The sequence below is a fragment of the Thiocapsa roseopersicina genome, assembly GCF_900106925.1.
In the GTDB taxonomy this organism is placed as follows: Bacteria; Pseudomonadota; Gammaproteobacteria; order Chromatiales; family Chromatiaceae; genus Thiocapsa; species Thiocapsa roseopersicina.
In genome coordinates this window covers 169,947-226,603 of sequence record NZ_FNNZ01000005.1, presented here as the reverse complement: position 1 = coordinate 226,603, position 56,657 = coordinate 169,947, and the positions used below count along the sequence as shown (strand labels likewise).

General features: G+C 64.6%; 53 protein-coding genes and 2 pseudogenes (1 of these 55 only partly in view). 27 read left to right on the top strand and 28 right to left on the bottom strand.

Annotated elements, in window-relative coordinates; translation table 11 throughout:
* From BLV04_RS08125 to BLV04_RS08085, 11 genes and pseudogenes are all read right to left on the bottom strand, one after another.
* Positions 1-345 carry the 5' portion of a DNA-3-methyladenine glycosylase I gene (locus BLV04_RS08125; protein WP_093029867.1) on the bottom strand. 255 nt of this gene lie to the left of the window's left edge, so only the first 345 of its 600 coding nucleotides appear in the window; it begins with the start codon at positions 343-345; its stop codon lies beyond the left edge, outside the window.
* Between the two features lie 69 nt (positions 346-414).
* Positions 415-573 carry a DUF2256 domain-containing protein gene (locus BLV04_RS08120; protein ID WP_093029865.1) on the bottom strand — a complete coding sequence of 53 codons (159 nt, stop codon included), beginning with the start codon at positions 571-573 and terminating at the stop codon, positions 415-417.
* Positions 570-1,190 carry an FAD-binding domain-containing protein gene (locus BLV04_RS25580; protein WP_245731790.1) on the bottom strand — a complete coding sequence of 207 codons (621 nt, stop codon included), beginning with the start codon at positions 1,188-1,190 and terminating at the stop codon, positions 570-572. The genes BLV04_RS08120 and BLV04_RS25580 overlap by 4 nt, the downstream gene beginning before the upstream one ends.
* 155 nt (positions 1,191-1,345) lie before the next feature.
* Positions 1,346-1,723 carry a deoxyribodipyrimidine photo-lyase gene (locus BLV04_RS25575; RefSeq protein ID WP_245731789.1) on the bottom strand — a complete coding sequence of 126 codons (378 nt, stop codon included), beginning with the start codon at positions 1,721-1,723 and terminating at the stop codon, positions 1,346-1,348.
* On the bottom strand, positions 1,723-2,997 hold the full coding sequence (locus tag BLV04_RS08110) for an FAD-binding domain-containing protein (protein ID WP_093029863.1): 1,275 nt from the start codon (positions 2,995-2,997) through the stop codon (positions 1,723-1,725). The genes BLV04_RS25575 and BLV04_RS08110 overlap by 1 nt, the downstream gene beginning before the upstream one ends.
* An 84-nt stretch (positions 2,998-3,081) precedes the next feature.
* Complete coding sequence (locus tag BLV04_RS25570) at positions 3,082-3,387, bottom strand: Hsp20/alpha crystallin family protein (RefSeq protein ID WP_245731788.1); 306 nt, start codon at positions 3,385-3,387, stop codon at positions 3,082-3,084.
* Entirely contained in the window at positions 3,380-3,565 is a 186-nt protein-coding gene (locus BLV04_RS25565) for a hypothetical protein (RefSeq protein WP_245731787.1), read from the bottom strand. Before BLV04_RS25565 ends, BLV04_RS25570 begins: the two co-directional genes overlap by 8 nt.
* A gap of 134 nt (positions 3,566-3,699) precedes the next feature.
* Positions 3,700-3,924, bottom strand: a pseudogene (locus BLV04_RS08100) (Hsp20/alpha crystallin family protein); the annotation flags it as partial.
* A 240-nt stretch (positions 3,925-4,164) separates the two neighbouring features.
* Complete coding sequence (gene groL, locus BLV04_RS08095) at positions 4,165-5,814, bottom strand: chaperonin GroEL (RefSeq protein ID WP_093029861.1); 1,650 nt, start codon at positions 5,812-5,814, stop codon at positions 4,165-4,167.
* 137 nt (positions 5,815-5,951) lie between these two features.
* Complete coding sequence (gene groES, locus BLV04_RS08090) at positions 5,952-6,242, bottom strand: co-chaperone GroES (protein ID WP_093029859.1); 291 nt, start codon at positions 6,240-6,242, stop codon at positions 5,952-5,954.
* Positions 6,243-6,385: 143 nt separating this feature from the next.
* Positions 6,386-6,772 (bottom strand): FxsA family protein, encoded by a 387-nt coding sequence (locus tag BLV04_RS08085; protein ID WP_371828637.1) that lies wholly within the window; start codon positions 6,770-6,772, stop codon positions 6,386-6,388.
* A gap of 192 nt (positions 6,773-6,964) precedes the next feature.
* Between BLV04_RS08085 and cutA the strand changes: the two genes are divergently transcribed.
* The 12 genes from cutA (at position 6,965) to purD (ending at position 19,434) form a co-directional block, all read left to right on the top strand.
* A complete protein-coding gene (gene cutA, locus BLV04_RS08080; RefSeq protein ID WP_093029854.1) occupies positions 6,965-7,294 on the top strand; it encodes a divalent-cation tolerance protein CutA in 330 nt (109 codons plus the stop codon).
* Positions 7,273-9,741: a protein-disulfide reductase DsbD gene (locus BLV04_RS08075; RefSeq protein WP_217633671.1), complete on the top strand. Its 2,469-nt coding sequence runs from the start codon at positions 7,273-7,275 to the stop codon at positions 9,739-9,741. Before cutA ends, BLV04_RS08075 begins: the two co-directional genes overlap by 22 nt.
* Positions 9,738-10,325, top strand: coding sequence for a TlpA family protein disulfide reductase (locus BLV04_RS08070; protein WP_093029852.1), 588 nt, complete (start codon positions 9,738-9,740; stop codon positions 10,323-10,325). Before BLV04_RS08075 ends, BLV04_RS08070 begins: the two co-directional genes overlap by 4 nt.
* Before the next feature lie 107 nt (positions 10,326-10,432).
* Positions 10,433-10,894 (top strand): type II 3-dehydroquinate dehydratase, encoded by a 462-nt coding sequence (aroQ, locus tag BLV04_RS08065; RefSeq protein WP_093029850.1) that lies wholly within the window; start codon positions 10,433-10,435, stop codon positions 10,892-10,894.
* A gap of 2 nt (positions 10,895-10,896) precedes the next feature.
* The gene (accB, locus tag BLV04_RS08060) at positions 10,897-11,352 is read left to right on the top strand and encodes an acetyl-CoA carboxylase biotin carboxyl carrier protein (RefSeq protein WP_093029848.1); all 456 of its coding nucleotides are present in this window, start codon (positions 10,897-10,899) and stop codon (positions 11,350-11,352) included.
* A 91-nt stretch (positions 11,353-11,443) separates the two neighbouring features.
* Positions 11,444-12,784 carry an acetyl-CoA carboxylase biotin carboxylase subunit gene (gene accC, locus BLV04_RS08055; protein ID WP_093029905.1) on the top strand — a complete coding sequence of 447 codons (1,341 nt, stop codon included), beginning with the start codon at positions 11,444-11,446 and terminating at the stop codon, positions 12,782-12,784.
* Between the two features lie 334 nt (positions 12,785-13,118).
* The gene (gene prmA / locus BLV04_RS08050; RefSeq protein ID WP_093029846.1) at positions 13,119-14,021 is read left to right on the top strand and encodes a 50S ribosomal protein L11 methyltransferase; all 903 of its coding nucleotides are present in this window, start codon (positions 13,119-13,121) and stop codon (positions 14,019-14,021) included.
* A gap of 218 nt (positions 14,022-14,239) precedes the next feature.
* Positions 14,240-15,238: a tRNA dihydrouridine synthase DusB gene (gene dusB, locus BLV04_RS08045; protein ID WP_093029844.1), complete on the top strand. Its 999-nt coding sequence runs from the start codon at positions 14,240-14,242 to the stop codon at positions 15,236-15,238.
* Positions 15,235-15,543: a helix-turn-helix domain-containing protein gene (locus BLV04_RS08040; RefSeq protein WP_093029842.1), complete on the top strand. Its 309-nt coding sequence runs from the start codon at positions 15,235-15,237 to the stop codon at positions 15,541-15,543. Before dusB ends, BLV04_RS08040 begins: the two co-directional genes overlap by 4 nt.
* 60 nt (positions 15,544-15,603) lie before the next feature.
* Complete coding sequence (gene purH / locus BLV04_RS08035; protein ID WP_093029840.1) at positions 15,604-17,163, top strand: bifunctional phosphoribosylaminoimidazolecarboxamide formyltransferase/IMP cyclohydrolase; 1,560 nt, start codon at positions 15,604-15,606, stop codon at positions 17,161-17,163.
* A gap of 192 nt (positions 17,164-17,355) precedes the next feature.
* Entirely contained in the window at positions 17,356-18,135 is a 780-nt protein-coding gene (gene lpxA, locus BLV04_RS08030; protein ID WP_093029838.1) for an acyl-ACP--UDP-N-acetylglucosamine O-acyltransferase, read from the top strand.
* Positions 18,136-18,144: 9 nt separating this feature from the next.
* Entirely contained in the window at positions 18,145-19,434 is a 1,290-nt protein-coding gene (gene purD / locus BLV04_RS08025; RefSeq protein ID WP_093029836.1) for a phosphoribosylamine--glycine ligase, read from the top strand.
* Between the two features lie 62 nt (positions 19,435-19,496).
* Here purD and BLV04_RS08020 read toward each other — a convergent pair whose 3' ends face one another.
* The 5 genes from BLV04_RS08020 to BLV04_RS08000 form a co-directional block, all read right to left on the bottom strand.
* The gene (locus BLV04_RS08020; protein ID WP_175534541.1) at positions 19,497-20,000 is read right to left on the bottom strand and encodes a DUF29 domain-containing protein; all 504 of its coding nucleotides are present in this window, start codon (positions 19,998-20,000) and stop codon (positions 19,497-19,499) included.
* A 392-nt stretch (positions 20,001-20,392) separates the two neighbouring features.
* The gene (phbB, locus tag BLV04_RS08015; protein WP_093029833.1) at positions 20,393-21,133 is read right to left on the bottom strand and encodes an acetoacetyl-CoA reductase; all 741 of its coding nucleotides are present in this window, start codon (positions 21,131-21,133) and stop codon (positions 20,393-20,395) included.
* A gap of 182 nt (positions 21,134-21,315) precedes the next feature.
* Entirely contained in the window at positions 21,316-21,681 is a 366-nt protein-coding gene (locus BLV04_RS08010; RefSeq protein WP_093029831.1) for a phasin family protein, read from the bottom strand.
* Between the two features lie 135 nt (positions 21,682-21,816).
* Entirely contained in the window at positions 21,817-22,338 is a 522-nt protein-coding gene (phaR, locus tag BLV04_RS08005; RefSeq protein WP_093029829.1) for a polyhydroxyalkanoate synthesis repressor PhaR, read from the bottom strand.
* A 115-nt stretch (positions 22,339-22,453) separates the two neighbouring features.
* Complete coding sequence (locus BLV04_RS08000; RefSeq protein WP_093029827.1) at positions 22,454-23,638, bottom strand: acetyl-CoA C-acetyltransferase; 1,185 nt, start codon at positions 23,636-23,638, stop codon at positions 22,454-22,456.
* Positions 23,639-23,832: 194 nt separating this feature from the next.
* On the opposite strand from BLV04_RS08000, the gene phaE reads away from it, so the two are divergent.
* Entirely contained in the window at positions 23,833-24,906 is a 1,074-nt protein-coding gene (phaE, locus tag BLV04_RS07995) for a class III poly(R)-hydroxyalkanoic acid synthase subunit PhaE (RefSeq protein ID WP_093029825.1), read from the top strand.
* A 98-nt stretch (positions 24,907-25,004) separates the two neighbouring features.
* On the top strand, positions 25,005-26,075 hold the full coding sequence (locus BLV04_RS07990) for a class III poly(R)-hydroxyalkanoic acid synthase subunit PhaC (RefSeq protein ID WP_093029823.1): 1,071 nt from the start codon (positions 25,005-25,007) through the stop codon (positions 26,073-26,075).
* A gap of 66 nt (positions 26,076-26,141) precedes the next feature.
* Here BLV04_RS07990 and BLV04_RS07985 read toward each other — a convergent pair whose 3' ends face one another.
* Positions 26,142-27,860, bottom strand: a complete 1,719-nt coding sequence (locus BLV04_RS07985; protein WP_093029821.1) for a B12-binding domain-containing radical SAM protein — start codon at positions 27,858-27,860, stop codon at positions 26,142-26,144.
* A 418-nt stretch (positions 27,861-28,278) separates the two neighbouring features.
* Between BLV04_RS07985 and BLV04_RS07980 the strand changes: the two genes are divergently transcribed.
* The 5 genes from BLV04_RS07980 to BLV04_RS07960 all read left to right on the top strand — a co-directional run bounded on the left by BLV04_RS07980 (position 28,279) and on the right by BLV04_RS07960 (position 35,094).
* Entirely contained in the window at positions 28,279-30,447 is a 2,169-nt protein-coding gene (locus tag BLV04_RS07980; protein ID WP_175534540.1) for a transglutaminase family protein, read from the top strand.
* On the top strand, positions 30,444-31,415 hold the full coding sequence (locus tag BLV04_RS07975; RefSeq protein WP_093029817.1) for an AAA family ATPase: 972 nt from the start codon (positions 30,444-30,446) through the stop codon (positions 31,413-31,415). The genes BLV04_RS07980 and BLV04_RS07975 overlap by 4 nt, the downstream gene beginning before the upstream one ends.
* A gap of 84 nt (positions 31,416-31,499) precedes the next feature.
* On the top strand, positions 31,500-32,804 hold the full coding sequence (locus tag BLV04_RS07970; protein ID WP_093029903.1) for a DUF58 domain-containing protein: 1,305 nt from the start codon (positions 31,500-31,502) through the stop codon (positions 32,802-32,804).
* 240 nt (positions 32,805-33,044) lie between these two features.
* Positions 33,045-34,553 carry a hypothetical protein gene (locus BLV04_RS07965; protein WP_093029815.1) on the top strand — a complete coding sequence of 503 codons (1,509 nt, stop codon included), beginning with the start codon at positions 33,045-33,047 and terminating at the stop codon, positions 34,551-34,553.
* Between the two features lie 16 nt (positions 34,554-34,569).
* On the top strand, positions 34,570-35,094 hold the full coding sequence (locus BLV04_RS07960) for a hypothetical protein (RefSeq protein WP_093029813.1): 525 nt from the start codon (positions 34,570-34,572) through the stop codon (positions 35,092-35,094).
* Positions 35,095-35,281: 187 nt separating this feature from the next.
* Here the strand turns inward: BLV04_RS07960 and lipB are convergent, their stop codons facing one another.
* The 5 genes from lipB to BLV04_RS07935 all read right to left on the bottom strand — a co-directional run bounded on the left by lipB (position 35,282) and on the right by BLV04_RS07935 (position 40,287).
* Positions 35,282-35,905, bottom strand: a complete 624-nt coding sequence (gene lipB, locus BLV04_RS07955; RefSeq protein ID WP_093029811.1) for a lipoyl(octanoyl) transferase LipB — start codon at positions 35,903-35,905, stop codon at positions 35,282-35,284.
* Between the two features lie 219 nt (positions 35,906-36,124).
* On the bottom strand, positions 36,125-36,415 hold the full coding sequence (locus BLV04_RS07950; protein WP_093029809.1) for a YbeD family protein: 291 nt from the start codon (positions 36,413-36,415) through the stop codon (positions 36,125-36,127).
* Between the two features lie 91 nt (positions 36,416-36,506).
* On the bottom strand, positions 36,507-37,649 hold the full coding sequence (locus BLV04_RS07945) for a D-alanyl-D-alanine carboxypeptidase family protein (protein WP_093029807.1): 1,143 nt from the start codon (positions 37,647-37,649) through the stop codon (positions 36,507-36,509).
* Between the two features lie 329 nt (positions 37,650-37,978).
* A complete protein-coding gene (locus BLV04_RS07940) occupies positions 37,979-38,632 on the bottom strand; it encodes a cytochrome b/b6 domain-containing protein (RefSeq protein ID WP_093029805.1) in 654 nt (217 codons plus the stop codon).
* A complete protein-coding gene (locus BLV04_RS07935; RefSeq protein WP_093029803.1) occupies positions 38,632-40,287 on the bottom strand; it encodes a tetrathionate reductase family octaheme c-type cytochrome in 1,656 nt (551 codons plus the stop codon). Before BLV04_RS07935 ends, BLV04_RS07940 begins: the two co-directional genes overlap by 1 nt.
* Before the next feature lie 338 nt (positions 40,288-40,625).
* Between BLV04_RS07935 and BLV04_RS07930 the strand changes: the two genes are divergently transcribed.
* The 5 genes and pseudogenes from BLV04_RS07930 (at position 40,626) to BLV04_RS07915 (ending at position 44,774) form a co-directional block, all read left to right on the top strand.
* Complete coding sequence (locus BLV04_RS07930; protein ID WP_093029801.1) at positions 40,626-41,279, top strand: cobalamin B12-binding domain-containing protein; 654 nt, start codon at positions 40,626-40,628, stop codon at positions 41,277-41,279.
* The gene (locus BLV04_RS25560; protein ID WP_245731785.1) at positions 41,276-41,464 is read left to right on the top strand and encodes a hypothetical protein; all 189 of its coding nucleotides are present in this window, start codon (positions 41,276-41,278) and stop codon (positions 41,462-41,464) included. The genes BLV04_RS07930 and BLV04_RS25560 overlap by 4 nt, the downstream gene beginning before the upstream one ends.
* A gap of 18 nt (positions 41,465-41,482) precedes the next feature.
* Positions 41,483-42,364: pseudogene (locus BLV04_RS07925) on the top strand (uroporphyrinogen decarboxylase family protein); the annotation flags it as partial.
* A gap of 2 nt (positions 42,365-42,366) precedes the next feature.
* Positions 42,367-43,992: a diguanylate cyclase gene (locus tag BLV04_RS07920; protein WP_175534539.1), complete on the top strand. Its 1,626-nt coding sequence runs from the start codon at positions 42,367-42,369 to the stop codon at positions 43,990-43,992.
* A 152-nt stretch (positions 43,993-44,144) separates the two neighbouring features.
* Complete coding sequence (locus BLV04_RS07915; protein ID WP_093029797.1) at positions 44,145-44,774, top strand: hypothetical protein; 630 nt, start codon at positions 44,145-44,147, stop codon at positions 44,772-44,774.
* A 43-nt stretch (positions 44,775-44,817) separates the two neighbouring features.
* Here BLV04_RS07915 and BLV04_RS07910 read toward each other — a convergent pair whose 3' ends face one another.
* Entirely contained in the window at positions 44,818-45,732 is a 915-nt protein-coding gene (locus tag BLV04_RS07910) for an alpha/beta fold hydrolase (protein ID WP_093029795.1), read from the bottom strand.
* Between the two features lie 153 nt (positions 45,733-45,885).
* On the opposite strand from BLV04_RS07910, the gene BLV04_RS07905 reads away from it, so the two are divergent.
* Positions 45,886-46,383 carry a hypothetical protein gene (locus tag BLV04_RS07905; protein ID WP_093029793.1) on the top strand — a complete coding sequence of 166 codons (498 nt, stop codon included), beginning with the start codon at positions 45,886-45,888 and terminating at the stop codon, positions 46,381-46,383.
* A 27-nt stretch (positions 46,384-46,410) separates the two neighbouring features.
* On the opposite strand, the gene BLV04_RS07900 is transcribed toward BLV04_RS07905, so the two are convergent.
* Together BLV04_RS07900 and BLV04_RS07895 are read right to left on the bottom strand one after the other, a co-directional pair.
* Positions 46,411-47,943, bottom strand: a complete 1,533-nt coding sequence (locus BLV04_RS07900; protein ID WP_093029791.1) for an alpha/beta hydrolase — start codon at positions 47,941-47,943, stop codon at positions 46,411-46,413.
* A gap of 46 nt (positions 47,944-47,989) precedes the next feature.
* Positions 47,990-49,348, bottom strand: coding sequence for a saccharopine dehydrogenase family protein (locus BLV04_RS07895; RefSeq protein WP_093029789.1), 1,359 nt, complete (start codon positions 49,346-49,348; stop codon positions 47,990-47,992).
* A gap of 325 nt (positions 49,349-49,673) precedes the next feature.
* Between BLV04_RS07895 and BLV04_RS07890 the strand changes: the two genes are divergently transcribed.
* Both BLV04_RS07890 and BLV04_RS07885 read left to right on the top strand, forming a co-directional pair.
* Positions 49,674-49,892 carry a YMGG-like glycine zipper-containing protein gene (locus BLV04_RS07890; protein ID WP_175534542.1) on the top strand — a complete coding sequence of 73 codons (219 nt, stop codon included), beginning with the start codon at positions 49,674-49,676 and terminating at the stop codon, positions 49,890-49,892.
* A 31-nt stretch (positions 49,893-49,923) separates the two neighbouring features.
* Entirely contained in the window at positions 49,924-50,418 is a 495-nt protein-coding gene (locus BLV04_RS07885) for a DUF1269 domain-containing protein (protein WP_093029785.1), read from the top strand.
* Positions 50,419-50,508: 90 nt separating this feature from the next.
* On the opposite strand, the gene BLV04_RS07880 is transcribed toward BLV04_RS07885, so the two are convergent.
* The 3 genes from BLV04_RS07880 to BLV04_RS07870 form a co-directional block, all read right to left on the bottom strand.
* Positions 50,509-54,192 (bottom strand): translocation/assembly module TamB domain-containing protein, encoded by a 3,684-nt coding sequence (locus tag BLV04_RS07880; RefSeq protein WP_093029783.1) that lies wholly within the window; start codon positions 54,190-54,192, stop codon positions 50,509-50,511.
* 84 nt (positions 54,193-54,276) lie between these two features.
* Positions 54,277-54,903, bottom strand: a complete 627-nt coding sequence (locus tag BLV04_RS07875) for a DUF3611 family protein (protein WP_093029781.1) — start codon at positions 54,901-54,903, stop codon at positions 54,277-54,279.
* A 376-nt stretch (positions 54,904-55,279) separates the two neighbouring features.
* Complete coding sequence (locus BLV04_RS07870; protein ID WP_093029779.1) at positions 55,280-56,506, bottom strand: potassium/proton antiporter; 1,227 nt, start codon at positions 56,504-56,506, stop codon at positions 55,280-55,282.
* Between the last annotated feature and the right edge of the window lie 151 nt (positions 56,507-56,657).

Below are 56,657 nucleotides of genomic sequence, written 5' to 3'. Positions count from 1 at the left end.
GGCGTCCAAGGATCCCGTGTCTTCGAGGATGGTCAGCACACCTTGTGCATTGCGAACGACCGACGCGATCTTGAGACGATTTCGAACGATGCCCGCGTCCCCGAGCAATCGCTGGATGTCGGCGTCCGAATAGCGCGCGATCCGCTCCGGATCGAGCTCGTCGAACGCCTGCCGATAGCCGTCGCGCTTGCGCAGGATGGTGAGCCAGCTCAAACCGGCCTGCGCCCCTTCGAGCGTCAGCATCTCGAAGAGGCGGCGGTCATCGTGGACCGGTACGCCCCATTCGAGGTCGTGATAATCGAGGTAGAGGGGATCGGAACCACACCAGCCGCATCTCGGGGTCATTTTCTTATCCATCGGAGAACATTCGGAGCCTAACGTATCGTCAAGGCGCGGATAAACCCCGTCGCGACGTCACGACGACGGCGGTTGGCGCAACGCGCGGCGGCTACGGCACGTATCGGAGCAATAGCGGACCGACTCCCAGCAGGCTGCCCAGCGTTTGCGCCAGGTGAAGGGGCGAGCGCAGGTCGGGCAGATCTTGGTCGGGAGATTCGGCTTCTTGTGGCTCATGAGATCGACTCGGGGCTCGGGGGCCGTTTTCGTTTGCCGCCTGTCTCCGCGGTGCTCGTGCTCGTGCTCGTGCTCGTGCTCGTGCTCGTGCGGCTCGCGCCACCGCTGCGACGACGGCTGCGGTGCGTCTCGAAGATGGTCCGGCTTTCGGCGCGGGACATCGTCCATGGTGAGTGGATCCGGGCGTCCGGGACAGCGGCCAGCTCGGGCACCCAACGGCGGATGAAGACGCCATCCGGATCCTGATCTTGCGACTGCTTGACCGGGTTGTAGATGCGCAGCCTGTCGATGCCGGTCGTGCCGGATTGCATCTGGACCCGGGACCAATGGATGCCGGGCTCGTAGTCGGTGAAGACGCGCGCCAGGTGCAGGCCAGGCTCGCGCCAATGCAGCCAGAGAGGGTAGGCGCTGAAGGACATCAGCATGGCGCGCATCCGAAAGTTGATCCAGCCGATGTGGATCAAGGCACACATGCAGGCGTCGACGAAGGGGACGCCGGTATGGCCTTGGCGCCACGCGTCGAGCCGATGCGGATCCGGTATCGGATCGCGGAGGCCGTTGCAGGCACGGTGCGTGTTCTCGAATTCGATGCGCGGCTCGCTCTCCAGCTTCTGCATGAAATCGGGATGTCGCCGAGCCCGCCGATCTCGGACAGCGCCCCCAAGGGTCGCAGGACGGGCGGCGGCTCCAATGGCGTCCGCATCCGTTGCTCCCGGATCTTCGACCAGCGGTTGCGTGTTTCGAGGCGGCGGACCACGCCGCTCTGCGGCAGCTAATGCAAGGGGATGCCGCGGGTGCGCAGCAGATCGCCGACGGCGATGTCCCGCGCATAGGTCCAGCCGTTGCCGGTTTCCTCGTGAGACCAGACGGCCTGGATGGGTAGACGATTCAGCAGCTCACCCAGGACCGGGACGGCCTCGCCGACGCGAATCACCAAGGGTTGGCCGAGTGCGGCGAGATCCGTTCGCAGCTCACCGAGACACTCGGCGATGAAGGCCCAATGCCGACCGGAGGCATCCGGTTGGGACCAGTATTCGGGCTCGGCGATATAGAGCGGCAGGACCGGGCCGCGCCGTGCGGCCTCGGCGAGTGCACCATGATCGTAGACCCGGAGGTCGCGCTTGAACCAGACCAGTTGCAGGGGTTTCATCAGGGTTGAGGCCGCTCGATGCGCGTAAGACTTTCAAGATGGGTTTGGCGGTTGGCGTGCTCGCGGAAGGGGAAGAAGCCGCGGGTGGCGCCGGGCCACAGCCTGCTGTCCCAGGTCCGGCGAGCCCGCACAAGCGCGATGCCGTGCCGGGCGAGTCGCGCGTCGAGTTGCTCGATGCGCTTGCGCCATTGACCGACCGGTGTTTCGAGCATAACGACTTTGCGCACCGCAAGGCTGAGAGACCATGCCTCGGCCGCGGCCAGCCAATCGCCCTCGTCCAGGACGTATGACGGGACCGCGAAATGCGCCTCGGCCCGAGACAGGGCATCGGCGATCGCGACGCGCGAAAAGTCGACGACCGGAAGTGCCAGGTCGAGACACTCCCCAACCGTCTCGTCCCAGCCCCCGGCTACGCCTCGAAACCGGAGCAGCGACAGGCGCGAGACCTCCGGGGCGAGATCCTCCGGCGTCAGAAGCAGCCCGCTCGGAATGTCCACATCCAACTCGACCGAAGCGGGGAGCGCGCGCGGCGTGAGATCGAGCGGCGGCTCGGTCAGGGGCAAGGCCTGCTCGTCGAGCTCGCCTTTGGGGTCGAAGCGCCCGTCGGTGTAGCGGGCGATGTTCTCCGCACGCGCCAGGTAGTGCTTTCCCCGCGTGTGCAATCCCGCGACCCAGCGCCAGGAGAGCGTGTTGGACGCAGGATCACCGTCCAGCAGATGACGCAGAAAGAAGGCCGCACCGAGCGTCCAGGGCAAACGCAGGGTGAAGATCCAGATGCTCGCGAACCACATGCGGGCGTGGTTGTGCAGGTAGCCGGTCTCGGTCAGCTCATTGGCCCAGGCATCGAAGCAGGGGATCCCGCTCCGGCCCGCGATCGCCTCGGCATAGCGGATCGACGCCGTCCCAGCGAGTCCGTCGCGGTCGCGTCGAAGCTGGTCGAGATAGGCGTCCCAGACGTGGGGGCGCTGCTCCAGCCAGCCTTTCCAGTAGGTCCGCCACAGGACCTCGGAAACGAACTTATCGACGGTATCCCGCGGCTGGACGTCCCAAACCGCGGCGACCGCCTCGCGCTCCAGGATTAGACGGTGCCGCAGATAGGGAGCAAGCCGCGAGACCCGATCATGCGGCGGGACGACCCGATTGCGCTCGCGCGCATAGGCTGCCGCCTGCGGGACAAAGGATGCCAGACGCGCGAGGCCGGCCGCCCGAGTCGGCGTCTCGGCCTGAACGCCGTCGCCGGGCAAGTCGGGTTTTCGTATACCCGGTCGTCGCATCGGTCTCTCCGTCTTGGTCGAAGAGCACGACATGGATGACGCCGAGCGCTTTTCAACCCGGGCCCGATTCGCCCGGAGCCGGTGTCAGTGCACGGTCACCTTGATCGGCTGTCGGCGTCTTGTCTTGTCCTTCGGCATCTCGACACGCAGGACACCCTGCTTGTAGCTCGCCTTGGCTTTGTCGCTGTCGACCTCGTCGGGCAAGGCGATGGCGCGCTCGAAGTGGCCGTAGGCACATTCGGTGACGTGGTGGCGGCCTTTGGACTCTTCGCGCTCGACCCGCTTCTCGCCGCGGACAACCAGGTAGCCGTCCGTCACCTGAAGCTCGAAGTCGTCCTTGGCCATGCCCGGGGCTTCCAGACGCACGACGATCTTGTCCTCGTCATCCATGACCTCCGCGGCCAGGACGCCCCAACCGCCGCCCGCCGTGCTCGCGGGTCGGTCTCGCACCCTTGTGGGTGAAGCGCATCACGGCCCCGGCGGCTTGATCGTAGAGTCGCTCCCAACCGTCGCGGACATGGTCCCATGCCCGTGTGATGTTGTGTCTGATCTGTTGAAGTGTCGACATAGATCCCTCCGGAAATCCGGACCCCGGCGCTCGCGAACCCTTTCACGTCTCCGTCGCATGGATCGAACATCTGCCACGGGCGCCGAGATCGCCGAGCGCGCGGCACCTTGCCCCGCGCCCCTCGTTTGGTTTCCTCAACCCACGTTGACCTGGATCTTACGGGGCTTAAGCTCGGCGCGTTTCGGCACCTTCAGGGTCAGAATGCCGTCCTGCATCTGTGCATCGATTTGGTCTGCCTGAAGCTCTCGGCTCAGCGTGAAACTGCGCCGGAACCGGGTGGTGCGCAGGTCGGCATAGAGTGCCTCCATCTCGCTCGGCATCTCGATCGCCGCCTCGCCCTCGATCAGGAGGGTGTCCTTGTCGACCCGGACCGCTGCCGCTCTGTGCCGCGTTGATTAGCAGGTTGAGCAAAGCATCGCGGATTGCTCCGGCCTGCAGAGCGACCGCGGGCAGCGTCGACTCGAGGTCGAGCAGGATTCCGAGCCCCTGTTTCCGTGCCACGCAAGCGCTGATCCAACCAAGCACCCAATAAAAAAGCCCCGCCCCGATAGGGCATCGGGGCGGGGCTTTCATCTGCGTGTAGCCGCAGACGGACGGGCTTACATCATGCCCATGCCGCCCATGTCGCCCATTCCACCCATGCCGCCGCCGCCCGGCATCGGGGCGTCGTCCTTCGGCTCTTCGGCGATCATGGCCTCGGTGGTGATCATGAGGCCGGCAACCGACGCGGCGTTCTGAAGCGCCGAGCGGGTGACCTTGGTCGGATCCAGGATGCCCATGTCGACCATGTCGCCGTACTCGCCGTTGGCGGCGTTGTAACCGAAGTTACCCGAGCCTTCGACGACCTTGTGCAGGATGACGGACGGCTCGCAGCCGGCGTTGGCGACGATCTGACGCAGCGGCTCTTCCATGGCGCGCCGTGCGATGGTGATGCCGACGTCTTGGTCATGGTTGGCACCGGTCAGGCCCTTGACCGCGGTCTGGGCACGGACCAGCGCGACGCCGCCGCCGGGGACGATGCCTTCCTCGACCGCCGCGCGGGTGGCGTGCAGGGCGTCTTCGACGCGCGCCTTCTTCTCCTTCATCTCCATCTCGGTGGCGGCACCGACCTTGATGACGGCAACACCGCCGGCCAGCTTGGCCAGACGCTCCTGGAGCTTTTCCTTGTCGTAGTCAGAGCTGGTCTCTTCGACCTGGGCGCGAATCTGCTCGCAGCGCGCTTTGATGTCGATCTCGGAGCCGGCACCGTCGATGAGGGTGGTCTCGTCCTTGGCGACCTGAACACGCTTGGCGGTACCCAGATCGTTCAGGGTCGCCTTCTCGAGCGACAGACCAACCTCTTCGGAGATCACGGTCGCGCCGGTCAGGATGGCGATGTCCTGCAGCATGGCCTTGCGACGATCACCGAAGCCCGGCGCCTTGACTGCGCAGACCTTGACGATGCCGCGCAGGGTATTGACCACCAGGGTGGCCAGCGCCTCGCCTTCCACGTCTTCGGCGACGATCAGCAGCGGCCGGCCGGCCTTGGCGACCGATTCCAGCACCGGCAGAAGCTCGCGGATGTTGGAGATCTTCTTGTCGTGCAGCAGGATGAAGGGATCGTCCAGCTCGGCGCTCTGGCTCTGCTGATTGTTGATGAAGTAGGGCGAGAGGTAGCCACGGTCGAACTGCATGCCTTCGACGACATCCAGCTCGTTGTGCAACGAGGTGCCGTCTTCGACGGTGATGACGCCTTCCTTGCCGACTTTTTCCATTGCCTCGGCGATGATCTGTCCGATCGACTCGTCCGAGTTGGCCGAGATGGTGCCGACCTGGGCTATCGCCTTGGACTCGGTGCAGGGCTTGGACAGCTTCTTGAGCTCTTCCACAGCCGCCTCGACGGCCTTGTCCATACCGCGCTTCAGATCCATCGGGTTCATGCCGGCAGCGACGGCCTTCAGACCTTCGCGGACCATGGCCTGCGCCAGAACGGTCGCGGTGGTGGTGCCGTCACCGGCGATGTCGGAAGTATGTGAAGCAACCTCCTTCACCATCTGGGCGCCCATATTCTCGAACTTGTCGCTCAGCTCGATTTCCTTGGCCACGGACACACCGTCCTTGGTGACGGTCGGGGCACCGAAGGACTTCTCCAGGACTACGTTGCGGCCCTTCGGACCCAGCGTGACCTTCACTGCGTTGGCGAGGATGTTGACACCCTCCATCATTCGGGCGCGGGCTTCACCGCCGAACTTGACGTCTTTTGCACTCATGGTGTTGATCCTTGAATTCGGTTAATCAGGTTTCGTTGTCCAAACCAGCCGGGTTGGGCTGATCGATCGGCCGATCGGCGCGAATAGGGGTTCGGAGAATGGCTTGTATGCGGGCTCCCGCAAGGGAGCACTCGGCATCAGCCCTCGACGACACCCATGATGTCTTCTTCACGCATCACCAGGAAGTCGTTGCCGTCGAGCTTCACTTCGGTGCCGGAGTACTTGCCGAACAGGACGCGGTCGCCGACCTTCACATCCAGCGGACGGCTCTCGCCGTTGTCGAGGATCTTGCCCTTGCCCACGGCGATGATCTCGCCCTGGATGGGCTTCTCGGTGGCGGAGTCCGGGATCACGATGCCGCCGGCGGTCGTACGCTCTTCTTCCATGCGACGGACAACGACGCGGTCGTGCAGGGGACGAATCTTCATGTGGTGGTCTCCTCGTGCGGTTGACGGGTTCGGAGTGCGGGTGAGCAGCCCGTTTCGGCCCGCTCTGTTAGCACTCATCTCAAACGAGTGCTAATAGTAGAGCCTTATCCTCGTCTGTCAAGCGCCGGAGGGTTCGACGAGCCTCAATCTTCGCGCCGGTAGTCGCCCTCGATGACCCTCGGGTCCTCTGCGCCTCCGGGGGGCGTGCCGGGCCGGACCGGGATCACGCGGACATAGCGACCGACGATCCAATGCCGCAGGGGCGGGACGAGCAACAAAAACCCGATCGTGTCGGTCAGAAAGCCCGGAAGGAGCAGGAAGAGACCCGCAACAAGGAGCAGTGCGCCGTCCAAGACCTCCAAGGCCGGGACCTCGCCGCGATCGGTCATCTCGCGCACCCGCATGAGCAGACCGAAACCTTGGTGGCGGACCAGCCAGATCCCGACGATGGCGGTGAGGATGGCCAGGGCGATGGTCGGAAATGCCCCGATCTCGGAGCCGACCTGGATCATCACGTAGATTTCGATCATCGGCACTCCGATGACGATCAGCAGAAACAAAAAAGGCACGATGATGGTCTCCGGAGGTGGTCGGTCGGTCCGTGCTCGGTCGACCGAGATCCCTTAAACCGACAAACATTGTGGTAGAAGAAGGCTGACCCCTTGCAGGATAGTGGAACCCCGAACCTGATGAAACGCCATGAAACGCCGCCGACCCACAGCATGACGGCAGACCATCGCCTGATCTTCTGCACCTGTCCCGACGAGGCCACGGCCGGGCGCATCGCCGAGGCACTGGTCGAGGAGCGCCTTGCCGCCTGCGCCAATCTGCTTCCGGGCATCACCTCGATTTATCGCTGGGAGGGCCGGATCCAGCGCGACGCCGAGGTCTTACTCTTGATCAAGACGACGCGCGAGCGTGTCGCGGCGTTGACCGAGCGCCTGCGCGCATTGCATCCCTACGAGATTCCGGAAATCATCGCGGTCCCCGTCACCGAGGGACTCCCCGACTATCTGAGCTGGGTAACGACATGCACCGACCACAACGACTGAGCCCCGGGATCGGGGCCGCCGTCGAGCGGCGCCAAACCGCCATCGACGACACCGCCACCGAACAACAGGGTCCGGGACATCGCCCGTCGCGCGGGACATCCGCCGCGAGACGGCTCTTGGCCGTCGCCTTGACCTGGCTGATCGTCGCCGGAGTGTTGCCGCTCGCCTCGGCGGAGGACGAGTTCCTGATGCCCGATCAGGCCTTCCGCATCTCGGGCGAGGCCGACGGTCCGGACGCCGTTCGGGTGCGCTGGGAGATCGCCGACGGTTATTACATGTATCAGAGCAAGTTCGGGTTCCAGGCGGATACCGTCGGTATCTCAACCGGCAGCCCGCGCATGCCCGCAGCCGAAACCAAGGAGGACGAGTTCTTCGGCAAGGTCCAGGTCTATCGCGACAGCGTCGAGATCCGGGTGCCGGTCACGCGTGGGACCGGGTCGGGTAACTTCCTGACCCTCGAGGCGACCTCGCAGGGCTGCGCCGATGCCGGACTCTGCTACCCGCCGCATCGCCAGCGCCTGTTGCTCGAGCTGCCGGAGATGGCTGCCGCGACCCCTGTCGCCGCCGAGGCCGCTCCCGCGGCCGAGACCCCGTCGCCGACTCAGCGCGAGCAGTCGCCGAAGGCCTTGGCGGGCTTAGGCCAATCGCTCGGCTTGGGCGCGGACGACGACATCCTCCCCGCCGAGGAGGCATTCCTCTTCTCCGCGGAGGTCGCGGGCCCGGACCAGATCCAGTTGACCTGGGACGTCGCCGAGGGGACCTATCTCTACAGCCATATGCTCGAGCTGGCGCTCGAGGACGGGAGCGAGGTCGCCATCGGGCCCTACGAGCGCCCCGCCGGAGACATCAAGAAGGACTCGATCCTTCCGGACGGCAGCGTCGGCGATGTCGAGGTCTATCACGACCGTGTCGATCTGACCCTGCCACTGCTGCGCGGGTCGAGCGCGCCGACGGAGGTGACCCTGATCGCCAAGTATCAGGGCTGCGCCGAGATCGGCATCTGCTATCCGCCGCAGACCCAAAGGGTGACGCTGAGCCTGCCGGAGGCGCTGGTGACGGCGGCTCTGCCCACGGCAGCCGCCGCGGCCACGGCAACCGACGCGCCGACGGCAAGTGCGCCATCGGATGCGGACGACACGGTCTCGGAGCAGGACCGGATCGCCTCCGTCCTCGCCAACAGCGGCGTCTGGGTGGTGATCGCGGCCTTCTTCGGGTTCGGACTCTTGCTCGCCTTCACCCCTTGCGTCTTCCCCATGATCCCGATCCTCTCGGGCATCATCGCCGGACAGGGCCCGAACATCACCACACGCAAGGCATTCACGCTTTCGCTGGTCTATGTCTTGGCCATGGCCTTGACCTACACGGTCGTCGGCGTGCTGGCGGGGCTCTTCGGCGCGAATCTGCAGGCGGCCTTCCAGAACCCCTGGGTCCTGACCTCCTTCGCGTTGATCTTCGTGCTGCTCGCGCTGTCCATGTTCGGCTTCTATGACCTGCAGCTGCCGTCGAGCTTCCAGTCCAAGCTCGCGGAGATCAGCAACAAGCAGGAGGGCGGCACCCTGATCGGCGTGGCCATCATGGGCCTGCTCTCCGCGCTGATCGTCGGACCCTGCGTGGCTCCGCCGCTCTTCGGCGCGCTCATCTATATCAGCCAAACCGGGGACGCGGTGCTCGGCGGCATCGCCCTGTTCGCGCTGAGTATGGGCATGGGCGTGCCTCTGATCGCCATCGGCACCTCGGCCGGCAAGCTGCTGCCGCGCGCCGGCGGTTGGATGGATGCGGTCAAGGCGGTGTTCGGCGTTGCCCTGCTCGGCGTGGCCATCTTCATGATGGAGCGGATCCTGCCGCCGGCGGTCGCCATGCTGCTGTGGGGGCTGCTGCTGATCTGCTCGGCGGTCTACATGGGCGCACTGACCCAACTGCCGCAGGGTGCAAGCGGTTGGAGCAAGCTCTGGAAGGGTCTCGGCGTCTTCCTGCTCATCTACGGCGCACTCATGCTGCTCGGCGCGGCGGCCGGCGGGAAGGACACGGTCCAGCCGCTGCGCGGACTTGCCGTGGGCGGCGGCGGTGGCGGTGCCGCTGCGGAGGCGGTCTTTACCCCCGTGAAGACGCTCGAGGACCTCGATCGCGAGGTCGCCAAGGCGGGCGCGCTCGGCAAGCCGGTGATGTTCGACTTCTACGCCGACTGGTGCGTGACCTGCAAAGAGCTGGAGCGCTATACCTTCAGCGACCCCGCGGTGATCGCCGAGATGGAGCGCTTCGTCCTGCTCAAGGCGGACGTGACGGCAAACGACGCGGATGATCAGGCCCTGATGAAGCACTTCGGCATCATCGGACCGCCCGCCATCCTCTACTTCGACACCTCGGGAGAAGAGCGCAAGAACTATCGCTTGGTCGGCTTCAAGCCCGCCGACGCCTTCGTCGAGCATCTGCGCCGGGCCGCGCCATGAGTGCGGTTCGGGTGGGGATGGTGATCCTGCTTGCTGGGGGGATCAGCATCGGGGTTGCCGTCGTCGGACAACGCTGGATCGAAGCGCCGAAGCCCGAGGCAGTACTCTCGGTCCGCCAGTCTGCGCCCCTTCAGACCTTGCCCGACTTCGGCCTGACCGACCTAGCCGGATCGGAGATCAGCAGCGATGCGTGGGCCGGGAAGGTCGTAGTGATCAACTACTGGGCGAGCTGGTGCCCGCCCTGCGTGCGCGAGATGCCGCTTTTTATCCAGACGCAGGAGGCACTCGGCGAGTCCGGTGTGCAGGTCGTAGGCATCGCCGTGGATCGCCTCGAAGACGTTGAGGCGTTCGTGGCCCAGTACCCGGTCAACTACCCCATCCTGATGGCCAACCCGGAGGCGGTCGCCCTCTCGAAACGACTCGGCAACCGGGTCGAAGGACTGCCCTTCACGGTCATCTTCGACCGCCGCGGGCGCCGCGTCTTCAGCCGCACAGGCGAGGTCACGGCCGCCGAGCTCAAGGCCGAGCTCGACGCGCTGGTCAAGGCGGAGGACCGGCCGGCGCCCGACGAGGACGCGTCTTAGCTGGACAACATCGCGTAAAATCCGCACAATTCGCGCCGATTTGCCGCCGATCCCAAAGGGACCGGCGGGTACACTGAGCCTCGGACGCGTTGGAGTAAATTGACCGGATGGCGGCGATCCTGGTCCTGAACGGACCGAACCTCAACCTGCTCGGCACCCGCGAGCCGGAGCATTACGGTCGCGCCACGCTGGCGCAGATCCACCAAGGCTTGGAGGATGCGGCACGGGCTCAGGGCTTCACGCTGGAGTGTATCCAGAGCAACGCCGAGCACGTCCTGATCGAGGCGGTCCACCGTGCCGCGCACGAAGGGGTTCGCTTCATCATCCTGAATCCCGCCGCCTTCACCCACACCAGCGTCGCCCTGCGCGATGCACTGCTCGGGGTCGGGATTCCCTTTATCGAGGTGCACCTTTCCAACGTGCACGCCCGGGAGCCCTTTCGGGCCCACTCCTATTTCTCCGACATCGCCGTCGGGGTGATCAGCGGACTCGGGGCCGAGGGCTACTTTTCAGCATTGCGCGCCGCGGCCGGTCGGCTCGCGCCGGACCTTTCCAACGAGAACCACTGACCATGGATATCCGCAAGGTAAAGAAGCTGATCGAGCTGTTGGAGCAATCCGACGTCGCGGAGATCGAGATCCACGAGGGCGAGGAATCGGTCCGTATCAGCCGACACGGCAGCGGCGCCATGCCGATGTACATGCCTCAAGCGATGCCCATGGCCGCCGGCCCCGCGGCAGCTCCGGCGCCCGCCGCCAAAGCCTCCGATGAAGAGGATCTTGACGAGATGGAAGGCGAGGTCGTGCGCTCGCCCATGGTCGGCACCTTCTATCGTGCTCCCTCGCCGGGTTCGAAGCCCTTCGTCGAAGAAGGCCAAAGTGTGAAGGCCGGCGAGACGCTCTGCATCATCGAGGCGATGAAGATCCTCAACCAGATCGAGTGCGAGCAAGGCGGCAAGATCAGACGGATCCTGGTCGAGAACGGTCAGCCGGTCGAATACAACCAGCCGCTGTTCGTCATCGAATAAGGGCGGAGGGCAGCGCCCCCGTCGTCAAGCGCCGGCGCATTCCCCGATGCGTCGCGCCTCCTCCAGCAAAGACATCGCCACCATGCCTGCAATGATCGAGAAGGTCCTGATCGCCAACCGGGGCGAGATCGCGCTCCGGATCCTGCGCGCCTGTCGCGAGCTGGGCATCAAGACGGTCGCGGTGCACTCCGAAGCGGACCGCGACCTCAAGCACGTCCTCTTGGCCGACGAGTCGGTCTGCATCGGCCCGGCCGCCTCGCTGCACAGCTATCTCAACGTGCCGGCCATCATCAGTGCGGCGGAGGTCACCGATACGGTCGCCATCCATCCGGGCTACGGCTTCCTCTCCGAGAACGCGGATTTCGCGGAGCGAGTCGAGCGCTCCGGCTTCATCTTCATCGGTCCGCGGCCCGAGACGATCCGCCTGATGGGCGACAAGGTCTCGGCGATCGCCGCCATGAACAAGGCCGGCGTGCCCTGTGTGCCCGGCTCCGATGGGCCGCTCGACGACAACAAGAAACGCACCCTCGAGATGGCTCGTAAGATTGGCTATCCCGTCATCATCAAGGCATCCGGCGGCGGGGGCGGTCGCGGCATGCGAGTCGTCCATTCAGAGGCGACCTTGCTGAATGCGATCTCTCTGACCAAGGCGGAGGCCGCCGCGGCCTTCAACAACGACATGGTCTACATGGAGAAGTATCTGGAGAACCCGCGTCATATCGAGTTCCAGGTCCTCTCCGACGAGCACGGCAACGCCATCCATCTCGGGGAGCGCGACTGCTCCATGCAGCGCCGCCATCAGAAGGTCGTCGAAGAGGCGCCGGCGCCCGGCATCACCGAGGCGCAACGTCACGAGATCGGCGAGCGCTGCGCCGAGGCCTGCCGCACCATCGGCTACCGCGGTGCCGGCACCTTCGAGTTTCTCTATGAGAACGGCTGCTTCTATTTCATCGAGATGAACACGCGCGTGCAGGTCGAGCACCCGGTGACCGAGATGGTCACGGGCGTGGACATCGTCAAAGAACAGATCCTGATCGCCGCCGGCGAGCCCCTGCGCTACAAGCAGGAAGACATTGTGATCCGCGGCCATGCCGTGGAGTGCCGTCTCAACGCCGAAGACTCCGAGACCTTCATGCCGAGCCCCGGCAAGATCACCGAGTTCCATGCCCCGGGCGGCCCCGGCGTGCGCCTGGAAACACACATCTATACCGGCTACACGGTTCCGCGCTATTACGACTCCATGATCGGCAAGCTGATCACCCACGGCGAGGATCGCGAGGCGGCCATCGCGCGGATGTGCAATGCGCTGCGCGAGACGGTGATCGACGGGATCAATACCAATATCAAGCTGCAGCGGTCGATCCTAAGGGACGGGGCGTTTCTGGCGGGCGGGGCGAATATCCACTATCTGGAAAAGAAGCTCGGCATGTAGGGCTGAACCGCGTTTGGAGCAACATGCGGTGCTCGAGGTAAAGCCCACATCGGCGCGATTTGATGGCTCGGCACGACGCGGTTCAGGAATTTTAGGAACATTGAATGCTTAGGTGATTTTCGGGGAAGGATCTACCTGCGTGTAGGGGCGAATTAATTCGCCCCTACATTCCCCTCCATGTCTTCCAAACATGTGCGGTCGGAATACGTGTTCCTGAAATTCACCTGAAATGAAAACTCTTAATCACTTAAATCGCGTCGACTCCGACGTTTACGAACTGCTGCGAGATCGAGACCAAATGAACACTGCACATATTCTCCGGGACGCGATTTAATTGGCCTGGCTGCAGCTTTCGATCGAGGTCTCCAAGCCGGACGCCGAAGGAATCGCCGCCTTCCTGGAAGACGCCGGAGCACTCTCGGTGACCCTCGCGGATGCGGCCGACGAGCCTCAGCTCGAGCCGGGGCCGGGGGAAACACCGCTCTGGTCGCAGGTCAAGGTCTCGGCGCTGTTCGATGCGGATCCCGAGAGCGAGGCGCTGGTCGCTCGCTTAGTCGATCAGCTGGCTCGTGAGCCGCGCGCCGGGGCGACCGGTCCGGCTCTTGTCGAGCGGATCGAGGATCAGGTCTGGGAGCGCGTCTGGCTCGACACCTTCAAGCCGACCCGCTTCGGTCGGCGTCTCTGGGTCTGTCCGCACGGACAGGATCCGGATGATCCCGAGGCGATCGCCGAGGCCGTCGTGGTCGCGTTGGATCCGGGTCTGGCCTTCGGGACCGGGCATCATCCGACCACCGCACTCTGCCTGGAGTGGCTCGACGGTACCGACCTCGACGGCAAGACCGTCCTGGATTACGGCTGCGGCTCGGGGATCCTGGCGATCGCGGCGCTGCGCTTGGGCGCTGCGCGGGCGATCGCCGTCGACCATGACCCTCAGGCGCTGGAGGCGACGCGGGACAACGCACTCGCCAACGGGGTCGCCGACCGGCTCGCCATCTACGGGCCGAACGAGGTGCCCGAGCTGAAGGTCGATGTGACCATCGCCAACATCCTCGCCGGGCCGCTGATCACGCTGGCGCCTCGGCTCGTCGAGTCGCTGCGGCCGGGCGGCGCTTTGGCCGTCTCGGGTGTACTTGCCGAGCAGGTCGAGACGGTCCGTGCTGCCTATGCCGAACGGATCGCGCTTGCGCCGACGCGACTGCGCGAGGATTGGGCGCTCATCTGCGGAACGTTGCGGTAAGGGCGGCGATCGGCAACGCGCGCACTCTTCCCGCGCAACCCGATATCCCCGGAACGCCGACGTGTCGTCGGCGTTTTGCGCTGGCCTGACGGCGGGCGGGTCAAGCGCAACTCCTCGATCCTCGGGAGACCGCGCTCCATGCGCGTCGGCCGGGATATGATCAAAGCACGACGCCGCACCTCGATCGATTCCAATCCAGATCCTGCAATGAGTCTTCCATGCAACGCGCATTCGCCATCGGCCCATACCGATTCGAAAACAACCTGATTCTCGCGCCGATGGCCGGGATCAGCGATCGGCCGTTCCGCACGCTCTGTCGGCGCCTGGGGGCAGGGCTTGCGGTCGCCGAGATGGTCTCGTCGAACACCGCGCTTTGGGGTACCCGCAAATCGGTGCGGCGTTTGGACTATGCAGGCGAGGTCTGTCCCGTCTCGGCGCAGATCGTCGGCGCGGATCCGCTCGACATGGCCGAAGCGGCCCGCATCAATGTCGACCTGGGCGCCGACATCGTCGACATCAACATGGGTTGTCCCGCGAAGAAGGTCTGCAAACGTGCGGCGGGCTCCGCGCTGCTGCGCGACGAGATCCTGGTCGGGCGGATCCTGGAGGCGGTGGTCGCGTCGGTCGCCGTCCCGGTCACCTTGAAGATCCGCACCGGTTGGTCGCCCGAGACCCGCAATGCCGTGCGGATTGCTCAGATTGCGCAGGCATCCGGGATCGCCGCCCTCACCGTTCACGGGCGCACGCGCGCCTGCAGCTACGGGGTGCCCGCAGAGTACGACACGATCCGTGCCATCCGCGCGGCCGTGTCGATACCGCTCATCGCCAACGGCGACATCGCAAGCCCCGAACGGGCGAAACAGGTTCTGGACTGCACCGGCGCCGATGCTATCATGATCGGACGCGCGGCCCGGGGGCGTCCCTGGATTTTCCGCGACGTCGCGGCTTACCTGACCTCGGGTACCCTGCCGGTCGAGCCGCAAAGGCACTGGATTCATGCGCTCCTGCGCGAGCATCTCGATGCCTTGTATCGCTTTTACGGCGCCCACGCCGGCGTGCGGATCGCACGCAAACACATCTCCTGGTACTGCCGTTACTTACCGGGTGCAGCGGCCTTCAGAGACATCGTCAACGGGACACAAACCCCGGCGGAGCAGTTGTCGCGGGTCGCCGCGTTCTTCGAGCAATGCCCCGAAACGGAGAATCAAGCAGCATGAATTCAGTCGCTCTGGACAGCGTATCCGCACCGACCGCGACCGGGCTGCAGGTGGTGGAGGCGGATCGCACCGACCCCTTGAGCAAATGTGTGCAGGATGCACTGCGCTTCTATCTGGAAAACATGGCTGGCCATGACGTGGTCAACCTTTACGCCTTGGTGCTCGAGGAAGTGGAGCGCCCCATGTTCGAGACCGTTCTGGACCATACCAACGGCAACCTGAGCCACGCCGCAAAGATCCTCGGCTTGACGCGCGCCACCCTGCGCAAACGACTCGCCGCTTACGGGATCGAGCGCGCACGCTGAACCCGCATCGCCGGCCGCACCGTCGGCCCCTTTCAGATCATCAGACCCGGATCGACCCACATGCCATCCATTCATCGCGCCCTGATCAGCGTGTCCGACAAGACCGGTTTGGCCGCCTTTGCCCGCGACCTTGCAGCCAAAGGTGTGGAGATCCTCTCCACCGGCGGGACCGCCCGGCTCCTGACCGAGCAGGGCATCCCCGTCACCGAGGTCTCGGACTACACCGGCTTCCCCGAGATGATGGACGGTCGGGTCAAGACCCTGCATCCGCGCATCCACGGCGGCATCCTCGGTCGGCGCGGCGTCGACGACCGGGTCATGCGCGAGAACGAGATCAAGCCGATCGACCTGGTCGTCGTGAATCTTTACCCCTTCGAGCAGACGGTGGCGGATCCGGCCTGCGATTTGGCCACGGCCATCGAGAACATCGACATCGGCGGCCCGACACTGCTGCGTGCCGCGGCCAAGAACCACGCGAGCGTCACCGTCGTCGTGGATTCGGCCGACTACCCGCGCATCGCCGCCGAGATCGCCGCGCACGGCGGGGTAAGCGAGGCCACGCGCTTCGACCTGGCGGTCAAGGCCTTCGAGCACACCGCCCGCTACGACGGCGCCATCGCCAACTATCTCGGCGCACGGCTCGCGACCGACGTGCCCGGCGCCTTCCCGCGTACCTTGAGTCTGCAGCTCTGTCGCAAGCAATCCATGCGCTACGGCGAGAATCCACATCAGAACGCGGCCTTCTATGTCGAGCACGGCGACTTGGAGACGAGCATCGCTACGGCGAGCCAGATCCAAGGCAAGGAGCTGTCCTACAACAACATCGCCGATACGGATGCGGCGCTCGAGTGCGTGAAGCAGTTCTCCGAGGGTCCGGCCTGCGTCATCGTCAAGCACGCCAACCCCTGCGGCGTCGCCCTGGGCGCCAACCTGCTCGACGCCTATGAGCGTGCTTACAGGACGGACCCCGAATCGGCCTTCGGCGGCATCATCGCCTTCAACGGCGAGCTCGACGGCGAGACGGCCCGAACCATCGTCGAGCGTCAGTTCGTCGAGGTGATCATCGCGCCCCGCGTGACCGCCGAGGCCAGCGAGGCGGTCGCGGCCAAGAAGAACGTCCGTCTGCTCGAATGCGGCGAGTGGGACAGCGAGCTGGTCCATCGTCTCGACTTCAAGCGGGTCAACGGCGGGCTCCTGGTCCAGGACGCGGACCTGCGCCTGACCGAGTCGCTGAAGACCGTCACCGAGCGTGCGCCGAGCGAGCAGGAGCTAGCCGACCTCCTCTTCGCCTGGCGGGTCGCCAAGTTCGTCAAATCAAATGCCATCGTCTACGGGCGCGACGGCATGACCATCGGGGTCGGTGCGGGCCAGATGAGCCGGGTCAACTCCGCGCGCATCGCCGTCATTAAGGCCGAGCAGGCGGGCCTCGCGGTGCCCGGCGCTGTCATGGCCTCCGACGCATTCTTCCCCTTCCGCGACGGGATCGATCAGGCCGCGGCGGCCGGGATCACGGCCGTGATCCAACCCGGCGGCTCGATGCGCGATGAGGAGACCATCGCCGCGGCAAACGATCACGGGATCGCGATGGTCTTCACGGGCATGCGGCACTTCAGGCATTAAATCGCGTCCGGCCCGACAGGGACTGTTTTCGTTTCGGCGAGGCCTTGCGGCCATCAACCCACGCGGGAGTCGACGCGATTTAAGATATTTTAAGTTTTTTAATCTCTTGAACCGCGTCGACTCAGAGCTTCCATGAGGCGCCGACCTCGATCGACGCCATAACCCCTTTAGACTCACACAGGACGCGGTTCAATGGGCATCCACCCGAGTGCGATCATCGAAGAGGGTGCCGAGCTGCATCCCTCGGTCAGTGTCGGCCCCTATTCGATCGTCGAGTCCGGGGCCGTCATCGGCGAAGGCTGTCGAATCGAGTCCTGCGTGCGCATCTTCGGCTCGACGCGGATGGGCGCGCACAACCGGGTCTGTCACGGGGCGACGCTCGGCTCGGAGCCTCAGGATTTAGGTTTCAAGCCGGAGCTGGCGCGGCCGCTCGTGATCGGCGATCACAATCACTTCAAGGAAGGGGTGAACATCAGTTGCGGCATCAAGTCGGAGTCGGGCACCCGGATCGGCAGCCACAATTATTGGATGGCCTTCTCGCATGCGGGACACGACTGCATCGTCGGCGATCACAACATCTTCGCCAACACGGCCACGCTCGCCGGTCATGTCGAGGTCGCGGATCGGACCTTCCTCTCGGGGCAGGTCGCCGTCCATCAATTCTGCCGGATCGGCGCCTATGCGATGGTCGCCGGGGTGACGGGTGTTGCGCAGGACGTGCCGCCGTTCGCCCTGGTCGACGGTCATCGGGCGCGTATGGTGGGGCTCAACGTGGTCGGCTTGCGCCGCGGCGGCTTCTCGCAGGAGCAGCGCACGCGCATCAAGGCCGTCTATCGGCTGGTCTTCCGCTCCGGTCTGCGCTCGGGCGAGGCACTCGCCCGAGCCGAGCAGGAATATCCGGGCCCGGAGACCCAAGCCATCGTCCAATTCATTCAGTCGAGTCGGCGCGGCGTCGTCTCGTTTCAAGCATAAGGGGCAGGTATGAAGATCCTGATCGTCGGCAATGGCGGGCGCGAGCATGCCCTCGCCTGGAAGGCCGCACAATCGCCGCTGACCGAACGTGTTTACGTTGCGCCCGGCAATGGCGGAACCGCGCACGAGCCCAAGGTGGAGAATCTGCCGATCGCGGCGGAGGATGTGCCTGCACTGGTGCGCTTTGCGACCGAGCAGTCGATCGACCTGACCATCATCGGCCCCGAGGCACCGCTGGTTGCGGGCGTCGTCGACGCCTTCAAGGCGGCCGGTCTGCGCTGCTTCGGACCGACCCGAGACGCCGCTCAGCTCGAGGGCTCGAAGGCCTTCACCAAGGACTTTCTCGCGCACCATCGCATCCCGACGGCGTCCTACGGCGTCTTCACCGAAACCGAGCACGCACTCGCCTATCTGCGCCGGGTCGGCGCGCCCATCGTGATCAAGGCCGACGGGCTCGCCGCGGGCAAGGGCGTCATCCTGGCCGAGGATCTCGCGACCGCGGAGGCGGCGGTGCAGGACATGCTCGGTGCCGGGCGCTTCGGCAGCGCCGGCAACCGCGTGGTCATCGAGGAATTCCTGACCGGCGAGGAGGCAAGCTTCATCGTCATGGTCGACGGCACGCACGTCCTGCCGCTTGCCACCTCTCAGGACCACAAGGCCCGCGACGACGGCGACCGCGGACCCAACACAGGCGGCATGGGCGCCTATTCACCGGCGCCGATCATCACCCCGGCGATCCACGATCGCGTCATGCGCGAGGTGATCGAGCCGACGGTCGCGGGACTCGCCGCCGAGGGTATCCAATATGTCGGTTTCCTCTATGCCGGCCTCATGATCGCCGCCGACGGGAAGCCCAAGGTGCTTGAGTACAACTGCCGACTCGGTGATCCGGAGACCCAGCCGCTCTTGATGCGTCTGGAATCCGACCTGGTCGAGCTTTGTCTCGCCGCGATCGAAGGTCGTCTCGATCAGGTCACGGCCGTCTGGGATCCGCGACCCGCGCTGGGCGTGGTCATGGCGGCCGGCGGTTATCCGGACAGCTACGAGACCGGCCACCCGATCAGCGGGCTGGACGCCGCGCTGCCCTCGGACGTCAAGGTCTTCCAGGCTGGCACAAAGGCGGATGGATCGGCAATCCTCACCAACGGCGGACGCGTCCTCTGCGTCACTGCACTCGGAAACAGCGTTTCCGAGGCCCAATCCCGAGCCTACCGAGCCGTCGAGAACATTCGGTGGGAAGGCTGTCAGTTCCGGCGCGACATCGGTTTTCGGGCCATCGCCCGCGAGCACTCGGGCTGAAGGTCGTCCGCTCGCCGCGCTCGGTCGACGCCGGAATCGGTCATCCCGGACAGGGTCGCTGATCAGGTTTCATGACGTCCGGACTGGGCCTGCCCCTCAGGGTGCGCCGGGTAGAAGTTCTTATCGAACAGTTGCTCGGCGCTGTAGGGGCATTGGTCTGGAAAGGTGCTCGACGGCAGACCGCTTTCATCGCTGGCCAACCCGACTGCGTCGGCATACGCCTCGCCGATGGTTGCAGGTAATCGTGCCTTGAGACCCGGGGCCTGTGTCAGCAGTTTTTCCAGCCGGTTGCGCTGTTCTATGATGGTCGCACGCCAGCTGTCGCCTTTGGATTCGCGCCAGCGCTCGGACAGGGTTCGATACTGATACTCCCATTTCAACAGATGCGCCAACAGGATGGTCAATCTGTTTTCGAGCTCGCGCTGCTCGCTCTTTCCCATGTCGCTCAGTTCTTCCAAGAGATGCTCGACGTCCAGCTCCGAGTAGCGCCCGGCACGCAGCAATTGGACGTGGCGCTCCGCCCAAGCCGAATAATCGATCTTGTAGAGTGTGTCGAGGTCGGTCATATCCTGATCCAACAGCTGCCGAGTCTGCATCGAGGGGCAATGAGGTCGCGAGTCGTCCGCCACTCCGACCTGGTCATGCCTATGTCGACAGGGTAGCGGATTCAGCGGGATTTTTTCCAGAGCCGATCCGAGCGGAATTTCCCGAGGCAAAAAAAAGCCCGGCGGGGAGCCGGGCTGGAAACGTCTCATGATGAGAGAGACGAGGAGGACACTGGTATCGATCTTAACGTTTCAGGCTCCGCGTATCGCCGGCAGGCCCAAGACATCGATGTTCTGAATTCCGACATTCGATCTCTAAACCGCGTCTCGCCGAGGTCTTTGTCTGCGGGAGGTTGACCTCACCTCATGCCGATTTTAACGGCACCGGACCCGGTTTAGATGTGACGAGCCCCTCAGTGCATGAAGAGACCGCCGTTCACCGGCAGGTTCGCGCCGGTAATGTAGGCGCTCTCGTCGCCGGCCAGGAAAGCGATCGCCGCGGCGATCTCGGCAGGCTGTGCCATACGACGCATCGGGACGCCCGAGATAATGCTGTTGCGCACGGTGTCGTCCATCGCCAGGGTCATGGCGGTCTCGACATAGCCGGGCGAGACGGTGTTCACCGTGACACCCTTGGATGCGCCTTCCTGAGCCAGGGCCATGGTGAAGCCGTGCATACCGGCCTTGGCGGCGGAGTAGTTGGCTTGACCGAACTGCCCGCGCTGTCCGTTGACCGAGGAGATGTTGATGATCCGACCGAAGCCGCGATCCAGCATCCCTTCCCAGACGTTACGGGTCACATTGAAGACGCTGTCCAGGTTGACCCGCATCACTGCTTCCCACTGCGCAAGCTCCATCTTCTTGAAGGTCTTGTCGCGGGTAATACCGGCGCAGTTGATCAGGATGTCGACCGGGCCGTGCGTTTCGGTGATCTCTTTGATCATGCGAGCGCTGTCTTCGAAGGAGGACACGTCGGCTGCGAAGGTGTCGATGGCGAAGCCCTCGGCGGCGCGATCCTTCTTCCAGGCTTCCGCAGCGGCAGCCTCGGAAGGATGGTGATTGGCGACGACCGTGCAGCCGTCCTGTGCCAGTCGGGTGCAGATCGAGGTGCCGATTCCGCCGATACCGCCGGTCACGAGTGCGATGCGAGCCATGTCTCTTTCCTCCAGGTTTTTATTGGTGTGTCGTTGTGATGTTCCGGAGCGATCAACGCGCGATCCGCTCACGGTGGTCCAAGATCTTCCGATTACGAACCATTCGCAAGTCCCCTGTGCAGGAGACTTGCGAATGGCGGCCCGTCCTTGGGCTGCCGAGTCGAGCTTAACGAACTGCCGAATTAGGCAGCCGGGACAGCCTTGCGCAGATCGGCGGAGACGTCGGCCATGTTCTTCTCGAACCAGGTGCGATAGTCGTCACGCACGTCGCTGACGGCCTGCATGCTGGTCTTGCCTTCGGCCAGAACGCGCTCGCTCAGCTCCTTGGTGGCCTCGACCTGGCCCTTGAAGAACTCGTTGTAGCCCTTGGACTCGGTCGCCAGCTTCATCATGCGCATGGCGTGCTCCATGTAAAGGCTCATGGCATCCATCTGGCGCGCCGACATCTTCTCGAAGATGCGGACGTTCAGCTCGCCGAGGCTGGTCATACGCTCGACGTTCTTGGTGTTGATTTCGTTGACGGTGTTGATGGTGTCGTTGGTCGTCATGAAGGTTGCTCCGATATGTTGTGCAGTGCAGCAATTGTTGCAGTGCACAATAGTCGCCCGCCCGGCACCTGTCAACCCTGGATTTGTCAATCGAATGGATTGGCGATACAAAGCCCTACCTACTCCCCGCTCGGATCAGACGGATTCGTCACGGCCTTTGCCCTCGACGTCGGTCGGGGCCGGCGTCTTGCGATCGGTTTTGCTCCGACGATCACCGCCGAGATCGAATCCCGCGGCTCGCATGAGCTCGCCCTGGATCTCCGACCATAGCTCGACGTTTTTTTGAGTCATGCGCGTCATGGCATCGAAAGGGGTCTCGCCCAGCGAGCGGACCAGCTCATGGTGCTGTTTCGAGAAGAGGTCCAGCGAGCCTTCCAGATAGCGGGCGAACATGCCCTGGAGCGTACCGCCGTAGAAGCGGATGATCTGAGACAACATGGTCGCGCTGAACAGCGGCTCGCCGCCGCTCTCCTCCTCGAGCATGATCTGCAGCAGGATGGAACGCGTGATGTCGTTGTCGTTCGCCGTGTCGACCACCTTGAAGGCGGTGCAGCTCATGACAAGATCGCGCACGTCCGCTAGCGTAATGTAACGACTGACTTCGGTGTCGTAGAGGCGCCGATTCGGGTACTTCTTGATGATGCGCTCTTCGTTCATAGGCATCTGGGCCGTTTCGTCCTTCAGTCCGAAGAAGTGTACCCCAGTCGCGACGGGGTACGACCTGCGGGGCCCGGCGATCCCTCGCCCGGGAACTTCCCCGCCTGCTCTCGGATCAGACCCGCTCGACAGCCAGGGCCACACCTTGACCACCGCCGATGCAGAGTGTCGCGAGACCCTTCTTGGCATCGCGCTTCTGCATCTCGTAGAGCAGGGTGACCAGCACGCGAGCCCCGGAGGCACCGATCGGATGACCGATCGAGATGGCGCCGCCGTTCACGTTGACCTTGCTCAGATCCCAGCCCATCTCATGATTGACCGACATCGCCTGCGCGGCGAATGCCTCGTTGGCCTCGATCAGGTCGAGGTCCTTGGGTGTCCAACCTGCTTTTTCCAGACACTTGGTCGAAGCCGGGATCGGGCCGGTGCCCATGATGGCCGGATCCACACCGGCGCTCGCGAAGGCGACCAGGCGAGCCATCGGCTTGAGACCGAGCTCCTTGGCCTTGGATTCCTTCATCACGACGACCATCGCGGCCCCGTCGTTGATGCCCGATGCGTTGCCGGCCGTCACCGTTCCCGCTTTGTCGAACGCCGGGCGCAGCTTGCCGAGCGTCTCGGCCGTGGTGCCGGGGCGCGGAAACTCGTCGGTGGCGAAGACGACCGGGTCGCCCTTGCGCTGCGGAATGGCGACCGGAATGATTTCGTCGGAGAAACGTCCCGACTTGATCGCCGCCTCGGCCTTCTGCTGCGATGCGGCCGCAAACTCATCCTGCGCATCCCGGGTGAATTCGTATTTCTTGGCGATGTTCTCTGCCGTCACGCCCATGTGGTACTGATTGAAGGCATCCCAAAGACCATCGACAATCATGGTGTCCTTCATCGCCCAATCGCCCATACGCTGCCCTTCGCGCGAGCGCGGCAGGACATGCGCGGACTGACTCATGCTCTCTTGGCCGCCGGCGATCACGATATCGGCGTCGCCGCAGGCTACCGCCTGCATCGCCAGATGAACGGCCTTCAGCCCGCTGCCGCAGACCTTGTTGATGGTCATGGCCGGCACCGAGTGGGGAAGTCCCGCGTTCAGGGTCGTCTGACGCGCCGGATTTTGGCCCACGCCTGCGGTGAGGACCTGGCCGAGGATCACCTCGTCGACCTGATCCGGGGAAATTCCGGTGCGCTCCATCAACGCCTTGAGCACGACGGCCCCGATGTCGGTCGCGGGGAGTGAAGAGAGGCTGCCGCCGAAGGTGCCGACTGCGGTACGGCCCGCATCGACGATCACGATGTTGTCGCTCATGGTGTGAATGCCTTATGAATTTTGGAGTGGACGCCTATTCGGAGGTGGCCGGTCGTGACGCCTAGACCCGGCCGCGGGATCTAAAATGCCCCGCTCGCGCCGATTGAGCAACCCCGATCTTACGCCGCTTTGTTGCAGTGCACAAATCGACGTGCTAACGTGTGCTGCAAAGTGACCCAAAGGAGGGCAAAACCATGAGTAATGAAACCTTTTTCAACGACAGCTGGATGGATCTGCAACGCAAGTACTGGGACAGCTGGACCGAGATGAGCCGCAAGGCGATGGGCTCGCAGGGCGGCATGGGCCAGCTCACCAACCCGTGGGAAAGTGCGCTCGACAATTGGTGGAAGGCGCTCGCGCCGGCTGCACCCGATGCCTCCAAGTCCTTCATGGAGAAGATGATGGAGCAGGGCAAGGTCTTCTTCCGCTTCGGCGAGGCATTTGCCTCCGGCAAGCCGGGCGACACGGCCTCCCCGGCCGACGGCATGGCGTTCTGGACCAAGGCGCTGGAAGACATCCAAAAGAACTTCAGCGGCTCGATGGACGACGGCGGCAATGTCATGCAACGCATGATGTCCTTCTGGGAGATGCCGCTCGACAACTGGCAGCGCATGATGTCCTCGATGTCGCCGATGCCCGGCGATGCGCTGCGCTACATGCCGCACGATCAGGTCAAGGACAGCTTCAATCGCGTGCTGTCCGCGCCCGGGTTGGGCTACACCCGCGAGGAGCAGGGCCAGTACCAAGAGTTGATCCGCGCCTCCATGGATTACCAGAAGGCGCTGCAGGAATACAACGGCTTCTATGCCCAGCTCGGCGTCAAATCCGTGCAGCGGATGGGCGGCTACATCCAAGAGGTCATCGACAGCGGCAAGAGCATCGATTCGGCGCGCGCGCTCTATGATCACTGGGTCATGTCCTGCGAGGCCGTCTATGCCGAAGAGGTCGCGACCCCGGAGTACGCCCAGATCCACGGCCATCTGGTCAACGCCCAGATGGCCCTGAAGAAGCGCATGGCGGTCCTGGTCGACGAGAACCTCGGCGCCATGAACATGCCGAGCCGCAACGAGCTGCGCACCCTTCAGGATCGTCTGCAGGAGACCCGGCGCGAGAACAAGAAGCTCAGCCAGAGCCTGCGCGCACTCGAACGTCAGGTTGCGGCCCTCGCCGGCACCCCGATCGAGTCGCCCGCAACGGCCATCAAATCCATCGCACCCGCCGCCACGGCACCGGTGCGCAAGAAGGCCGCGACCAAGAGCACCGACTAGCTCTGGCCGTCACCACAGAAATCACGCGCCCTGCGGCCCCCCGAGAACCGGGCGCCGCAGACGCGTATCCAACGAATACCGCGAGGAACCGAACCGTGATGATCCCGATCGATATCCGGCCCGACAAGCTCACCCAGGAAATGCTGGACTATTCCCGTAAGCTCGGCCAAGGCATGGAAAACCTGCTCAACGCCGAGAAGATCGACACCGGCGTGAGCCCCAAGCAGCCGGTCTACTCCGAAGACAAGCTGGTGCTGTACCGCTACGACACGCCCGAAGGCGTCACCCCCGAGGCGGTGCCACTGCTGATCGTCTACGCCCTGGTCAATCGGCCCTACATGACCGACATCCAGGAAGACCGCTCCACCATCAAGGGTCTGTTGGCCACCGGTCAGGACGTCTATCTGGTCGACTGGGGTTACCCGGATCAGGCCGACCGCGCCATCACGCTCGACGATTACATCAACGGCTATCTCGACCGCTGCGTGGATCACATCCGCGAGGCGCACGGGATCGATAAGATCAACATCCTCGGCATCTGCCAGGGTGGTGCTTTCAGCCTGATGTACAGCTCGATGCACCAGGACAAGGTCAACAGCCTGGTGACCATGGTCACCCCGGTCGACTTCAAGACCCCGGACAATCTCCTGTCTGCCTGGGTGCAGAACGTCGATATCGACCTCGCGGTCGACACCATGGGCAACATTCCGGGCGAGCTTCTGAACTGGACCTTCCTGTCGCTCAAGCCGTTCAGCCTGACCGGTCAAAAATACGTCAACATGGTCGATGTGCTCGACGACCCGGACAAGATCAAGAACTTCCTGCGCATGGAGAAGTGGATCTTCGACAGCCCGGATCAGGCCGGCGAGACCTTCCGCCAGTTCATCAAGGACTTCTATCAGCGCAACGGCTTCATCAACGGCGGCGTCATGCTGGCGGGCCGGGAAGTGGATCTGAAGAACGTCACCTGCCCGGTACTCAACATCTATGCGTTGCAGGACCACTTGGTGCCGCCGGATGCCTCCAGGGCGCTGAAGGGCTTGACCGGCAGCACCGACTACACCGAGCTTGCCTTCCCCGGCGGGCACATCGGCATCTATGTCAGCGGCAAGGCTCAGAAAGAGGTCACCCCCGCTATCGGGAAGTGGCTGAACGACCACTCCGCCTAACGCAATACCCGGAGGTCGGAGGGCGCCCATCGGGCACGCCTTCGACCTCCGCACGGACGGCCGCGGTTACGCGGCAGCCGACGTCGTCTCCGGACTCGCGTCCGCTCCCTCGTCGACCGGCTCCATCGCCTGATCGAAATAGCGGTATTCCGGCCGCTGCGTTTCCTCCTTCACCCGCCGATAAAGCTGCCACACCTGCCAGGCGTAGGCGATCAAGCCTCCATAGGTGGTCGCGACCTCCCGAGCGCGGCGCGGGTAAAAGACCCACACGGGCTCGATCGGCAACTCCGAGCGCCGCTCCGTGCGGACCTTGCGACGCAGAAACCCGCCCTGCAGCGGATGCACCCGCTCGAACCTGAAGCATCCGTAGAACTCCAGTGCGATCTCCATGATGCGTTTCGGATTGCGGTTGAAGGCCGCGGCGCGCCGCATCAGGGTCTCCAAGTGCGCCATCGAGTAGTAGCTGTCCCAAGCGCGACGATAGACGCCCTGCCACTCCTGCGCGCTCATCCGCGGATGGGTCGTGCAGACATGCTCGAGGTCGTAGCGATTCAGGTCCGGATCGAGCGGCGCACCCCTCGCGTGCAGCGCCTGGTGGTCGGCGGAGCCGGGCAGCGGCGTCAGACAGAAGAACTCCAAGATATCGAGCGGCAGCTCGCGCTTGATCGTCTCGATGTCGTTCAGGATGCGTTCCGGCGTGTCGTCCGGAAAGCCCAGGATGTAGCCGCAATAGGTGGTCACGCGTTGCTGCTGCCAGGCGAGCAGCATGTTGCGGTAGTTGGCGATCTTGTTCTGTTTCTTGTGCGCGGACTTCAGATTGTCCGCGTTGACGCTCTCCAGCCCGATGAATACGCGCGAAACACCCGCCGCCCGCGCCTTGGTCACGAACCCCGGCAGGGTGTGACACATGGTATCGACCTGGATGGTGAAGTTGAGCTTCACGCCGAGTTCGCGGCGCAGCGCGGCGATGCGCTCGAAGATCGGCTCCCAATTGCGGTTGCGCGCGAAGTTGTCGTCGGTGATGAAATAATGGCGAATGCCGTGTGCGAGATTGGCGCGCAACAGCTGCTCGATGTCGTCCGGGTCGCGGAAGCGGGATTTTCGGCCCTGCACGTTGATGATGGTGCAGAAGCTGCAAAGGAAGGGACAACCGCGCCCGGCATCGAAGGTCCCGGGCATGGGGGCATAGCGCCGCGCCACCTCTGGCGGGAGATAGGGCATGGTCTTGCCCTGCAGGTCCGGGAGCTCCGCCATGTGGTTGTAGAGCGGCTCCAAGCGCCGTGCGTAGGCGGCCCGGAGCAGGTCGGCGAAGTGCTCCTCGGCCTCGCCGGCAAAAAGGGTGACGCCCAGGTCCATGGCCTCCTGCAGCTCGGGGGGGACGCCCGGGAGCATTGCTAAGGAGCCGCTGACATGAAAACCGCCAATGACGACCTGTAGCCCTGCCGCCCGAAAGCGTCGCGCCAGATCCATTGCGCGGGGGAACTGGTTGGATTGGACACCCACCAGACAGACCAGACCCCGACCGCGGTTGTCTTGGATGCGACGGATGATCCGCTTCACCGGGACCACCGTGTTGGTCTCGTCGTAGGCGTTGACCTCGATGCGCACGCCCTCGCCCAAAACCCCGGACCGGTCGGCGGCGCGGGTCAGTCCGTAGAGGCTCGCGAGCGAGTTGGACGGGATCCATGCCTTGACCCACTGGATGACGTAGCCGTCGTCGTCGTAGTGCGAGGGCTTGATCAATTCAACCTGAAAACGGGTCGCGGTCGCGCTGTTCGGACGCATGATGGTCCCTCGTCGACGGAGAAAGGGATGACCGCCCGGGACTGGACCGCCTGCGGCTCCGAACACCGAAAAACTCGGGTCTGCGGAAAAAAGAAGGCGAAGATTCAGTCGTCCAGCGCGGATTCCGCGAAGGATGCTAGTCCCGTTGGGCGGCTCGGGCAAGCCTCGGAGGCTGCCGCGGGACTGTCGCCTTCGCCTCGACCCGTGGCATGATCCGGCGCTGGATCGACCGGGGATCATTCCGATACCCCGGCCTTGCAAGGTTGCCGGGCATGCACTCCGAGATCACGCAGACTGCACACAGCATTGAATCCCGGCCGGTCACCGCGGCGTTCGCCGCATCGCGCCTGGGCCTCGTCGCCCACGACCGTCCGAGGCATGGCCGCGGGGGCGAAACCCCATGCGGAGAGGCCGGGCAATGAGCCGGCAGGACTGGGACACGACGGACTTCGACCGCGCCGTTCGCACACACGACGAGGCCGTTGCGGCCATGGGTCCGGCGATCTGGGTCGGCACCGAGCCGACCTTCACCGATCGCTTATCCGAGGCCCCCGAGTGGCTGAGCAGCGCCCTGGGAGAGGACAAGGAGAAACGCGCCGAGCAACTCTTGTGCGCCCTGCAGAGCCGCATGGGCGGCCTGGTTCTGCGCACCCAAGGCCGTCAGTATCCCGGCGAGGATCGGCCGCGCTGGAGCCTCGGTCTCTACGCCCGGCGCGACGGCACGCCCGTCTGGCGCGGACCGCCGGACCCCGCACTCGCAACGACAACGGGCAGCGACTGCGATCTCGGCGTCCTGCAGAGCGAGCTCTGTGCAAGCCTGCGGGGGATCGGCTGCGGGGCGAAGGCGGTCGCCGGTGCCGAAGGCTGTCTCCATGTGTTCGCCCTTTTTCCGGGCGACGTCGGCGCGCCTGGCGAGGACGACCGAAATCCCGGCCTCTCCGAGTCAATGCTTGGAGATCCGGCGCTCGCGGACCTGCAGCCCGACGACGTGGCTGCCGCGCACGGACTACCCTGCTTCGTTCTCGACCGCATCGACTGGCAAGGTGCGAAGGTGGCCCGGATCGAGCTGCCCGACTGCGAGTCGGTCGAGCAATTTGCGCGTTGTCTCGCCGCGATCGGCACAGCGGCCACGAACGCCGGTCTGCCGGCGCTCCTGCTGACCGGCCACCCGCCCCCCGTCGATGCGAGCGTCGCCTGGACCACGATCACCCCGGATCCGGCGGTGATCGAGATCAACATGGCGCCCTATCCCGACGTGACCGGGTTGCTTGCCGCAACGCGCACGCTCTATGCCGCCACCACCGAGCTCGGACTCGCCCCTTACCGTCTCTACTACAACGGCTCGGTCGCGGATTCGGGCGGCGGCGGACAGATCACCTTCGGCGGCCCCAGCCCGCAGGAGAGTCCCTTCTTCGTTGCGCCGCGCGTCTTGCCGCGCCTGGTGCGTTATCTGAACCGACATCCCTCGCTCTCTTATCTCTTCGCGCACGACCACATCGGCGGCTCCGGGCAAGCGGTGCGCGCCGACGAGCGCGGTCGCGACGCCTTCCGCGAGCTGGCCCTCGCACTCGCCTTGCTGGAGCGGGGAGCGCCCCCCGACGCCGAGACGCTGTGGTCGGGACTGTCGCAGCTGCTGACCGATGCCATCGGGAACAGCCACCGTGCCGAGCTCAACATCGAGAAGCTCTGGAACCCCTATGTGCCCGGACGTGGAAAACTGGGGTTGGTCGAGCTCCGCGCCCTGCGCATGCAGCACACGCCCGAGCGCGCCGCGGCGCTCGCCGCCCTGCTGCGCGCCATCATCGCGATGCTCGCCGTCCGAGACTTCGATGCCCCGCTGCGGGATCACGGCGACGAGCTGCACGACCGCTACGCCCTGCCCTATTATCTCGAGCGCGACCTTGAGGAGGTGCTCGACGATCTGAGCACCGCAGGCCTAGCCCTCGGGGCACCCTTGGCCGAGCTGCTGAGGCGCAACAGTCTGCGTCTGATCGCCCGCGTACGGCATCGGGACTGCGAGCTGACGATCCGCCGCGCGGTGGAATTCTGGCCCCTGATCGGCGATGTCGGTCGCCAGGATCAAGAGACCTCACGCCTCGTGGACGCGAGCACGGCGCGCCTGGAGATCTGCTTGCGTGCGGTCGAGGGGGCGGCGTCGGATGACTTCGCCGACTGGCGGATCGCCGTCGGCGAGGTTCAACTGCCCTGGCGCTTGGAGGATGATCCGCAGGGGCTGGCGAAGGTCTTCGGCCTGCGCTATCGCAGCTTCGTGCCCTGGCAGGGGCTGCACCCCGCACTGCCCGCCCAAGGCCCGCTGTCGCTGACGCTGTGGCATCCGGCGCACGCCGACGCCCTTCACGCCACCCTGCACGACTGGCGACCGAGCGGCGGCGGCTACGACGGTCTCCCCGCCGACCTCGCCGAGGCCGCCGCGCGACGGGCCGAGCGCTGCGTCGTCGAGCCCGCATCGCCCCCTGCACCGGAGACACTACACACGCCGCCGCCCGAGGCCCTCACACCCTATGCCCTGGATCTGCGCTGGCTCGGGCTCGGTGCACGCGAGCCGGCGTGGACCGACCGGACATGAGACTATCCGCAGACGTTCAATGTTGCGCCGATACACTGGCTGCGCTCGAATCCGCCATCGGCTGTGCCCTCGTGGGCCAACCGCGGGTCGTGCGCGAATCAGTGGTCGCCTTGGCCGCGGCCGGCCATGTGCTGCTCGAAGGCGTGCCCGGTGTCGGCAAGACGCTCTTGGTACGCGCACTCGCGGCCGCAGTCGGCGGGCGTTTCTCGCGGATCCAGTTCACGCCCGACCTGATGCCGAGCGATGTGACCGGACATGCCGTCTTCGACATGAAGAGCGAGGCGTTCCGGATCCGGCGCGGTCCGATCTTCTGCAACCTGCTGCTCGGCGACGAGATCAACCGGGCGCCCGCGAAGACGCAAGCCGCGCTGCTCGAGGCGATGCAGGAGCAGCAGGTAACGATCGAAGGCACCCCGCTGACACTGAGTCCGCCTTTCCTGGTCTTTGCGACCCAGAACCCGATCGAGCACGAGGGGACCTATCCGCTGCCCGCCGCACAGCTCGATCGCTTCCTGCTCAAGGTCATCGTCGATCACCCGGATGCGGATGAAGAACTGGCCATGGTGCGCCAGGTCACCCATGATCGGGTCGGCGACCGGCTCGACGTCTCGGGCGTGCGCGAGATCCTGAGCGCAACCGATCTGCTGGAGCTGCAACAGGTCGCAGCACGTCTGCGCATCGACGACAGCGTCCTCGCCTATGCCGTGCGCTTGGTCCGCTCGGCGCGTGACTGGCCCGGCGTGGAGACCGGACCCGGTCCCCGCGCCGGCATCGCGCTGGTGCGCGCCGCGCGCGGACATGCGCTCGCGAACGGCTGCGATTACGTGACCCCCGACGACGTCAAGGCGATGGCCCCCGCGGTGTTGCGCCATCGGCTCGTGCTCGGCGCGGATCTGGAGATGGAGGGTCTGGGGCCGGAGGATGTCCTGCGTGATCTCCTCGCCGGCGTGCCTGCACCGCGGACCTAGACCGCGTCTGCGCAAACATCCATGACGGTCGAGGAGACTGCGCTTACGCGAAGCGACCCCCGATCGCTTGCGATCTGGCTCGGCATGAGACCACGCACCCCGTTGGTCTTCGCACTCGCCGGCTGGACCGCAACGGGCCTGGCCGCCGTCTGGCTCCCGCAGGCCGGCCACGTCTGGCAAGGCATCGGTCTCCTGCTGGGGGTGTTTCCCGCGGCCGACCTCCTGGCCCTCGCCCGGCTGCCCTCGCCCGAGCTGCGCGGCCGTACCCACGGTATCCTGTTGCTCGGTGCGCCTGGCCGGGTTCGACTGACGCTGACCAACCCCTCGGCCCGACACCTTCGGTTTCGTCTCCATGACCTGCATCCGAGTGCATTTGCGGTGAGCGGCCTGCCGTGCGAGGTCGCTCTCGGGGCCGGCGCAACCGCACGGATCGACTATCGCCTGACCCCGTCGGAGCGCGGGAGCTTTACCATCCCGGGCTGCGAGATCGCCTTGAGCTCGCCGCTCGGGCTGTGGGTCGGTCGACGCACTCCGACCCTGTCGACGACCCTGCGGGTCTTCCCGAATCTTGCCCGAATCGGTCGCGATGTCCTGCCCGCGATGCAGGATCGGCGCGCCGCTGCCGGGGGGCGACGCCGACCGAGACGCGGCGAAGGGGCGGAGTTCCATCAACTGCGCGGCTACCATCAGGGCGATGGTTTACGACGGATCGACTGGAAGGCGACGGCGCGGATGCGTAAGCTTATCGCCCGAGAGTACGAGGACGAGCGCGACCGACATCTCGTCTTCCTGCTCGATACGGGGCGCCGGATGCGCCATCGCGATGCTGGGCGCTCCCATCTGGACGAGGCATTGAGTGCACTGCTGACGGTCGCCTTCGTCGCCCTCGCACACGGCGATTCCGTGGGACTCATGACCTATGGCGGGGCGCGACGCTGGTGCGCACCGCGCAAAGATGCGCAGACCATGCGTCGGCTGCGCGAACGGGTGTACGACGTCCAGCCGAGCCTCGAGGCTTCCGATCCGCTGCAGGCGGCGCGCGAGCTGCTGCACCGGATGCCGCGACGGGCCTTGGTGGTGATGATCACCAACAGCCGCGACGAGGATCAGTCCGGTATGGAGCGTGCAGCACGCCTGCTGCGACGGCATCATCTGCTGATGATCGCTGACCTGCGCGAGTCGGCACTCGACCGGAGTCTGGAGACCGAGATCGCAGATCTGCCGGGGGCGCTGCGTTTCCACGCCGTGCACGGCTGGCTCGCCACGCGGCGACACCATCGGGAACGTTTGCGCCATCTCGGCGTCGAGATCCTCGATCTTCTGCCTGCGCAGCTGCCGGGTGCAATGGTGGAGCGCTATCTCGCGATCAAGCGAGCCGGGAGGCTTTGATCTAAACCGCGTCCCGAGCGAGATGCTCGTCGTCGAGTGAGCTCGACGTTTGGTGCATCCACAACCCTTAGCGGGGACGCGATTTAAAATGATAGATTTTTGAATATCTTAAACCGCGCAGGCTCCAGCGGTCGTCAAGTCTGCCGGGGCCGATCCCATCCAAGAACACCGCATGCCCCGCCGGGCGCGGTTTAAGTGCGAACACCTGCACACCAACCCATCCATCTCAGGAGCCAAAGAATGCGTTACCTGCTCGGCGCACTTGCGCTAGCCGCGTCCATCCCCGTTCAGGCGGCCATCCCGGCAACCCCGGTCATGACCCTCTACAAGTTCAACGGCCCGATGGAGGTGCCCTACTACAACGCCGACAGCTTCGCGCGCTCCGGCGCGAAATCCCCCGCCGGAACCCTGACGCAAGGCACCTCCGTGATCCCCTGCCTGATGATCCGAAACGGCAAGCCCTTGACCGACGGCTCCGGGACGCCGTTCGTGGGATTCGAGGTCGTCGTCGATCCGAGGAAGGCGGGCCGAAGCGATACCGAGCGTTTCAGGAGTGCCGTCGCGGCGCGCAAGTCGATGAAGGTTCAAAACCATCACTGCCCTTCCAGCGTGAAGAACGTCATCAACGTGCGTGAGCTCTATGCGCTCGAAAAGGCCCCCTTCTTCGATCCGCCTTCGAGTGGCCGAGCCGGCAACCCGGGCGGTACGAGCGAGCTCGACCGCATCGTGCGCAGCTTCCATGCGTCGAGCCAATGCGAGAGTGCGAATCGCAACCTGACCGGCCGCCGCGCCGCACTCGACCGGGCCTGGGGCGACTTCATCCGAGGCAATGGCCGGCTCGGCTCCGAGGCCACGCTCGCGCGCGCCAAGCATCTCGACTACGTCATGCGTACGGCCATCTACGAGGGCCATCTCGAACGCGGCTGCAACGCCTACGGGGCCTGCGAGCGCAACATTATCGTGCTCTCGATCCGCAACCGCGCGGTCGGCCAATGTCAGGGCCGTCAGGGGTGCGATTTCCCGGGTGACTTCCAGGGCGTCTCCTCCTCGGTGTCCCAGTACAACATCTGGGACGAGTACCTGACCCAGATCTCCGGGCTCACCGCTTGCTACCTGCGCCCCGACCTCGCAGACAACGATCGCTATGCCAAGCTCCAGGCCATGTACACCCAGTCGGTCGGGGACGCCGAGCGCATCCTCTTCGGCAGCGAGCGCGATCTGCAGTCGGTCTTTCCGGACAATCGTCTGGCCGACCTGACCTCGATGCGCCACTACTATCACGCGCCCGCCATGGGCAAATGCTTCCCCACGCACGACCGCGTTGAATACATGACAGGCGCGGTCGCGCGCAACGGCGACGATTTCGCCCTGATCGCCAACACCCGGATCAAGGTCGGAGCGGCGAGCGGAGATGGCTATCGGTTCGAGGAATTCCGCTTCGAGGAGACCCCGGAGCGCGATATCGTGCGCACCGAGAACAATTTTCCGGGCTTCATCGTCGACGGGCGCAAGGTCTCGCTGCGCGAGCCCAAGTCCTGTCCGCCTTACGGGATCCCGAGCGGCTGCCGTTCGGGCAACGTCGGACGCTATCGCACGACACCGAGCTGGCTCTCGTCCGGCAGGCCCGTGGAGATCGTCTGCAGCATCCAGGATCGAGGCGAGTCCTGCCGCGGAAGCGCCACGACACGCACGGCCGCCGTCGGCGGTGTGTGCGACAAGGAGATGCGTCCGGTCGCCGGCGTGAATTGATTCGAGGCATCTCCCGATGAGCGCACTTCCCGCAAGCTATCTCGACATCATTACCCCGCTGATCGACACGACCAGGGAGATCCTCGAACGCGGCGAGAGCCTGAGCCCCTTCGCGTTCGTCGGAAACCTCACGACCGGAGAGACTTTTCCGGTCCTGCTGAGCACGGCCTCGGACGAGGAGAAGGATGCCGCGGCTGCCGTGATTCGCCGCCTCGCCGAGCTGCACGAGGCGGACTTTATCTTCATGATCATGGAAGCCTGGTCCTTGCCGCCGAGCAAGGTCGGGCAGTTCAAGGAGATCATCGAGGAATACGGCTCGATCGGCGCCTCCCCCTACCGCTTGGACGTCGCCTCCTTCGCACTCGAGACCCGACACGGACTCTGGGTCACCCAGATCCCGATCGAGCCGAAGGGTGCCTCGCAGACGCAGCGCACCTTCGGCCGACCGGAGTTTCAGCATTTCACCGAGGTCAAGGGGAGGTTTGTCGATTTGCTGCCCGTGAAGGACGGTGAACGGGAGCCGCCCCGAACCCTGCATTAAACCGCGCCCGGTGCGGTATGCGTTGTTTGTTGGATTGGCTTGGCCGCGCCAGCTCCGACAACTGTCGGAGCTGGCGCGGTTTAACATATTAAAAAGTATATAATTTTAAACCGCGTCACCGCTAAGGGCCGTGGATGTACCAGCCGTCGAGCTCACTCGAAGGTGAGCCTCTCGCTCTGGACGCGGTTTAAACCACGCGCGGCGTCGCCGTCATTCCGAGCGATGCGGCGAGCAACCGGACCAAGCCGGCCTCGATCTCGGGTATCGACACGCCCGGGACCAGATCCAACAGCCGGGTGACGGCAAGGCCGGGGTAACCGCAGGGATTGATCCGACCGAAGGGGCCAAGATCCAGGTTCACGTTCAGGGCGAGTCCGTGATAGCTGCAGCCGTTGCGAATGCGCAGACCGAGCGAGGCGATCTTGGCGCCCGCGACATAGACGCCGGGCGCATCCGCCCGGCGCTCGGCCGTCACGTCCAGGGTCGCGAGCAGATCGATGACGGCCTGCTCCAGGAGGCCGACCAACCGCTTGACGCCGAGTCCGGCACGGCGCAGATCGAGCAGGACATAGACGACCAGCTGTCCGGGGCCGTGGTAGGTAACCTGCCCCCCACGGTCGACCTTGATGACCGGGATGGCGCCGGGATCCAGCAGATGCTCCTCGCGGCCGGCTTGACCGAGCGTGAAGACGGGCGGGTGCTCGAGCAGCCAGAGCTCGTCGGGGGTGTCGGGGCCGCGCAGATCGGTGAATCCGCGCATCGCCTCCAAGGTCGGAAGATAGTCCCGATAGCCCGGCAGGCGACGCACCAAGAGCGGACGCGGGCCATCGCTTTCCGCGCTAACACCGCGTCCAGAGTGAAGTGCGTCGTTTTCATGTTGTGTCGGGCTCAAGGATTTTTCCGACCTTTTTGGCGGCGTGGTTCAAAATTTAATATTTTTAGTACTTTAAACCGCGCGAGCTCCGACAGTCGTCGGAGCTCGCGCGGCTCAGCCAATCCAACACACGACGCATACCACATCGGGCGCGGTTTAAATCACCCAGACGATCGACTCGTGGGCCGTGAGATCGCAATAGATGGCATCGAGCTGCGCGCGGCTTTCCGCCTGGATGGTCAGGGTCACCGAGATCCACTTGCCGCCGCTGCTCAAGCGGGCGCTCACGTCCGCCGCCTCGGGCCGCGGTGCATGCCGGCTCACGATCTCGATCACCAGTGCCTCGAAGCGCGTATCCGCGAGCCCCATCGCCTTGATCGGAAAACGGCAGGGAAAGACGAAGACGGTCTCGGATGCGTCGGGGTCGGACCTGCCGGACTCGGACATGTCCGGTCTCGGGGCCTGCTCCCGCGCTGGGATCGGTCTCGACGGGGGCTTGGATTCAGCCATCTCGCACCTGCATACCGGCCTGACCCGATCAGAACAATTTGAGAACGCTGTCCTTGGCCATCTGCCAAAGACCGCCCTTGCCGACGTCTTCGAGTGCAACCAAAGGCACCCGATTGATCTCCTCCTCGCCGAGCATGACCACGATCTCGCCGACCTGTTCACCGCGAGCGATCGGTGCGGTCAGGCCATCCTCCGCCTTTTCCAGGCGCGCGGCGAGCTCCGGGTAACGCCCGCGCTGGAAGGTCGCGAAGACATCCGCCTCCGGGCCGACGGACAGCATTTCCTTGTCGCCCATCCACACGCGCAACGTCTCGACCGCTTCGTCGGCGGGATACAGGCGATGGCTCTCGTAGAAGCGAAAGCCGTAATTCATCAGGGCAAGACTGGCTTCGGCCCGCGCGTTGGGCGTGGGCGATCCCATCACGACGGAGACGAGGCGCATGTCGTCGCGCTTGGAAGAGGACACCAGGCAGTAACCGGCGGCCTGGGTATAGCCGGTCTTCACCCCGTCCGCGGTCTCGTCGCGACGCAGCATGGGATTGCGGTTTTGCTGCGTGATCCCGTTGAAGGTGAACTCGCGCGAGCTGTACCAGGTGTAGAACTCGGGGAACTCGCGGATGATCGCCATGGCGACGGTGGCGATGTCGCGCGCGGTGATGTAGAGCTCCGGATCGGGCAGGCCGTGCGGGTTGGTGAAGTGGCTGCCGGTCATCCCGAGCCGCTGCGCATGGGCGTTCATGAGATCCGCAAAGGCCTCGACGCTGCCTCCGACATGCTCGGCCAGTGCGACGCTGGCATCGTTGCCGGACTGAACGATCATGCCCATCAAGAGATCCTGGATGGCGACCTGCTTGCCGACCTCGATGAACATCTTGGAGCCGCCGGTGCGCCAGGCCCGCTCGCTGACGTAGGCGTTGTCGGTCAAGGCGACCTTGCCCGCAGCGATCTCGCGGAACACCACGTAGCCCGTCATGATCTTGGTCAGGCTCGCCGGCTCCAGACGCTCGTCCGCGTTCATCTCGGCGAGGATCTGCCCGCTGTTGAAATCAAGCAGCAGATAGCCCTTGGCGGCGACTTGGGGCGGGTCGGGGACGGGTTGCCGGGTTTGCGCCGCCGCGACCGGAAGCGCAAAGACACAGATCAGCAACAACAGCTTGGAGACTAACTTCATGTGGGATATCCGCAGGTCGGGATGAGAGGCGCTTGACCGGGTGCATTCTAACCGCCGTCCGGCGCATTTGGCATCCGCATCGGCCGGACCCCGAGGGTTCGCGATCACCCGGGGTGTCGTGGGTGCCTAGGGCGGGGTGCGGACTTCGGGCGTGGGAGCAAACGAGGGCTTTCGATCCAGGCTCAGCTGCCGACGGACAGCTCGGATCCAGCGCGTAGGTGCGAATTTATTCGCACGATCCGGGGCGTCGGCGGGAATTCATTCGCACGAACCGGCGCGTAGGTGCGAATAAATTCGCACCTACGCGCCGGCGACTGCCGGATTTCCGATCAGCGGATGTCCCCCGGCTGATCCTTGCTCAGATAGGCCTCTTCCTCCGGGGAGAGATCCACCTCGTCGAAGCCGTTGATCATCGGCATCAGATGCTCGCGGAAGGAGTGGCCGATGGTGAGCATGTAGACATGGATGAGCACGAACGCAAGGATCATGAAGGCCGCGGCCGTGTGCACCACGGCGACGCCGTTGAGCCATTGCGTGGCATGAGGCACGTCGCGCCACGCGAAGTAGAAGAGATAGGCGAGCCCGGTGATCCAGATCGCCGGAAACAGCACGATCTTCAGCATGAGGTAGGCCAGCGCCTGCAAGGGGTTGTGCTTGCGCCAATACGCCTTGCGATAGGGGTGGCGCTCGCCTTTGAAGATGCCGTAGCTGTAAAAGCGCAGGACCCCCCACATCCCCGATGCGGACGGGATGAAGTGGCGCCATGTGCGTGTCGTAAAGAGCCAGAAGATGCTGAAGATCCACAGCAGGAGCAACGCGAAGGCGGCCGAGGTATGCAGGGTGACGGCCTCTTCGAAGGTGAAGACATCATGGAAGCCGTGCAGCCCGAAGCCCGTGATCAAGAGTGTGACGATGAGCAGCATCTGGGACCAGTGCCAGAAGCGCTCGAAGAGGCTGAAGATCTTGACGCGGCGTGTGGCCATCAGTGCTGCTCTCCCTTGGAGCCATGGGACGGCGAGAAGAAGCGAACCAGGCCGTGGATGAGGATGCCGCCCAGGGTGCCGGCGACCAGAAGCGTCCCGATGATGTCGAGCCAGCGGTTATGGTCGCGTCCCGGCATGTAGACGCCCTCGACCGAGGCCAAACGGCTGCCGGTCGGGGCATGGCAGTCGCCGCAACCCAGTGCCTGCTCCTTGGGTGCGACCATGTGGGTGATCGGCCACCAGGAGATGGTCTGGATGAAGCCGAACTCGCCTGAATAGGGCAGTCCGAAATCGGCCATGCCCTTGGCGATGGACTTGCCCATGTCGTAGTTGCCCCAGTAGGCGGCATCGTCCTCACCCCACAGATGGGTGTAGACCAGGGTGCCGTTGCCTTTGTCGTAGGGCTGCCAGGTGTGCATACGTTTGAACGGCCAGATCCGGGATTTCGGATCCTCGCGCGAGCCGGTGAATCCGTTGATCTCGATGGATTCGGCCTGCGGGTCGAACTTGGTGTCGATGGTGGTGTAGAGCATCTGGCCATCGAACCAGCCGTAGCTCGGAGGAAAGTTTTCGTCGAAGGTGAAGTTGCCTTTGATCGACTTGTAGGTGTAACGGTGGTTGCCGTTGCCCTGAATGTAGCCTTCCTCGTGATAGCCCTCGCCGTCCTTGGTCTTGCCCGCGGTGCGCCAATCCCAATCGACGACGGTTGCAACCCCGCCGCGTGCGATCTCGGGGATGTGGCAGGTCTGGCAGGCGATGCTCTGCACGTGATCGTTGAGCTTGAAGCCTGCGAGCGAGTCCACCGGATGCGGCGACAGACCGTGACAGGACTCGCAGGTGGCCACGTCGGTGCGCTGGCCCGGCTTGCCCGTGCCCTCGGTGTCCTTGGAGACGACTTGGTAGCGGCTGCCGGCCCAGACATGGCGGTTGGTGATGTGGCAGGCGGTGCAGGCGAAGTTCAGACCGTCGACACCCATGTGGACGTCGAGTGTCCTCGGCGGGCTCTTTAGGGCCGAGGAGAGGTCGCCATGCTTGACGTTGTCGCCGCCGCCGCCGTTGAAGTGACAGGCCCCGCAGTTGGCGCGTTGTGGGAGCGTCACGCTCTGTGCGACCGCAGCCAGATCGATCGGCGGCTTGCCCTCGAACATTACCGAGCAGGCCGCATTGCCGGCGCTGTTCGGCGTCTTGTAATAGGTGCCGGTGGTCTCGTGGCAGACCAGACAGTCGATATTGGTCTCGTCGGTGAAGTCGAAGTTCTCGTCCTTCCACCCGTAGCCGGCATGACATTGGGCGCACATGCCTTCGTTCCCGCGCGAATTGGTGCAGAAGTTGTTGATCAGATAGCGCTTGCCGAGCTGTTGGCCGGTCTCCTCGTTGGTGTAGGACCAGGTCCAGTGGATGTTGCGCATGAAGTGATCGCCGGCTTCGGTATGGCAGCCCAGACAGGCGACGGTGACCTCGGGCCCTGAGCTGAACGGCCCTTTAAGCTGGTCGAATTTGGTGTGATCGGCGGTGCCGCCTTGCAGCGGACCCGAGATCTGGGGAGGCGGAACGGCGGTTGCGGGCGGTGTCGGCCAGGTATCCCGGGCAGCGGAGCTTGCGCTGAAGAGTGCGATGAGAAGAAGGCCGGCGAGGACGCCGATCGAGGCTCGCATGATGTTGCTCCGGAAGGTGAGCTGGGGCCGGGTCTGCGCCCGGTCGTGGTCCGGACATGCACTACCGCTGCCGCCCGCCCCTTTACGGTCTAGCAGACTAGTTCAGATGAGTCGCCTTTTCCCTGACAAGGCGCAATGACTTTCCTGGAATATTCGATCCGCGTGGGTTCTTCGCCTTGCGATGGTCCCCGGCTGGTCACCTCGAGGGGGAAAAGATCGATTTCCGGTAATATGGCCGAAACCTTCCCTGCGTGCCGCCAGGCGAACCGGCCGTTCATGCCGGGAGTGCTTGGCGATACCACGACGTGATGCTCTACCTAAAGGTCGAGAAAGCAGCAATGACTCAGTCGGAACCGGTCGAGACCTTCCTCAACGCACTGCTGGCGATGGATCGCGTCGCGGCGAAGCGTACGCTCGAAGGCTCGACCGCGGCCGATGCCCGGCTCGATGTCGTCGAGCGCCTGGTCGTGCCGTCTCTCGAGCGCATCGGAGACCTATGGGAGCGCGGCGAGGTTTCGCTGTCGCAGGTCTATATGAGCGGTCGGATGTGCGAGGAGATGGTCGACGCCATCCTGCCTCCGTCCGATCCGGGTCGAGTGGATCAGCCTCCGATGGCGATCGCGGTGCTCGACGACTATCACCTGCTCGGAAAACGTATGGTGTATTCGGTCCTGCGCGCCAGCGGTTACGAGCTGAAGGACTACGGAACCGTCGACGGAGAGGCTCTGGTCAGTCGGGTCGTTCGCGACGGCATCGTCGTGCTGCTGATCTCGGTCTTGATGCTCCCCTCCGCGCTCCATATCAAAACGGTTCGAGAGGCGTTGGATCGGGCCGGTTGTCGTCCGTTCATCCTGGTGGGCGGCGCGCCCTTTCGTTTCGACACCGAGCTGTGGCGGGAGGTCGGCGCCGACGCCATGGCCGCGACCGCCGCCGAGGGCGTCGCCGTGGTGCGTAAGCTCCTTGATCATCTGCCGAAGGAGTATCGCTCATGAGCACTCGACCCATGACCTCCCTCGAGCGCGTGCTGACCACGCTCGGCCACCGGGAGCCGGATCGGGTTCCGCTGTTTCTCTTGCTCACCATGCACGGTGCGCAAGAGCTCGGACTCTCCATCGAGACCTATTTCTCGCGGCCTGAGTATGTGATCGAGGGGCAGCTGCGTCTGCGTCGCAAGTAACGCAACGATTGCTTCTATACCTTCTTCTACGCGTCGGTTGAGACCGAGGCGTGGGGCGGGGATGTGCTCTATACCGACGACGGCCCGCCCAACGCCGGCCGGCCCATGATTCGGACGCCGGAGCAAATCCGCGCGCTGGAGCCGCCGCAGGTCGCCGATTCGCCCTGTCTGGTCAAGGTGCTGGAGGCCACCCGTGGGCTCAAAGCGGCAGGCGGCGAGGAGACCCCCATCATCGGCGTGGTCATGTCGCCCTTCTCGGTGCCGGTGATGCAGATGGGGTTCGAGCCCTACCTCAACCTCATGTTCGAGCAGCCGGACCTCTTCGAGCGCCTGATGCGTCTGAACGAGGCATTCTGTATCCAATGGGCGAACGCCCAGTTGGCCGCGGGTGCCACGGCCATCTGTTATTTCGACCCGATCTCCTCCTCGACCATCGTTTCGCCCGAGCACTTTCGCAGGACCGGGCTTCAGGTCGCGATGCGCACCCTCGCCGCGATCAATGGACCGGTGGCAATGCATTTCGCCTCCGGTCGCTGCATGCCGATCCTGGACGATCTCCCCCGCACCGGTGCGGCGGTTATCGGGGTCAGCATGCTCGACGATCTTGCTGCACTCAAGCAACGTACGGCCGGCAAGATGGCGTTGCTCGGCAACCTCAACGGAATCGAGATGCGTCGTTGGACACCGCAGCAGGCCGAGGCGCAGGTCAGGGCGGCAATCGCCGCGGCCGGTCACGGCGGCGGATTCATCCTGTCCGACAACCACGGCGAGATCCCCTACCAGGTTCCGGAAGATACGCTGCTGGCGATCTCCGAGGCGGTCCATCGCTGGGGAACCTATCCGCTCGATATCTCCCGCGAGTCCCCGAGCGCGCAGCCGTTGAAGGACCCCCGGAGCTGACCGTGGCGGAAACGCTTTGTCTGAGGGTCTGTAGCCATTTTCGACAGGATGTCGAGACCGCGCTGGCGGGCCTCGGCGAGGAAGGCGTGCGCGTCCAGGCTTACCCCGCCGTCTGCACGCTGCGTCCCGGACGATGCAACCTCGCGGATGCACGCGAGACCCCGCCGCCCGAAGGTTCCGACGGCGCCTTGGTGCTCCTCGGGTGCGATGCCGAGACGCGTGCGGCGCCGCCGGATCCGCGCGTGCACCTGGTGAAGCTCGACCACTGCATTCACCTCTTGGCCGGGAGCGATGTCCTTGAGCCCGAGATACAAGGCGGTGCCTATCTCGTCACGGCCGGCTGGCTCAAGCAGTGGCGCGAGCACCTGCGCGGCATGGGCTTCGATCGGGAGACGGCGGGTGAGTTTTTCCGAGAGTGCACGCGCGAGCTTCTGCTCCTGGATACGGGCAGCGACGCGCATGCCCTCGGGGAGCTCGAGGCGCTGGCCGGGTATCTGGGCCTACCGTGCCGCAGCCGCTATGTCGGATTGGATTATCTGAGGCTCTTTCTCTCCGGTGCCATCGCCAAGTGGCGCAATCTCGCCGCGGAGGCGAAGACCCAAGAGGTTCTGGCGCAGGCCAACCGCAAGGTCGCCGATTACGCCATGGCCTTCGACCTTCTGGTTCGCTTGTCGCACATCACCGACGAGGAGGCCACGATCGCGGCGATTCAGGAGCTCTTCGCGATGCTCTTCGGGTGCACCAACCTGGTGTATGCCCAGGTGGAGGAGGGACGGGTCAAGGAGATCTTCGCTGCGGAGGAGCGACCTCGGGATCGCCTGGATCTCCAGCAGGCGATCGATGCGCTGCATGAGGGTTATCTGATTATGCCGTCCGGGAACGGTTTTTTCCTCCGGATCGACTACAAGGATGCCGTATTGGGGCTGATACTGGTGCGCGAGATCCCGTTTCCGGCCTATCGGGATCAATATCTGAATCTCGGCCTGGCGATCTCGAATCTCTGCGGTTTGGCGATCTCCAACGCCCGCACCTTCGTGAAGCTTCAGGAGACCGAGCAGAACCTACGCCGCGAGCGTGACATCAATTCTCGCTTGTTCCAGCAGGTGCGGGCCCTGGCCGATACGGATCCCCTGACCGAGCTGCTCAACCGCCGTCGGTTTTCCGAGCTTGCAGAGGTCGAGTTTGACCGTGCCAAACGCTATTCCAACCCGATTGCGGTGATCATGATCGACATCGATCACTTCAAGCAGGTCAACGATACCTACGGGCACGGCGTCGGCGATCAGGTCCTCAAAGCTATTGCCGAGCGGCTTCGTGCGGTTCGCGTGTCGGACCTCCTGGCCCGTTACGGGGGCGAGGAGCTGGTGGCGCTGTGCCCCGAGACCAACGCCCAAGAGGCCGAACGACTCGCCGAGCGACTGCGCCTGGCGCTTCTCGAGCGCGACATAGAGACCACGGAAGGGCCGATCCCGATCACTGCAAGCCTCGGCGTGGCGACGCGCGAGCGCGGTGTCGAAAACCTTGGCGCTCTCGTTGATCGTGCCGACCAAGCGCTCTATGCCGCGAAATCCGCGGGACGCAATTGCGTTCGGGTATACGGCAGGGACGCCGCCCCATCCGAGCCCTGACCAAGTCGTTCAATGGGGCGTTGCGGCGCTTGATCGGCTTCGCCGACCTCGCAACGTGTGAGGGTTGGGCTGGAAGTGCTTTTCCGGCTCGGTTCCGCTAGGCTAGCGGGTCTCGGTGTGCTGCAGGTCGGTGTGTTTCGGACGCCACGGCTATGATTCCAGAGGTGTTGGGTCGACTTATCGGCCGCCATAGATACGGCCGCGAAAGCTATTTCAGCGACCAGCTCAAGGATAAGTACGAGAATCTCTCGGCCTATTTCAACCTCTGCTCCTTGTCGTCTTTGCGCTCGGCGGTGAGCTCGGGCCGGCAGATCCGCTGCTGCGACGACCTTGTGTTCGACTGCTCGCCGGGGGCTTTCGTTCGGTGTTTCGGCAAGCCTCAGCACCAGATCAAGAGTCCGAACGACCTGACCGATCTACTTCTCGTGTATCGGCAGCAATGGAACAGCTACAAGGTCAAGAGCGAGCTCCACTTCGCTCGTCATGGCCTCTTCTACTTCAATCGAACCTTTCCGCATTTGTCGCAAGCCCAGAAACAAGAGCTGCTTGCGGTGCTCGCGGATAAATATCACGACGGTGAGTCGGTCGATTTTGCGGCCGAGAAGCTCGTCGATCCCGTCGGCAACGAGATCATCGTGAGTCAGAATTTGGTGCTCTCCATCGACTATCTCGATAAGCAAGGTCCGTCCTGCACCGAGCTTCTGGAGATCCTCGGGCGTTCACGGCTGGTCAAACAGCAGCAGGTCGACCGTCAGTTGGCCCATCTGTACCATCATCTTTAGTCCGTGGTCGCGTCGGGCCTGCATGCCGTTTGAGCCGCGCGGATCATCCGGCGTCGGGGTTTTTGCTCGATTGCGGGTCGAGTGCCGTCGCGGCGAGGAACTCGCGCACCAGTCGGTGATATGCCTCGGGTTGCTCGATCATCGGCAGGTGGCCACAGTCGTCGAGCCGAGCCTCCCGGACGTTGCGGATCCTTGCCGCAAGGGCGCGAGCACCGGATGGCGGCATTACGGCATCCGCGTCCGCGTTGACCAACAGGGTCGGCGTCGCCATCGTCTCCAAGGCGGTCAGGAAGGCCGGGCTGCCGGCGCCGATCGCACACTCCAGCGCGCTGAGCGGATCCGTGCTCAAAAACTCTCTTACGCCGACACGGACCGTCTCGTCGTCCTCGGGGAGCCGATGCAGGACGTGACCGGCGATCGCGCGGTACACCAGCGGTTGAGCGCCGAACCAGTCGATCGCCGGACGCGAGAGCGCGTGCCACGGACGGGACATGGCCAGCCAGGGCCGCCAAAGCGCCATTGCCAAAGTCATCTGATGGTAGGCTTGCGTCAAGGCGAAACGCTCCAATGCGTTGCGGGTCGTGCCTAAGCTGGTCAGGACGAGCCGATCCACCCGCTCGGGCCAGCGTGCCGCGATCAGGATCGCGACGGCGGCACCCCAGGAATGGCCATTCAGATCGAAGCGCTCCAGGCCCAGCCTGTCGGCAAAGGCGATGACCAGACGTGCCGACGTCTCCGGCCCGGTCGCGCCGGGGCGCGCGGGGGTCTCTCCGTGGCCGGGCAGGTCCAGCGCATAGAGATCGCGCACGCCCGAGAGGTGCTCGGGGGTGTGCTGCCAATGCCCGGACGATCCGCCCCAGCCATGGATCAGCACAAGCGGTGGTTTGCCGTCGGCCGCTTTTCGATAGACGACGGGACCGTCGTCGAGCGTCAGGCGATGCCGGGTCGTGAAATCCATTGGCGAAGCTCCAGTGATGCGGACTGCGAAGCCGAAGGCGAGCGATCGGGCTCCTCCGGCGGAGAGCGGCGCAGCATAATGGCCGTCCGTCGGGCTCGCAAGACTTCCCCTGGACAATGCGGCAGCCCGGATGATTCACGAGAAGGTACAACCATGATCAAGAGCACGACAGATTCGCTGCAAATCATCGCCGCTCTCGTGACCGCATCGGTTTTGACCGCGAGCTGCTCCGGCTCGCGCGAGGACGTGCGCGTGAGCTTCTGCAAAAGTTTGGTGACGACACAGGTCGAGTCGCCGAGCTCGGTGCGCTGGACCGGCGTGGAGACCCAACCCCGCGGCCATTCGGGACTCTCGGTCGTGCTGGGGTTCGAGGCCGACGGTGTCGGCCGGTCTCGGCAGGCGACCTGTCACTATCGTTACAACGCGGTCGAGGACACGGCGTTGACGCTGAGCGATCCCTTGTCGGTCTATTCGACCTCCCCGGAGACCATGACGATCGACGGCGAGTCGCTCTCCAGGCCCGCCCTCGCCCGGGCGGTCAAGCAGGCGATGATCAGTCAGGGCAAGGCGATGATCGACCGCGCAGAGCAAGGGATCGAGGATGCCGCGGCCATGGCGCGCGACCGGCTCGGTTCCGGAGACGGCAACTGAAGTCCATTGCGCTCGGTGCCCCGGGGTTCAACTGCGCGATTCAGGATCGTCGATGCCCTGTGCTGCGTCCGCCTTGCCTGTCGCGCCGTCGCCGGTTTTGCCGACAGGCGCATCGGCGATCCCTTCTTCGATGCGGTCGAGTAGATACGAGTAGAAGGGGTTCCAGGACAGGCGCACCAGCGAGTCCAGACTCATCACCAAGAGCCCGCGCTCGCCGTGGATGGCCAACGCCCCGAGGTGGGCACCGAAATCCTCGTTCTCGTTCGGCTCCAGTCCGTAGAGCGAATCGTCGATCGGAAACGGCAGGGCGACGTGCGAGAGCGAGAAGACGTCGCGCGGATAGTTCAGCCCCAGCGCCCTGACCCGCTCGGTCGTCTCGCCCGCTTCGGTGACCCGCTCGACGACCTCGCTGCTTTCCGGGTCTGCGTTGGTGATGACGGTCGTTTTGAAGGTGCGCGGCGTCGGCGGGAGCAGGCGCTCGAGCGCCGTCTCCGTACCCGGACGCATCAGCGGCCCGAACTTGGTGTTGCGGTTGATATCGAAGAGCACCAGCTCGCTGCCGTTATCCGGGAGTTGAGCGTAGAGGCTCGTCACGATAGCGCGCGTACTGACCGTGAAATCGACCACGGACTGGAAGGTGATGATCGGGGGCAGCTCGTCGAGACGCCCATGGCGTGCATAGCGGGCGATGCGCGGTTGCAGCGCACGCGTCAGGAGCGATGACTGGCGCGCGCCGTTGACCGGAAAAGAGTTGTATTTAAACGGATTGAACTCGGGGATGACGCCGAGCCAGGCCGCGCTCGCGAACGCGGGAAAGATCGCGGGCAAGCCGGCGAATCCCGCGAACCGAGCCATCTCGGTGATCCCGATCATGGGCGTGATCAGGATCACCCGATCGGCCTGCCTCATGGAGGGATCCTCGACGGCGTCGAGCACGTATTTCATGGCGAGTGCCCCGCCGTTGGAGAAGCCGACCAACTGCAGCGGCGCCGAGGGCCCGACCCGGCGCACTGCCTCGCGCACGGCCAGGCGCGTTGCGGCGGACCAATCCTCCCAGTGCACGGTCGTCAGGCCGGCCGGGACGGTCCCGTGTCCGGGCAGGCGGATCCCGATCACGACATAACCCGACGCGCGGTAGTGTCGGCCGATGTGACGCAGGCTGTAAGGGGAGTCCGTCAGGCCGTGGAGCAGGACGACTGCGCCCCGGGGCTCGCCGTCGGGCTCGAGGACATAGGAGCGGTTCCAGTCTCGGGCGAAGCGCCCCGGATAGAGCGGACTGCCTTCGAAGTAGCGGTTGGAAAGGATGCGCTCCTCCGGCTCGAGCTTGTCGGTGACCTCGGAGCGCACCTCGTCGAAGAGCGTCTGCTCCCGCACCAGATACGCCTCCCAATCGGCCTCGTCGAGCTCCTCGGCGACCATCTCGCTCGGAACGAAGGTGTGCCACAAGGCAAGCGGTGCACTTTGATGCGCGTCGAAGGCGCGTACGGCAAGGAAGGTCAATGCGCTCACGGCGACGAGCTGTGCGACCAACTTCAGGATTCGGGCGGTCCTCGCAAGCATGAGATGGATCCTCAACAGGCTCGATAGTGGGTGTTGGAGCACAAAATCAGGCCACCGAGGCGTCGCGGACACTCTCGAAGAGATCGATATCCCAGGCGACCAGGTCGCGTCGAACGGCGTCGGCGCGCATCCGCGGCAGCAGGCGGGCGAGATCCTCCCCCGCGACGACGCCGACGAGCGCGCCCGGTGCCTCGCGTGCGTACTCGAGCGCATGCCAGGCTAGGATGGCGGCACCGACCGCGGTCGGATAGGAGATGTAGGTCGCCCCGGCATAGGGTGTGTTGAGCAGATCGTGGTAGCGCAGGTAGCTCAGTCCGACCGTTTCGATGGCGGTCTGACGGTCGTTGCGCACGACCTCGGAGACGCGGATCTCGGCGGCGGCGGAGAAGTGCGCGCGGCGGATCGTCCCGTTGCGCAGATACTCCTCGATGCGCCGCGGCTTGTTCATGCCCGGCAGGATGGCGCGCACCATCGCCTCGACGGTCAGCTCGGGCTGATGCGGCAGGGTGCGCTTGGAGAGCAGATTGAGCTGGAAGAGTGCCTTCACCAGCTCGACCTCGGACCCGCCGGTGTAGACCCCGATCGATTCGACGTCCGGGAAGGCGCGATGGAGCGACAGCAGCTCCTCTTGGTAGAGCGGATACTGGCGAATCGGCCGGGGTTCGTGCGGAAAAGCATAGTCGCGCCCGGCACTGAAAGGTTCCAGGATCTGCATGCGGCCTTTGTTCAGGATGCGCGGATGCTGCGCCAGCTCCTCGAGGGCGACGATCGGCGACCAGGAGAAGATGACCGAATCAGAGTCGATGTCTTCGAGCAGATACAGATCGATGCTCTCGATCTCGAGCTCTTTGCGGTCGCCGGCGAGCAGGTCGTGCATGCGGCGGCCAATCAGAAAATTCGTGACGCCGGGCGAGATGCCCATGTTGATCAGCGCGGCGATCCCGCGCTCGCGCAACGCTTGGTCGAACCCGTATTGCGAGAATGTCAGGGTTCGGTCGGTGGTTGCATCGTACATGTCGGAGGCGAGGTCGACCGCGTGCGCGCCGATGCGCAACGCCAGCTCGATCATGGGCCCGTTGAACTCCGGCAATGCGGCGTTGACCATCATGACCGCTCCCGTGAGCGCGGTCTCGTATCCGGGCTCGAGCGCGAACACCGGAGCGAAGTCGGGTACACCGATGAACTCGATCCGGTCGAAGACGCGCTCGGCGTGAAAGAGGGCATCGCGTGCGGCGTCCGGGTTCAGGACGTAGACGACAAAGCGCACCGGAACATCGTCGCGCTCGGCAAGCTCGGAGAGGCAGATCAGCAGTGCCGACCCCACGGCGCCGAGTCCGAAAAACACGATCTTGGTCGGCTGCGCGCTTGGCCAAGTCGCAGATTCCGTCACATTGCTGGCCGGCATCGTCGCCCTCCTACCGGAGAATCTGAGCTATGATCGCGAAGCCGGATTCCGGCTCGAAAGGGTCGGAAACCACCAGGACGAGATGCGCTTCCGACCGCCGGAAGATACGCCGAAGCCCGTCGGTGAACAAGCCGCCCCAGGGGCTGTCACGCTTCGGCGATACGTCGAACGTGGTCGCCCGATGCCGTGGCTCGTCGGCGTTGAGCGGATGCTTCGGGCGGCCCCGTCGGCCCCATCCGAGGGAGCCTATCCGTCGGCTCGATCGTGAAGGAAACCCCCGGTTCCCGGGGCGTTGACACTGAGATTAGGAGAGACCAACTTGAAAATGATCGCTATCCCTTTGACCCTTGTCGCTGCCGTTGCGCTCTCCGGCTGCGGAAACACTACGGGGGCCCGTGTCGGAACCGGCACTGCGCTTGGTCTTGCGACCGGCGCCGCGATCGGGGCTTTCAGTGCGCAGGCCGGAGCGGGCGCGCTGATCGGTGCCGGTGTCGGGGCGCTCGGTGGTTATCTCGTCGACGAGCATAAAAAGGGCAATCTGTGAACCGAAGAGATTTCCAACCGAGGAGACATCCATGAGTGATTTGATCGTCGTTTCGTTCCCCGAGGAGCATCTGGCGTTCGAGTTGCGCGCCGAGCTTGCCAAGATGCAGAAGGCCTACCTCATCGACATGGAAGACGTCGTCGTCGTCACCAAGGACGACGCAGGCAAAGTGAAGCTCCATCAGGCTGTGAATCTCTCTGCGGTAGGTGCGGTGGGCGGCGGCTTCTGGGGCATGCTGATCGGTCTCGTATTCCTCAATCCCCTCCTCGGCGCAGCGGTCGGCGCCGGCGCCGGCGCGCTGTCCGGCAAGTTTTCGGACATCGGCATCGACGACGATTTCATTAAGGGATTGGCGCAGAACTTCCAACCCGGATGCTCTGCTGTGTTCATCCTGGTTCGCAAGGTGACGGCGGATAAGGTCCTCGAAGGGCTCACGGAGTTCAAGGGCAAGGGCAAGGTCCTGCAGACCTCGCTGGAGAAGGATCAGGAAGAGAGCCTGAAGGCGTTCCTGGAAGGAACGAGCTGAGCCGAGCTGCGTCGGGGCCGGGGGGGGCGGACCGCCTCGCCCCGGTCGCTCATGCGAGCGGCGCTCGACGACCTGGGCCGACGATGTCGGTTATTCGCTGTCGATCGTGTCTCCCGGCGGCGGGGCTATCGTCGGCCTGTCGGACCCCGCAGGTTCGAAGGTCCAAAACAGATCGACACTCTGGCTCCCGCCGCTTTGGGCTTCGAGCTGGATACGATCGGTGAGGTTTCGGCGCAGCCTGAAACGATTCCGCGCATCGCCGAGCCCCGTCTCGTACTCGAGGAAGATGCCTGGTGCGATGTACCGGCCGAAGGCGAATGCCGCGCTGTGGTCTGCATCGGTGCCGCCGGGTGCGATTCCGGTGATCAGGAAGGTGATGGCATCGGACTGACTCATCGCCGGATCCGTGTTCGAGAAGAAGGTGAACTGCGGGTCGGCGAGTGTGCCGACCACGCGAACGTTCGCCTCCGTCCTGCCCGTTCCGCGCCGGGCGAGAAAGAGCAGACCCGGATTCCGGATCGGGTTTCGGACCCAGATCAGCTGACCGCGTGAAACGGTCAGAGGCGCGACCAGGTCGGCCGCTACCCCCAAACCGGTCGGAATCCGGTACTGGCCGTCGCGAATCTGCAATTGTCCGTTGCCCGAGAGGTCGCGGCCCGGGGTTTTGATCAGGTCGAGGTTCCCTGCAAGACTGCCGGTCAAACCAAAGGCATCCAGATGCACTCCCTCGCCGACGCGCAGCCCGATCGCGAGGTCGATCGGATAGCGCGGCGGGCGGTCCGTCCCCTTGATGACAACGTCGTTCGAGGGCCTCACGGTCCCTGCGGGAAGCGCGCGCGGGCTGATGCGCGCCTCCGGGATCAGGATCTCGCCGCGCACCTGCGCGCCTTGTGTGGTTGCGTCCAGATCGAGCCTCGGCGACACCCGCACGAAGTATTCGCTCGTATCGATCAGGACGAGCCGCTCTCCGGTCGCCCGAAGCCGCGCACGTGCACCGTCGGGGCCGAATCCGCCGTCGCCGCCGATCTCCAGACGCCCGCCGCCGACGTCGGCGCCGCCCGTGACTCGGATACGGTTTGCCGAAGCGGCGTTTGCCGACAGCGTCAGATCCGCGACATCCAGACCGAGGAGAGGGACATTGAAACCCCCGCGCTCGACCCGAGCCTCGCCGCGGATGTCGGGCTTGCCGAGCGTACCCCCGAGCGCGATATCCGCGTTGAGATGTCCTCTCAAACGCGAGAGTTGCGGAATCGGGTCTGCTAACCGTTCCAAGCTGTCGAGGCGGGCGCGGATGCGGCCGCTCACCGGCTGCGCGGGACGGACCGGATCGTCGAGCCGCCAGCCGGCCAGATCCAGATCGACATCGGCTTGACCCAATCCTTCCAGCGGCAGGGCGAGCCGGCCCCGCAGGTTGCCGGCCGCCGCATCGATGTCGAGTCGAGCGCCCGAGAGCGTGATGACCTCGCCCGGGCCGCGGGTGCTCGGCAAGCTCAGCCGACCCGTCGACAGGGTCGCCGTGGCACGTCCTTCCAAGGCCGCTCCCTTGGCCACGAAGCGTCCATCGAGTGCGGCGTCACCTTCCAGCGAGAGGTCATCCGGCAACAGCGGCGCAAGCATCTCAAGATCGAACCGGTCCAGAGCAACCCCGAGCGTCACGGCAGCATTCGCGTCCCGCGAGATCTCCAGACAACCGCCGGATCCACGCGCGTGCCGCATGCAGAGCGGTCCGGCGGCAAATGACGGCCAGCTCACCGCGACGGGACTCGGCTGCCCGAGGACCCAGGTCTCGACATTGGGGCTTGTCAGGCGCAGCGCCGTCAGCTGTCCCCGATAGCTGCCTGTTTCCGCGAGACCGCCCGCGTGGCTCAACTCGACCGAAAGCGGATCGCCCGCCAGGGAAAGATCCAGCCGATGGTCCGCGCGGTGGCCCTCGCCCCGGATCGCCAACCGCTCCCAGCGCCGGGCTTCGATCAGAAGATCCTGGCCATCCACGCGGATCTCCAAGCGTCCGTCGGGCGCGAGATCCAGATCGGCAACCGCCGAGAGCCGCGCGATGCCTTGCTGCGCGATCCAGACGTCCGCTGCGGTCAGCTCGACCTGCAGACGTGGCGAGCCGACGGCGCCGGAGACCGAGCCTGCGGCTTGCACTCGGCCGGCCATGCCCGGATAGAGGCTTGCCAGGTCGGGCGAGTCGAGTACGTAGCGCAGATCGAGCGACCCATCCAGCACGCCGTCGATGCGCAGCGTGCTCGGTCCGGACCGGGCGCGAAAGCCATCGACGACCAGTCGGCCCTCGGCGAGTGCGAAATCCCCGGTCGCGGAAACCGGATAGCCGCGAAGCTCGCCGCTCAGCCCTTCGAGTGCCGCCGTCAAGGCGGGACCTGTCTCGGTGAACCGGCCGCGGCTCGCGACCTGCAGATCGAGGTGGCCCGACCAGAGCTCGGGGTCGGCATCCACGACGAATGCGGCGATCAACTCCGCAGGGTTCAGCGCCGTGCCGCTCAGGCGCAGATCCCAAGCCGTTCTCGAAAGAGGAGTTTCTGGCTCGGTCGCCAACGATTGCGTTCCGGCTGGATCAACCCGGGCGGTTGTGTTCAGGCCGATCCGGCCCCTCGCCGAGAGCTGCATGCGCGAGCCGATGCGGCGCAGATCCAGGGATCGGATCTCGAGTGCCTGGTCTTTCCAAAGCAGATCCAGCGAGGCGGCGAGACGTCCGAGAGCGGGTCGCTCGACGGGCTCCGCTTGGATCTCGCCAGTAACTACGGTCGATGCTGTATCGCCCCGTATCGCGAGGGTGCCGCTGACCGCGACGGCGCGCAGGTCGGCATCGAAGGCGGGCAGATCCAGCGACACAAGCGCGAGCGTGCCGCTCCACCCCGGACGCCCGATCGGATCGCTGATCTCGACATCAAGATCCAGGTCGGTCGAGCCTGTCGCCGTGCTCTGTGAAGCCAGACGCGTAAGGTCTCCGTGCAGACCCGTGTGGCCCAAAATGCGGGCGCTCGGCGTCGGCTGCAGCTCCCAGCTCAAGTCAAGATCGAGGGGGTAAGCGCCGGCCAACCGGGCGGTTCCGCTGCCTTGCGCTTCAAACGCGGGCTCGACCAGGACGACCGCGACGCGGTCGATGGACAGCAGTCCTTCCTCAAGCCGCCCGGAGAGCTCGGCCCGTTCGACGACGGTTATTAGCCGGTCGCTCTCTGTCGCGAAGATTCGCAGGTGCTCCACGCGCGCTGAACCCAGCTCAAGGGACAGCGGCAAGAGAAGATCGGGCAGGACGATGGGGTTCTCGGAGTCGCGCGCTCGATCGCTCGGAACCAGATCGACGTCCGTCGCACGGATCTCGGCGATCGCCAAAGCTCCGCCGAACGCCCGCAGGGGCGACCACGCGAGGTCGATGCGGCCGATGCGAATCGCGAAGGCCGGCAACTGGATCGAGAGATCGGCGACGACGATACGGCTGAAGAGTCGCCCTTCGACCAGACCGACTTGAAAACGGTCGGGGTTCAGCTCGGCGGCCAGATCGAGAAGCGTGCGCAGACCGGACTGGGTCGCGCCCAACCAGAGCAGCAACAGAAGGAAGACGAGAGGAAATCCGGCAAAGAGACGCGGATTCGGGACGCGAAAGGGGCGCCGACGCTGGGGCGCTCGCGACGCGAGTGCGGGCGTGGTGCCGGGTCGTGCAGGATCGGAGTCGGGATCGGATGCCCCGGCGGGCGCTGGCCGATGCGCATCGACCGGCGCCCGTGGGCCCTCGGTGTCGGGCAGGTCGGTCATCGGCGTCCGAAAAGCCTGTCGAGGACGACCGCCGCGTCGGTACAGCGCGCGACGCGGCGGGATGACCGAGCGGACAGACCCGCTCTAGACGACGACCTTGCCCCCGCCGTACTCGGGCGAGCCTTCGGTGACCCGGAACAACAGCCAGAGGCTGAAGACCATAACGACCAGCTCGGCCATCAGGGTCATGACCATTGACATCAGGCTCAGCATATCGACCGCCGACACCCAGCTTGCCGGACCCATCCCCGTGGTCTGAATGACCGGGACACCGCCTTGCGGCGTGGAGAGAAAATAAAACAACAGGTGCGCGACCTCGATGAACATCACGACGATGGTGAAGAGGATCGCGACGCTGCTTGCGACCAGACCGACCCAGACGGTTCCGGCAAGATCCTCCTCCGAGGGGGACTGCTCCGGACCGGCGATCTGCTTGGCGATCCGCGTATAGCGATAGAACCAGAAGGTGGTGAAGACGAGGATGGCCAGACTTCCCATCGTCAGATATTCAACGATCGGCAGACCGGCGCGGGGCCCGGTGGGCGATTGTGCGAAGACGAAGGTGTAGCTCATGAGCACGATCGGGATCGCCCCCACCACGATCTGAATCCATAATCCGGTCCAGCCCAGCCGCGAAAACGATTTCGCCAGGCTGATGCGCGGCAAGGTACGCGTCTTTTTCAAAGAATTCTCGATGAACTTCTTGAACATGTCGATCTCATCCTTAACCGGGGTTGGCTGTCATAGAACCCGCGAGCGGGCGGTTTTCGTCAACAAGCATCAAGCACCTTCGACGTGTCTCCGGCGTCCTCGCATGGCATGGAGATAAAGCAAGACACCCGATCCCCGGCGACTGCGTCGATCACCGGAACGACGAATCAAGATGCCGGCGAACTCGTCTATCGCCGGCTCGGCGAAGGACTCGGACGGGACGCGGCCAGGCTCGGCAGGCGATTCGGATCTTCCGAAAACCCCCGGATCGGCGGGGCAAAAGCATAGTCGGGCACCCGCATCGCCGCAAGGCGTTTGTGGATTTCGGACAATGCTGCTCGCCTGCGGGTTTCCGGTGGCAGCAGCAGCGGGTTCATCATTGGCGGCGCTCGAGCGATTCCGACACGACCACCTCGCGCCTATCCTCCAGATCGAGCCGCCGCGCCAGCCAAGGGATGGTCCAGCCCTGCAGAACGAGCGAGGCGATCACCACCATGAAGACCACATTGAAGAAGTTCACATCGACAGGGCCGGGGCTCATGACCGGGATGATCGCGAGAAAGATGGGCACCGCTCCCCGCAGACCGACCCAGGCGATGAAGAATTGCTCGTTCAGGCTGAATCGGAACGGCGCCAAGCAGACGGCCACCGCAAGCGGGCGCGCGATGAAGATCAAAATGAAGGCAATGCCGGCCGCGTGTAGGACCTCGCCCCGGAATTGGTGCGGCGTGACCAGCAAGCCGAGCATGAGGAACATCAGGATCTGACTGAGCCAGGCGAGGCTCCCGTGCGTGATGTTCAGCTCTTCCCGGCGCGATCCGCTCAGGCGATCCATCAGGACGACCCCGCAGAGATAGACCGCCAGATAACCGCTGCCGCCGATCAATTGGGTGCCGCCGAAAAGGGCCATGGCCCCGGACAAGGCCAACACGGCAAAGAGCCCGCTCGCCAGCTCGAGGCGGTTGATCAGCCAGGCGAGGATCAGGCCCCCGAGAAGCCCTGCGACAGCCCCCACCCCCAGCTGCAGCGCGAAGGTTCCGCCCAGCGCCCAAGACAGCTCGGCACCTCCGGCATCGACGAAGGACACCAGGACGATGGTCAGAAAGATCGCCATTGGATCATTGAGGCCGGACTCGACCACGATCGTCTCCATGACCCGACCTTTCAGCTTGATGCCCCGCCCTTGCAGCAGCAGGAAGGTCGCCGCCGCGTCCGTCGATCCGACGACGGCGCCGAGCAAGAGGGCCACCAACAAGGAAGCCCCCAGCAACCAGATCGACACGCCGACCACGGCAGCGGTGATTACCACGCCGAGCGTCGCGAGCATCAGCGCGGGACCCCAGCAGACGCGGATATCGCGAACGCGGGTACCCAAACCCCCCGCAAACAGGATCACCGCCAGTGCGATGCTGCCGACATGGTAGGCGAGCTCGAAGTCGTCGAACGCGTATCCCCCCGGCCCGTCCTGACCGACGAGCATACCGATACCGAGGAAGATCAGAAGGATCGGCGCGCCGAGACGGATCGCGAGCGGACTTAGGAGAACGCTCAACAGAACCAAGCCGGCGACCACCAAGAGTGCCCATTCCAGTGACTCGATCACGCGCTTTCCCTTCTCACTCTACTCGACCTCGCAGGTGTCGGGCTTTCACCCCGCGGCGTTCCGCGCGCTTTGGACAGGGGTGAACCTACTGCGATAACCTTTGCCAAGGCAATAAGAATCAGCGACGACCTTCGCACGCGAACGCGAGAGG

Coding starts and splice junctions, on each gene's coding strand:
- BLV04_RS08120 (WP_093029865.1), bottom strand. CDS start 573: ATGAGCCACAAGAAGCCGAATCTCCCGACCAAGATCTGCCCGACCTGC.
- BLV04_RS25580 (WP_245731790.1), bottom strand. CDS start 1,190: ATGCAGAAGCTGGAGAGCGAGCCGCGCATCGAATTCGAGAACACGCAC.
- BLV04_RS25575 (WP_245731789.1), bottom strand. CDS start 1,723: ATGAAACCCCTGCAACTGGTCTGGTTCAAGCGCGACCTCCGGGTCTAC.
- BLV04_RS08110 (WP_093029863.1), bottom strand. CDS start 2,997: ATGCGACGACCGGGTATACGAAAACCCGACTTGCCCGGCGACGGCGTT.
- BLV04_RS25570 (WP_245731788.1), bottom strand. CDS start 3,387: ATGGATGACGAGGACAAGATCGTCGTGCGTCTGGAAGCCCCGGGCATG.
- BLV04_RS25565 (WP_245731787.1), bottom strand. CDS start 3,565: ATGTCGACACTTCAACAGATCAGACACAACATCACACGGGCATGGGAC.
- groL (WP_093029861.1), bottom strand. CDS start 5,814: ATGAGTGCAAAAGACGTCAAGTTCGGCGGTGAAGCCCGCGCCCGAATG.
- groES (WP_093029859.1), bottom strand. CDS start 6,242: ATGAAGATTCGTCCCCTGCACGACCGCGTCGTTGTCCGTCGCATGGAA.
- BLV04_RS08085 (WP_371828637.1), bottom strand. CDS start 6,772: ATGATCGAAATCTACGTGATGATCCAGGTCGGCTCCGAGATCGGGGCA.
- cutA (WP_093029854.1), top strand. CDS start 6,965: ATGACGGCAGACCATCGCCTGATCTTCTGCACCTGTCCCGACGAGGCC.
- BLV04_RS08075 (WP_217633671.1), top strand. CDS start 7,273: ATGCACCGACCACAACGACTGAGCCCCGGGATCGGGGCCGCCGTCGAG.
- BLV04_RS08070 (WP_093029852.1), top strand. CDS start 9,738: ATGAGTGCGGTTCGGGTGGGGATGGTGATCCTGCTTGCTGGGGGGATC.
- aroQ (WP_093029850.1), top strand. CDS start 10,433: ATGGCGGCGATCCTGGTCCTGAACGGACCGAACCTCAACCTGCTCGGC.
- accB (WP_093029848.1), top strand. CDS start 10,897: ATGGATATCCGCAAGGTAAAGAAGCTGATCGAGCTGTTGGAGCAATCC.
- accC (WP_093029905.1), top strand. CDS start 11,444: ATGATCGAGAAGGTCCTGATCGCCAACCGGGGCGAGATCGCGCTCCGG.
- dusB (WP_093029844.1), top strand. CDS start 14,240: ATGCAACGCGCATTCGCCATCGGCCCATACCGATTCGAAAACAACCTG.
- BLV04_RS08040 (WP_093029842.1), top strand. CDS start 15,235: ATGAATTCAGTCGCTCTGGACAGCGTATCCGCACCGACCGCGACCGGG.
- purH (WP_093029840.1), top strand. CDS start 15,604: ATGCCATCCATTCATCGCGCCCTGATCAGCGTGTCCGACAAGACCGGT.
- lpxA (WP_093029838.1), top strand. CDS start 17,356: ATGGGCATCCACCCGAGTGCGATCATCGAAGAGGGTGCCGAGCTGCAT.
- purD (WP_093029836.1), top strand. CDS start 18,145: ATGAAGATCCTGATCGTCGGCAATGGCGGGCGCGAGCATGCCCTCGCC.
- BLV04_RS08020 (WP_175534541.1), bottom strand. CDS start 20,000: ATGACCGACCTCGACACACTCTACAAGATCGATTATTCGGCTTGGGCG.
- phbB (WP_093029833.1), bottom strand. CDS start 21,133: ATGGCTCGCATCGCACTCGTGACCGGCGGTATCGGCGGAATCGGCACC.
- BLV04_RS08010 (WP_093029831.1), bottom strand. CDS start 21,681: ATGACGACCAACGACACCATCAACACCGTCAACGAAATCAACACCAAG.
- phaR (WP_093029829.1), bottom strand. CDS start 22,338: ATGAACGAAGAGCGCATCATCAAGAAGTACCCGAATCGGCGCCTCTAC.
- BLV04_RS08000 (WP_093029827.1), bottom strand. CDS start 23,638: ATGAGCGACAACATCGTGATCGTCGATGCGGGCCGTACCGCAGTCGGC.
- phaE (WP_093029825.1), top strand. CDS start 23,833: ATGAGTAATGAAACCTTTTTCAACGACAGCTGGATGGATCTGCAACGC.
- BLV04_RS07990 (WP_093029823.1), top strand. CDS start 25,005: ATGATCCCGATCGATATCCGGCCCGACAAGCTCACCCAGGAAATGCTG.
- BLV04_RS07985 (WP_093029821.1), bottom strand. CDS start 27,860: ATGCGTCCGAACAGCGCGACCGCGACCCGTTTTCAGGTTGAATTGATC.
- BLV04_RS07980 (WP_175534540.1), top strand. CDS start 28,279: ATGAGCCGGCAGGACTGGGACACGACGGACTTCGACCGCGCCGTTCGC.
- BLV04_RS07975 (WP_093029817.1), top strand. CDS start 30,444: ATGAGACTATCCGCAGACGTTCAATGTTGCGCCGATACACTGGCTGCG.
- BLV04_RS07970 (WP_093029903.1), top strand. CDS start 31,500: ATGAGACCACGCACCCCGTTGGTCTTCGCACTCGCCGGCTGGACCGCA.
- BLV04_RS07965 (WP_093029815.1), top strand. CDS start 33,045: ATGCGTTACCTGCTCGGCGCACTTGCGCTAGCCGCGTCCATCCCCGTT.
- BLV04_RS07960 (WP_093029813.1), top strand. CDS start 34,570: ATGAGCGCACTTCCCGCAAGCTATCTCGACATCATTACCCCGCTGATC.
- BLV04_RS07950 (WP_093029809.1), bottom strand. CDS start 36,415: ATGTCCGAGTCCGGCAGGTCCGACCCCGACGCATCCGAGACCGTCTTC.
- BLV04_RS07945 (WP_093029807.1), bottom strand. CDS start 37,649: ATGAAGTTAGTCTCCAAGCTGTTGTTGCTGATCTGTGTCTTTGCGCTT.
- BLV04_RS07940 (WP_093029805.1), bottom strand. CDS start 38,632: ATGGCCACACGCCGCGTCAAGATCTTCAGCCTCTTCGAGCGCTTCTGG.
- BLV04_RS07935 (WP_093029803.1), bottom strand. CDS start 40,287: ATGCGAGCCTCGATCGGCGTCCTCGCCGGCCTTCTTCTCATCGCACTC.
- BLV04_RS07930 (WP_093029801.1), top strand. CDS start 40,626: ATGACTCAGTCGGAACCGGTCGAGACCTTCCTCAACGCACTGCTGGCG.
- BLV04_RS25560 (WP_245731785.1), top strand. CDS start 41,276: ATGAGCACTCGACCCATGACCTCCCTCGAGCGCGTGCTGACCACGCTC.
- BLV04_RS07915 (WP_093029797.1), top strand. CDS start 44,145: ATGATTCCAGAGGTGTTGGGTCGACTTATCGGCCGCCATAGATACGGC.
- BLV04_RS07910 (WP_093029795.1), bottom strand. CDS start 45,732: ATGGATTTCACGACCCGGCATCGCCTGACGCTCGACGACGGTCCCGTC.
- BLV04_RS07905 (WP_093029793.1), top strand. CDS start 45,886: ATGATCAAGAGCACGACAGATTCGCTGCAAATCATCGCCGCTCTCGTG.
- BLV04_RS07900 (WP_093029791.1), bottom strand. CDS start 47,943: ATGCTTGCGAGGACCGCCCGAATCCTGAAGTTGGTCGCACAGCTCGTC.
- BLV04_RS07895 (WP_093029789.1), bottom strand. CDS start 49,348: ATGCCGGCCAGCAATGTGACGGAATCTGCGACTTGGCCAAGCGCGCAG.
- BLV04_RS07890 (WP_175534542.1), top strand. CDS start 49,674: ATGATCGCTATCCCTTTGACCCTTGTCGCTGCCGTTGCGCTCTCCGGC.
- BLV04_RS07885 (WP_093029785.1), top strand. CDS start 49,924: ATGAGTGATTTGATCGTCGTTTCGTTCCCCGAGGAGCATCTGGCGTTC.
- BLV04_RS07880 (WP_093029783.1), bottom strand. CDS start 54,192: ATGACCGACCTGCCCGACACCGAGGGCCCACGGGCGCCGGTCGATGCG.
- BLV04_RS07875 (WP_093029781.1), bottom strand. CDS start 54,903: ATGTTCAAGAAGTTCATCGAGAATTCTTTGAAAAAGACGCGTACCTTG.